Below are 55,998 nucleotides of genomic sequence, written 5' to 3' on the forward strand. Positions count from 1 at the left end.
GTCCTGGTGCCCGGCCATGAACATCGAGCGCCCGTCCAGGTAGGGCGGCGCCTCGGTGACCGCGCGCCACAGCAGGCGGCGCGAAAAACGCGGCAGGTCGCCTGTGGGGTAGAAGTGGCGGCGCACAGCCGAGTGGATGCCATCGGCGCCGACCAGCACATCGGCGCTGGCTTCGACCTCGGCATTGTCGCTGCGGCGGCGCAGGCCAAAGCGCGCCTGTCCGCCCGCGCCGGTGTCCAGCACGGTCTCGAAGCTATGGCCGGTATGCACGGCGCTGGCGCCCAGGCGCTCCACCACGGTACGGTGCAGCAGCATCTGGAATTCGCCGCGATGGATCGAGAACTGCGGCCAGTCATAACCGGCCGCCAGCCCGCGTGGCTCATGCCAGATGCGCTGGCCGCGCTTGTTGTAGTAGGAGAGCGACGAGGTCTCGATGGCGATATCCGCCAGCGCGTCGCGCAGTCCCAGCTCGGACAGGATGCGCACGGCGTGCGGCAGCAGGTTGATGCCCACGCCCAGCGGGCGCAGCGTTTCGCTGGCCTCCCAGACCTCGGCCTCGATGCCGTGGCGTTGGCACAGCAGCGCCAGCGTCAGTCCGCCGATGCCGCCACCGGCGATTGCGATCTTCATGTTGTCTCCCCCGCGTGCAGGATGCGCCGGTACGCAAGCGCGGGCGCGCTGCCCCCGGTCGAATTGGATTTGTTATGGAGTATAACAATTTGACCGGTCGCGGCAAGACGGGGAAGTCCCCGGAGTGACGCCTCCGGGGTCAGGAAAAACCCGCGCTCAGCCGAGCGCGGCGCCTTCCGGCTTGGCTTGTGCCTGCAGCGAAGGCACCGGGAAGACAAGGTCGTACAGCCAGTTGTACACGAGCGCGTAGACCATGTAGAAGCCGGCCACGGCGAGGTCCATGATGAGCGCGTCGAACAGGCTGATGCCCAGGTACCAGGCCACCGACGGCAGGAACACCACCAGCAGGCCCAGTTCGAACAGCACGGCGTGCAGCACGCGCACCGGCAGCGACTTGCGCAGCTGGCCGGTGAACCGCAGCATGCCCTTGTCGAACAGCACGTTGTACAGGTAGTTCCAGCCGGTGGCGATCAGCGAGGCGACCGCGCCGATCACGCCCATCTCATGCAGTTCATAGCCGAAGGCCCAGCTGGCCACCGGCGCGAAAATCAGCAGGCCGACCACCTCGAAGCCGATGGCGTGGCGAATCCGGTCCCAGGTCTTGCGCATCGTTGTTCTCCTTGCGTGTCAAACGCGATGGGAGCTAGTCTATCTGCTGGGTAGGGATTGCCAAGTTGGATACTATCTGCAAAACAGATGGATAAACATTGAAAGTTATTTATGAGCCTCTCCATCGAGCAATTGCAGGCATTCGTCGCGGCGGCTGACACCGGTTCGTTCTCGGCCGCCGCGCGCCGGCTGGGCAAGGCGCAGTCGGTGGTCAGCGCGGCGGTGTCCAACCTGGAAATCGACGCCGGCAACGCGCTGTTCGACCGCGCCGGCCGTTACCCGGTACTGACTCCCGCGGGCGAGCGGCTGCTGGCCGAGGCGCGCGTGATCCTGGAGCGCTGCGAACACTTCCGCGGCGTGGCCAAGAGCCTGGGCGAGGGCGTGGAGACGCGGCTGGTGCTGGCGGTGGACGAGCTTTATCCGGAAGAGACGCTGGGCATGCTGCTGGAAGAATTTTCCAGCCGCTTCCCGGCGGTGGAGCTTGAGCTGCTGTTTCCGTTGATGGAGGACGTCAGCCGACTGGTGCTGGAAGGCGGCGCCGACCTCGGCATCATGTGGCGGCAGGAGGTGCTGCCGCCGGCGCTGGGCTTCCATGCGCTGGGCTGGGTGCCGATGCAGATCCTGTGCGCGCCCGAGCATCCGCTGGCCGGCCAGCGCGTGGACTGGGAGGAACTGAAGCGCTACCGCCAGCTGATGGTCGCAACCCGCTCAGACAGCGAAGAGAAGATGCGCCTGCGCGTGGCCGCGGACGTGTGGTGGGTGGAAAGCCAGTGGGTGATCGTGGAGCTGGTCAAGCGCGGGCTAGGCTGGGCCTTCGTGCCGTGGCACGTGGTGGCCAATTCACCGGCCGCGGCGCGGCTGGTGACGCCGCCGCTGGCATTCCAGCAACAGGACTGGCCGGTGGCGATGGAACTGGTCTGGCACAAGCAGCGGCCGCTGGGCAAGGCCGCCACCTGGCTGCGCGAGCGCATTTGCCAACAGCCGCTGCCGCGCGCCCCGGCGGCTAGCGCTGGCTGACGGCCTGGTTCGTACCGGCCTGTGCCGGCGTAGCCTCCGCGCCGGGCGCATGCCAGCCGCCGCCCATCGCCTTGATCAGCACCACCGCCGCCGTGTACTGGCGGCCGGCGATCGACAGTGCGGTGCGCTCGGCGGTGTAGGCGCTGGTCTGCGCCGTCAGCACGTCGAGCAGGCCAGCGGTGCCGGCGCGGTAGCGGTTGTTCACCAGCGCCAGCGCCTCGCGCGCCGAGCGCAGCGCGTCGTTCTGCACCACCGCTTCCTGTTCCAACAGCCGCTGCGCGGCGAGGTTGTCCTCGACTTCCTGGAACGCGCCCAGCACGGTCTGGCGGTAGTTGGCCACGGTCTGGTCGTAGGCCGCCACCGCCTGCGCCTTGGCCGCGCTGCGCAGGCCGCCGTCGAACAGCGTGCCGGCCAGCCCGCCGCCGATCGACCAGATCCGGTCCGGCAGCGACATCCAGCGCGCCAGCGTGCTGGCGGTCAAGCCGCCGCTGGCCGACAGCGACAGGGTCGGGTAGTAGGCTGCCTGCGCCACGCCGATCTGCGCATTAGCCGAGGCCATGCGGCGCTCGGCCGCGCCGATGTCGGGGCGGCGCTCCAACAGTTGCGACGGCACCGCGGCCGGCACGCGCGGCGGCGCTGTGCGGAAGTCGTCGGCGCCCAGCGTCAGCGCCGCAGGGGGCTTGCCCACCAGCACGGCGATGGCGTGCTCCAGCTGCGCGCGCGTGATCTGGATGTCGATCTGCTGCGCCTGCGCGCTCTTGAGCTGGGTCTCTGACTGCAGCACGTCCGAGCGCTGCGCGGTGCCCGCCGCATACTGGTTCTGCACCAGCTGCAGCGACTTCTGGTAATCGGCCACGGTGCGGTCCAGCAGGGCCTTCTGCGCATCGGCCACGCGCAGCAGGAAGTAGCTCTGCGCCAGCGTCGCCTGGGTCGATAGCAGCGTCGAGGCCAGGTCGGCCTGGCTGGCCTGTGCACTGGCCTCGCTGCTTTCCACCTGGCGCCGCACGCGGCCCCAGACGTCGATTTCCCAGGTTGCGCCCAGCGTCACGCTCTGCCCGTTGAGCGTATTGCCGCTGGCGCCGCGCGCGCGCGACGCCCCGGCCTGCGCGTCGACGATCGGGAAGAAGCCGGCGCGCGCCGCCTGCAGCGCGGCCACGGCCTGACGGTACTGCGCCTCGGCGGCCTTGATGTTCTGGTTCGAGATCTGCACCTCGGACATTAGCGCGTCGAGCTGCGCATCGCCGAACACGGTCCACCAGTCGGCGCGTGCCAGCGCATCCTGCGGCTCGGCGGGCTTCCAGTCGCCGCTCCAGGCGGTAGCGTCGGCCGTGCCCGCCGTGCCATCGGCTTCCTTGAACGCTTCCGACACGGGTGCGTCCGGGCGCTTGTAGTCGGGGCCCACCGCGCAGCCGGCCAGCAGCAGCGCGCAGGCCAGCGGCAACGGCAGGGCATGAATCAGCAGACGGGTAAAAACAGTCATAAAGAGTCTCTGCAAATCTAGACGGCAGCCGGCTGGTCCGGCGTGCCAGTACCACGGCGGCGCTGGCGCCAGGCCTTGACCTTCAGGCGCCAGCGGTCCAGCGTCAGGTAGACCACCGGCGTGGTGTACAGCGTCAGCAGCTGGCTTACCACCAGCCCGCCGACAATGGAGATGCCCAGCGGCGCGCGCAGCTCGGCGCCGTCGCCGCGGCCGATCGCCAGCGGCACCGCGCCCAGCAGCGCGGCCATGGTGGTCATCAGGATCGGGCGGAAACGCAGCAGGCAGGCGCGGTAGATCGCGTCGCGCGGCGACAGCCCCTCGCGCCGTTCGGCATCGATGGCAAAGTCGATCATCATGATCGCGTTCTTCTTGACGATGCCGATCAGCAGGATCACGCCGATCAGCGCGATGATGCTGAAGTCGGTCTTCGATGCCAGCAACGCCAGCAGCGCGCCCACGCCCGCCGAGGGCAGCGTCGACAGGATCGTCAGCGGGTGCACGTAGCTTTCATACAGCACGCCCAGCACGATATAGATCGTGATCAGCGCCGCCAGGATCAGGATCGGCTGGCTCTTTAGCGAGTCCTGGAACGCCTTGGCGCCGCCCTGGAAGTTGGCGCGCAGCGTCTCCGGCACGCCGATGCGCGCCATCTCGCGCGTTATAGCGTCGGTCGCCTGCGACAGCGATATGCCCTCGGCCAGGTTGAACGAGATCGTCGAGGCCGCGAACTGGCCCTGGTGGTTCACGCCCAGCGGCGTGCTGGTCGGGGTTACGCGCGCGAAGGCCGCCAGCGGCACGCGGTTGCCGTTGCCGGTGACCACGTAGATGTCCTTGAGCGCATCGGGCCCCTGCAGGTACTCCTGGCTCAGCTCCATCACCACGCGGTACTGGTTCAGCGGATGGTAGATGGTGGACACCAGCCGCTGGCCGAAGGCATCGTTGAGCACCGCATCCACCTGCTGCGCGGTCACGCCCAGGCGCGAGGCCGCGTCGCGGTCGATGATCACCGAGGTCTGCAGGCCCTTGTCGTTGGTATCGGTGTCGATATCCTCCAGCCCCTTCAGGTTCGACAACGCGGCGCGCACCTTGGGCTCCCACGCGCGCAGCACCTCCAGGTCGTCTGACTGCAGCGTGAACTGGTATTGCGAACTGCTCTGCCGCCCGCCGATGCGGATGTCCTGCACCGACTGCAGGAACAGGCTCGCGCCTGGCTCCTTGGCCAGCTTGCCGCGCAGCCTCGCGATGATCGCGTCGGCCGATTCCTTGCGCTCCGACAGCGGCTTGAGCGTGACGAACATCTGCCCGGTATTGCGCTGCGAGCCGCCGGTAAAGCCGGTCACGTTCTCCACCGCCGGATCCGACCGCACGATGGTGATGAAGTTGTCGAGCTTGCCGCGCATGGCCTGGAATGAGGTGGCCTGGTCGGCGCGGATAAAGCCGATCAGCCGGCCGGTGTCCTGCTGCGGGAAGAAGCCCTTGGGCACGATCACGTACAGGTACACGTTCAGCGCGATGGTGGCGATCAGCACCAGCCACACCAGCGGGCTGAAGCGCAGCGCCGTGGACAGCGAGCGCGCATAGCCGTCGTGCAGCCACTGGAACATGCGCTCGGTGGCGCGGAAGAAGCGGCTCTGCTTCTCCGGCTCGGGCGGGCGCAGCAGGCGCGCGCACATCATCGGCGTGGTGGTCAGCGACACCACCAGCGATACCAGGATCGCCACTGACAGCGTGATCGCGAACTCCTGGAACAGGCGGCCGACAATGCCGCCCATCATCAGCAGCGGGATGAATACTGCGATCAGCGACAGGCTCATCGACAGCACCGTGAAGCCCACTTCGCGCGCACCGCGCAGCGCGGCGGCGAGCGGCTTCATGCCTTCCTCGATATGGCGCGAGATGTTTTCCAGCACCACGATGGCATCGTCGACCACAAAGCCGGTGGCAATCGTCAGCGCCATCAGCGACAGGTTGTTCAGCGAGAACCCGGCCAGGTACATCACCGAGAACGTGCCGATCAGCGACACCGGCACCGCCACGCTGGGGATCAAGGTGGCGCGCACATTGCGCAGGAACACGAACACCACCATGATCACCAGCGCCACTGAGATCATCAGCGTGTGCTCGACCTCGCGCAGCGAGGCGCGGATGGTGGGCGTGCGGTCCATCATCACGTTCATCGAGATTGCCGCCGGGATCATCTTCTGCAGGTTCGGCAGCATCTCGTTGACGCGGTCGACGGTCTCGATGATGTTGGCGCCGGGCGAGCGGTTCAGCACCAGCAGCACCGACGGCTTGCCGTTGGCCGAACCGGCGTTGCGGATGTCCTGCACCGAGTCGACCACATTGGCCACGTCGTGCAGCCGCACCGGCACCGCGAACGAGTTGGGGCCGCTAGTGGCACTGGTGCCGCCGGTGGCGCCGCTGGTGATGGTGGTGGTGCCGCTGCTGGTGGTCAGCGTGGTCACGGTGACGCCGTTGATCACCTTGGTGCTGACGCCGCCGCTGGCGGCGGCGTTGGCGGTGCTGGCAATCAGCGCGCCCGCCGACGTCGACGAGAAGGTTCCTGGCGTGGCATAGCGGATGATCAGCGGCATGTAGTCTTCCGCCTTCATCGCCTGGTCGTTGGCATAGACCTGCCAGTTGTTGGCGGCGTTCTCCAGCGTGCCCAGCGGCCGGTTGGCATTGGTAGCGCTGATGGTGTTGCGCACGTCCTCCAGCGAGATGCCGTAGTGGTTCAGCGCGGTCGGGTTCAGCTCCACCCGCACCGCCGGCAGCGAGGCCCCGCCGATGGTGACCTGGCCCACGCCATCGACCTGTGACAGCTTCTGCGCCAGGATGGTCGAGGCCGCGTCATAGAGCTGCCCGCGCGTCATGGTCGGCGACGTCAGCGCGATGATCATGATCGGCGCGTCGGCCGGGTTGACCTTGCGGTAGGTCGGGTTGTTGGGCAGGCTGGTCGGCAGCGTCGCGCGCGAGGCGTTGATTGCCGCCTGCACGTCGCGCGCGGCGCCGTCGATATTGCGCGACAGGTCGAACTGCAGCGTCACGCGGGTGGAGCCGAGTGAGCTGCTCGACGTGATCTCGGTCACGCCGGCGATGGTGCCGAGCGCGCGCTCGAGCGGCGTGGCCACGGTGGCGGCCATCGTTTCCGGGCTCGCACCCGGCAGCGACGCCGATACCGAGATGGTCGGGAAATCCACCTGCGGCAGCGGCGACACCGGCAGCAGCCGCAGCGCGGCCAGTCCCGCCAGCAGGATGCCGAGCGTCAGCAGCGCGGTCGCGACGGGGCGGTGGATGAAGGCAGCCGAGAGATTCATCGTTACACCGGCTCCTCGCCGGTACCGCCTTCCTCCGGATCGCCGAAGCGCCGCTTGCGCCAGCCCTTCACGCGCGTGGCGATGCGGTCGAAGGCCAGGTAGATCACCGGCGTGGTGAACAGCGTCAGCACCTGGCTGACCAGCAGGCCGCCCACCATGGTCACGCCCAGCGGCCGGCGCAGCTCGCTGCCGATGCCCGAGCCCAGCATCAGCGGCAGCGCCGCCAGCAGGGCCGCCATGGTGGTCATCAGGATCGGGCGGAAGCGCAGCAGGCAGGCCTGGAAGATCGCGTCGCGCGGCTTCATGCCGCCCTCGCGCTCAGCCTCGAGCGCGAAGTCGATCATCATGATCGCGTTCTTCTTGACGATGCCGATCAGCAGGATGATGCCGATGATCGCGATGATGCCCAGGTCCTGGCCCGCCACCAGCAGCGCCAGCAGCGCGCCCACGCCGGCAGACGGCAGTGTCGACAGGATGGTGACCGGGTGGATGGTGCTTTCATACAGCACGCCCAGCACGATATACATCGTCACCACCGCGGCCAGGATCAGCCACAGCGTGTTCGACAGCGACGCGCGGAAGGCCAACGCGGCGCCCTGGAAGCTGGTCTGCATCGAGATCGGCAGGCCCAGTTCGTGTTCCACCTTGGTGATCTTGTCGACCGCGGCGCCCAGCGATTCGCCGTGCGCGAGGTTGAACGAGATCGTCGCCGCCGGGAACTGGCCCTGGTGGTTGACCACCAGCGGGCCGGTGCGCTCCGTGATGCGCGCAAACGAGCCCAGCGGCACTTGCCCGCCGGAAGAGGAGGGCAGGCGCAGGTCGGCCAGCGACTGCGGGTTCTTGCGGAATTCCGGCATGGTCTCCAGCACCACGCGGTACTGGCTCGCCTGCGTGAAGATGGTCGACACCAGCCGCTGGCCGAAGGCGCTGTACAGCGCGCTGTCGATCACCGCGGTGGTGATGCCGAAGCGCGCCGCGGCGTCGCGGTCGATATCGACATAGGCGCGCAGGCCGTTGTTCTGCTGGTCGCTGGTGACATCGCGCAGCTCGGGTTCCTGGCGCAGGCGTTCCACCAGTTTCGGCACCCATGTCGCCAGCGTCTCGGGATCCGGATCCTCCACGGTGAACTGGTACTGCGTGCGCGAGACCTTGTCCTCGATGGTCAGGTCCTGCACCGGCTGGGTGAACAGCGACACGCCGCCGAGGTCATGCACCGCCTGCTGCAGCCGCTGCGTGACCACCTCGATCGGATCGCGTTCGCCCTTGGGTTTGAGGTTGATCAGCATGCGCCCGGCGTTGAGCGTGGTGTTGGTGCCGTCCACGCCGATAAACGACGACAGGCTTGCCACGGCCGGGTCCTGCATCACCACCTTGGCCACGGCCTGCTGCCGGCGCGCCATGGCGTCGAACGAGGTGGTCTGGGCGGCTTCCGTAATACCCTGGATAACGCCGGTGTCCTGCACCGGGAAGAAGCCCTTGGGTACCAGCAGGTACAGCAGCACGGTCAGCACCAGCGTGGCTACGGCCACCACCAGCGTGGCCTTCTGGCGGTCCAGCACCCACTCCAGCGCGCGGCCGTAGCGGTCGATCACGTTGTCGAAGAAGCGGCCGCTGGCGCGGTGAAAGCGCGACAGCTTCTCTTCCGGCACATGGTGCAGCAGGCGCGCGCACATCATCGGCGTGAGCGTCAGCGACACCACCGCCGAGATCAGGATCGACACAGCAAGCGTGATCGCGAACTCGCGGAACAGGCGCCCGACCACATCGCCCATGAACAGCAGCGGGATCAGCACCGCCACCAGCGAGAAGGTCAGCGAGATGATGGTGAAGCCAATCTGCTTGGAACCCTTGAGCGCCGCCGCCATCGGCGAATCGCCTTTCTCGATGTAGCGCATGATGTTCTCGATCATCACGATCGCATCGTCAACCACGAAGCCGGTGGCAATCGTCAGCGCCATCAGCGTTAGGTTGTTGATCGAGAACCCGGCCAGGTACATCACGCCGAAGGTGCCCACCAGCGACAGCGGCACCGCCACGCCCGGGATGATGGTCGCCGGTATATTGCGCAGGAAAAGGAAGATCACCAGCACCACCAGCGCGATCGCCAGCAGCAGCTCGAACTGCACATCCTCGACCGAGGCGCGGATGGTGGTGGTGCGGTCGGTCAGTAGCTGCACGTGGACCGAGGCCGGCAGCGCGTTCTGCAGCTGCGGCAGCAGCGCCTTGATGCGGTCCACCACTTCGATCACGTTGGCGCCCGGCTGGCGCTGGATGTTCAGCACGATCGCGGGCTTGTCATTGGCCCAGGCCGCCAGGCGGCTGTTCTCGGGGCCGTCGACGATCTCGGCCACGTCGGTGATGCGGATCGGCGCGCCGTTCTTGTAGCCCAGGATGATCTGGCGATATTCGTCGGCCGAGCGCAGCTGGTCGTTGGCATCGATGGTGGAGGCGCGTGCCGGGCCATCGAAGCTGCCCTTGGCGCCGTTCACGTTGGAGGCGCCGATGGCGGTGCGCAGGTCGTCGATCGACATGCCCAGCGAGGCCAGCGCGGTCGGGTTGGCCTGGATGCGCACCGCGGGGCGCTGGCCGCCGCTGATGGTGACCAGGCCCACGCCCTGGATCTGCGAGATTCTCTGCGCCACGCGCGTGTCGACCATGTCCTGCAGCTTGGGCAGCGGCATGGTGTCCGAGGTCATGGCGATGGTCATGATCGGCGCGTCGGCCGGGTTGACCTTGCTGTAGACCGGCGGCATCGGCAGGTCGGATGGCAGCAGGTTGCTGCCGGCGTTGATGGCGGCCTGCACCTCCTGCTCGGCCACGTCCAGCGGCAGCGTCAGCTCGAACTGCAGCGTGATCACCGAGGCGCCGCCCGACGAGGACGACGACATCTGCTTCAGGCCCGGCATCTGGCCGAACTGGCGCTCCAGCGGCGCGGTCACCGACGAGGTCATCACGTCCGGGCTGGCGCCGGGGTAGAGCGTGGTGACCTGGATGGTCGGGTAGTCGACCTCGGGCAGCGCCGACAGTGGCAGCAGCCGGTACGCCACCAGCCCGGACAGCAGGATGGCCAGCATCAGCAGCGCCGTGGCGACCGGGCGCTCGATGAAGAGGCGTGAGGGGTTCATGCGGTGTCCTTACTGCTGCGCGCCGCTGGCGGGCGGGGCGCTGGCGCCGGCGTCGCGGTGGCGGCGATGTTCGCCGGCCGCGCCGGAAGCTGCGGCCCGCTGGCGTCGGCGTGCGCGCCGCTGGCACCGCCGCCGTCCCGGTTGCGTCGGCCGCGCCCGCGCGGCTGGCTGGCCGGCACCACCGCGGCGGCGCGCGCGGCCGGATCGACGGCCTCCACCGTCATGCCTTCCTTGAGGCGGTCGGCGCCGTCCACCACCACGCGCTGGCCGGGCTCCAGGCCCTTGAGCACGGCGTTGCGGCTGCCGTCGCCCGGGCCGAGCGTGACCACCTGCACCTTGACCTTGCTGGCCTCGTCCACGGTGTAGACAAAGGTACCCTGCTGGCCGCGCTGGATTGCGGCCACCGGGATCACGGTGGCGTCCCTGAGGGTATCGACGCGCGTGCGCACGTTGACGAACTGGTTGGGGAACAGCATGCCGTCTTCATTGGGGAAGACCGCCTTGAGCTTGACCGTGCCGGTGGTGGTGTCGATCTGGTTGTCGATGGTCAGCAGCGTGCCTTCGCCCAGCTGGTTGCGCACCTGGCGGTCCCAGGCCTGCACCGGCAGCTTTTCGCCGGCGTTGAGCTTCTTCAGCACCGAGGGCAGGTTGTCCTCGGGGATGGTGTACATCACGGCAATCGGCTGGATCTGCGTGATCAGCGCGATGCCGTTGGTGTCGCCGGTATTGACGATATTGCCCGGGTCGACCTGGCGCAGGCCGATGCGGCCCGACACCGGCGCCACGATCCTGGTGTAGCCCAGCTGCAGGCGCGCGTTGGCGACATTGCCCTGGTCGGTCTTGACCACGCCCTCGTACTGGCGCACCAGCGCGTCCTGGGTATCGACCTGCTGCTTGGAGATCGAGTCCTGGCCCAGCAGGGTGCGGTAGCGCTGCTGGTCCAGCCTGGCGTTCTGCAGCAGCGCCTGGTCGCGCGCCAGCTGGCCCACGGCCTGGTCCAGCGCGGCCTGGAACGGGCGCGGGTCGATCTCGGCCAGCACGTCGCCGGCCCTGACCATCTGGCCTTCCTTGAACAGCACCTTGAGCAGCGGGCCGGACACCTGCGCGCGCACGGTGACGTTGGACACCGGGGTCACATTGCCCAGGCCATTGAGCACCACGTCCATATCGCGCTTCGCCACGGTGGCGACCACCACGGGCGAGCGCGGCATGCCGGGGCCACCGGCGCCACCCCGCGCGCCCGGGCCGCTGGCACCCCGCTGCGCGCCTGCCGCCCCGGTCGCCTCCTGCGGCGCCTGGCCGCGATGGGCATACCAGTACCAGGCGCCCCCCGCGAGCAGCACCACCAGCACGCCGGCGGTCAGCCGGCGCCGGCCGGTGCGCCGCGGCGGAGTGCCCTCGGGCGGACGCGAAGACGGAGTCGGGGTGGGGGTAGGCTGGCCTTGTTCGGGGTTGGACATGTCCGCAAATCCTGGGGGCGGCGCGCGCGGCGCGCCGGCAATGTTCGGTCTGGCAAGTGACGATGCAGCAGTATGCCGCAACGCCACGGGCGCCGGCCTGCCGCGTGGGAGGGCACGCCGCGGGGTGGCCGGCAGGCCGGCAAGTGCCGTGTGGCGCGCAATGCGGCGGCGCCGGTGGCACGTCATGCCGCAAGGATAATGTGCGGGCCCGGACGCCCGTATTTCGGCGCCCGGCGCTTTTATTACAGCGGATTACCAGCGCCCCGGGTGTAACCTCCGGAAACAAAACCGCCCGGCCAAACCGGCATGTGTGGCGCCGGGGCTGACTATCATGTGCCTATGCGAACGAACCAGCCTACCCAGATCCTCGTCGTCGACGACGATCCCGAACTTCGCGACCTGCTGCGCGAGTACCTGACCCAGCAGGGTTTTGCCGTCTCGGTGATGCATGACGGCGACGGCCTGCAGGCGCGCCTGGAGCGCGAGCGCCCCGCGCTGATCGTGCTGGACCTGATGATGCCCAAGGTCGACGGCCTGACCGCGCTGCGCAACCTGCGCGCCAAGAACGACGATATCCCGGTGATCCTGCTCACGGCCCGCAGCGACGAGATCGACCGCATCGTCGGGCTTGAGATCGGCGCCGACGACTACCTTGGCAAGCCGTTTTCGCCGCGCGAACTGCTGGCGCGCATCAATGCCGTGCTGCGGCGCAAGCTGGCGCGCCCGGCGGCGGCGCCCGAAGACCGCGAATCGGTCGCCTTCGGCCCGTTCCGCGTCAATTTCCGCCAGCGCACGCTGACCCGTGCCGGCCAGACGCTGTCGATCAGCGATACCGAGTTTGCGCTGCTCAAGCTGCTGCTGATGCATCCGCTCGAAGTGCTGTCGCGCGAGCGCATCGTCGAACTGATGTACGGCAGCGCCAGCGGCATTAGCGACCGCGGCATCGACGTGCAGATCTGGCGCTTGCGCCGGCTGCTCGATGAAGACGCGCAGCGCCCGCGCTATATCCAGACGGTGCGCGGACGCGGCTATACCTTCGTGCCCGACGAAGCGGAAGAGATGTCCGCGGGGCTCCCCGAATAATGGCCGCGGCGCCCGTCCCCTGGCGCCGCTTGCCACCAGATCCTGCTTTGCGATGAAGTTGCGACGTATCGACACCCTGTTCGGCCGCATTGCGCTGCTGATCGCCGCCGTGCTTGTGATCAGCCATTTCTCATGGCTGGCCATCCTGCGCATGGACCGCCGCCAGCAGCAGGTGGACTATTCCGTCGAGCAGATGCTGTTCCAGCTCGACAGCATCGAGCGCGCGCTCGACGCGCGTCCGCCGGCGAAGCTGCCCAGCCTGGTGGAGACGGCCAACACGGCCGACGCCGAAGAGCATGCCACCGTGCCCAAGGGCGGGCGCTCGCGCCGGCTGGTCGAGCAGTTCATCGGCAGGCTGCCGCAGGGCACCGAGATCCGGCTGGAGGACGAAACTACGCCGCGCATCTGGATCAAGCTGCCCAGCCGCGCCCGCTGGATCGCCATGCCGATCCTGTGGGTCCACAATCCGCCGCCCGACAACCGGCTGGTGCCTGGGGTGATGCTGGTGGTGGGCGTGGCCATCATCTTTGCCGTGCTGATCGCCTGGCAGATTCAGCGGCCGGTGCGCGACATGGCCAATGCGGCAGAGCTGCTGTCGCGCCAGCACGCCGTGCCGCCGCTGCGCGAGCGCGGCCCGCATGAGCTGCGCCAGCTGATCGAGCGTTTCAACCGCATGGTGGCCGACCTGGCGCGCATCGACCAGGAGCGCAACACCATGCTGGCCGGCATCGCGCATGACCTGAAGACACCGCTGGCGCGGCTGCGCCTGCGCGCCGAGATGCTGGCCGATCCCAAGGCCGCCGCGGGTGTGACGCGCGACGTGGAGTCCATGTCGGCCATCGTCGAACAGTTCCTGAGCTTCGCGCAGACCAGCGAGTCGACCGCGCGGCCGGTGCCGGTGGACCGGCGCGTCAATGAGCTGGCCGCGTCGCTGGCCGAGCAGGAGCGCCAGGTGGTGCTGTCGCTGGGCGCGGGCGAGGGCTTCCGCATGATCGCCACGCAGCTGGACCGCATCGTCGGCAACCTGGTCGACAACGCCTACGCCTATGGCAAGCCGCCGGTGTGCATTGCGACCGCGCGCACGCCGGAGGGTTACCTGCTGGTGGTGGAGGACCAGGGCGCCGGCATTCCCGAGGATGACAAGGATCGCGCCACGCTGCCCTTTGTGCGGCTGGACCCGGCTCGGGGCGGCAATGCGCATTCCGGGCTGGGGCTGGCGATCGTGGACCGGCTGGTGCGGCAGGCGGGCGGGAAGCTGAACCTGGTGAATGCCGACGGCGGCGGGTTCCGGGTGGAGATGCTGTTTGGGGCAGCCGAGGCCTGAGCCGGCGTCAGGGCTGCCCAGGCTGTTTTCAGACCTTCTTCTTCTCGCCGATCCGGCTTTCCTTGCCGGCCAGCAGCTTCGCAATATTCTGCCGGTGCCGCGCAATCAGCAGCACGCTGATCACGAAGATCGCCCCCGTCATCACATCCACGCCGTTCATCAGCACATGGAAGAACGGCGCGAAGATCGCCGCCACCAGCGCCGCCAGCGACGAGTAGCGGAAGAAGAACGCGATGACCAGCCACGTGGCCAGCGTGCCCAGGCCCAGGATCGGGTCGATGGCCAGCAGGATCCCGGCCGCAGTGGCCACGCCCTTGCCGCCGGCAAAGCGGTGGTACACCGGGAACAGGTGTCCCAGGAAGACTGCCAGCGCCACCATGGCCAGTCCGGTTTCGTTCAGCCCGTAGGCCGGCCCGAAGCGCGCGGCCAGCCATACCGCCAGCCAGCCCTTCAGGGCATCGCCGATCAGCGTCAGGATGGCGGCCTTCTTGTTGCCGGTGCGCAGCACGTTGGTGGCGCCGGGATTGCCGGAGCCATAGGAGTGCGGGTCCGGCAATCCCATCAGCTTGCTGACGACTACAGCGAAGGAAACGGAGCCGATCAGGTAGGCGGCAAGGGCGAAAAGCAGATTGGCCATGTGTAGTGGGGTGTTTTCAGGCTGGCGCGATTGTAGCGCGGCAGGGGCCTCGCTACGTCCGTGACTTCCCGGATTGGCATCGAAGCGTCCCTCGGTTTGCGCGGGGGCGCCCGGTCATGTGCTCAGTCAGGCAGTGCGCATTGCACCGGCTGGGCGTCCACCAGCGTGGCCAGCAGCGTCGGGTCCAGGCTGACCAGGTAGCCGCGGCGCCCGCCGTTGATATAGATGCGCGCCAGCTCCAGCACGGTCGCTTCCACGTAGACCGGCATGCGCTTGCGCGTGCCGAAGGGCGAGGTGCCGCCCACCATGTAGCCGCTGTGGCGCTGCGCCACCTCGGGCTTGCACGGCTGCACGCTCTTGCGGCCGGCCTGGCGCGCCAGGTTCTTGGTCGAGACCGAGCAGTCGCCGTGCATCAGCACCACCAGCGGCTGCGCGCGCTCGTCTTCCATGATCAGGGTCTTGATCACATCGTGCTCGGGAACGCCCAGCTGGCGCGCCGATTCGCCGGTGCCGCCGTGCTCGAAATAGTCATACGGATGCTCGCCGAAGGCGACGCCATGCTTGCGCAGGTACTGCGTGGCGGGGGTTTCTGATACGTGCCTGGTCTTGCTCATGACAGTGGTCGCTGCCCGCTTGCTCAGCCGCGCGGATGGTGCTGCTGGTGCAGCTCGCGCAAGCGTTCGCGGGCGACGTGCGTATAGATCTGGGTGGTGGAAATATCGGCGTGGCCCAGCAGCAGCTGCACCACGCGCAGGTCGGCGCCGTGGTTGAGCAGGTGCGTGGCAAAGGCGTGGCGCAGCGTGTGCGGCGACAGCGGCGCGTGCACGCCGGCATCGCGCGCATGGCGCTTGATCAGGTGCCAGAACGCCTGCCGCGTCATGCCTTCGCCGCGCTGCGTGACAAAGAGCGCGTCGCAGGCGCGCCCGGCCAGCAGCGCGGGGCGCGCACTGGCCAGGTAACGGCGCAGCCAGTCGCCGGCCTGCTGGCCGAACGGCACCAGCCGCTCCTTGTCGCCCTTGCCGCCGACCACGCGCGCCACGCCTTCGTTCAGGCCGATCTCGATGGTCTTCATCTGCGTGAGCTCCGACACGCGCAGCCCGCTGGCGTACATCAGCTCCAGCATGGTGCGGTCGCGCAGCCCCAGCGGCGTGTTGGTGTCGGGCGCTTCGAGCAGCGCGTCGACCTGGGACTCGGTCAGGGTCTTGGGGTAGCGCGGCGGCTGCTTGGCGGGGCGCAGCAGCAGGCAGGGGTCGGCTTCGACCAGGTGTTCGCGCAGCGCCCACTGGTAGAAGCGGCGGAACACCGCCAGGCGCCGGTTGGCCGACGAGGCGCGGGTCTGCGTGTGGCGCGCGTTGAAGTAGGCCGACAGCGCGCCGTCGTCCGCGCCCAGCAACTCGCCGCGGTGCTCATGCTGCAGCCAGCGCGCCAGCAGTGTCAGGTCGCGCCGGTAGGCATCGATGGTGTTGCGCGAGAGGCCGTCTTCCAGCCATAGCGCGTCGCAGAAGCGGCTGACCAGTGCCACGTCGGCGTCGCTGGGCGCGGCGGCGATGTCAGGTGGCTGGGCGGCGCCGCTCATATCAGCATGGCGCCCTCATGGCGCAGCAGCCAGCGTTTGACGTCGAGGTAGAAGCCGTCTTCGGCATGGTGCGAGAAGCCGCCGATGCCGCGCGCCGAGACCACGCGATGGCAGGGGATCACGATCGGGAAAGGGTTCTGCCCGCAGGCTTGGCCCACGGCCCGCGGCATCGCGCCGATGGCCTCGGCGATGGTGCCATAGGTGGTCACCGCGCCGCGCGGCACTGCGCTGATGGCCTGCCACACGCGCTGCTGGAAATCGCTGCCGGCCGGGGCCAGCGGCAGGTCGAAGGCGGCGTCGGGATTGGCGTAGTAGGCCTCCAGCTGCTGCGCGAGCTGTTGCGTCAGCGCGTCCGCCGGGGCGCGCGTCTCGACGTGCTCGGGAAGATACACGATGGCCCGGATGCGCGCGCCGTCCGTGCGCACCCCGATCTTGCCGAAGGGGGCGGTGAGGATGGCGTCATAGGTGGCGGGCATGGCGGTCAGGCTGGGGCGAATGCTGGATTTTAGTGCTTTTTGGCGCGGGCAAGAAAAAAGGGCCGCCTCGCGGCGGCCCTTTGCGGGTGGCGTCACACCAGCCGGATCATTGCTCCAGCTTGATGTTCTGCACCTTCACAAGATTCTTCATCTTGTCGAATTCCTTCTTGATCTCGGCCGCATGCTGCGCCGGCGTGTTGCCCGACGGCTCGGCGCCGGCAGTGCGCAGGCGCTGCTGGAAGTCCTTGTCCTGCAGGGCCTTGACGGCGGCTTCGTTGAGCTTCTTGATGACGTCGTCAGGCGTGCCGGCCGGTGCCACCAGGCCGTACCAGGCCGGGTCGTTCGGCTCCTTCAGGCCCATTTCGCCGAAGGTCGGCACGTTGGGCATGGATTCCAGGCGCTTGTTCCAGGCCACCACGATCGGGCGCAGCTTGCCGGCCTTGATGTAGGGGATCGAAGAGGGCAGGTTGTCGACCATGATCGGCACCTGGCCGGCCAGCACGTCGTTCAGCGCCGGGCCCGCGCCGCGGTACGGGATATGGACCATGAAGGTCTTGGTCGAGACCTTGAACTGCTCGCCCAGCATGTGGCCGAAGCCGCAGGTGCCCGACGAGGCGTACGAATACTTGCCCGGGTTGGCCTTCAGCACGGCCAGGAACTCCTTGTAGTCCTTGGCCGGGAAGTTCGGGTTCACGGCGATCACGTTGGCCACGTTGGCCAGGTTGGTGATGGGCTTGAAGTCCTTGATCGGGTCGTACGACAGCTTGGGGTTGCAGGCCGGGTTCACGGCCATGGTCGAGACCGTGGAGATGCCGATGGTGTAGCCGTCCGGCGCGGCCTTGGCGATCGCGTCGGCACCGATCGAACCACCCCCGCCGGCGCGGTTCTCCACCACTACGGGCTGGCCCAGGATGCGGCTCATCTGGTCCGCGGCGCCGCGGCCGACGATGTCGGTGGTGCCGCCGGGTGCGAACGGAATGATCAGTCGGATCGGCTTGGTGGGGTAGCTCTGCGCCTGCGCCGCGGTGGCGGCGGCGGCCAGGGCCAGGGTCAGTGCGAGTTTGCCAGCTTGCATGAGATCATGTCTCCCGTCAGGAAATCCGGGCAGGATGCCGCCCGGAAGCAAAAAAACCGTCGCAGTGCCACAGGTGGGGCCGTGCGCCGGCAGCGTAATTGTGTCAGCCGCCCAGCAGCCCGCGCTTGACCTCGGCGTCGACCGGGCGCTCGCCCAGGAAGACCCGCAGCACGGCCTGGTAGAAGTCTTCGCCAGGGATCGGCCGGCCGCGAGGTGTGCCGTTGATGGCGACGACGGTCCCCGTCTGCGGGGAAAAATCCAGGTTGATCACGTCGCCCTTGTGCGCGGTGCCGACCTCGCCCAGGGTGCGCTCGAACTGTACCAGCCGCGTGGCCAGTTCCTGCATCTGCTGCTCGCTGTGGTTGTTGCGGATGCCCTGGCGGATGGCGCGCATGAGGGCCGGCGGTTCGGCCTCGCGCAGCATGCGCAACTGCAGCCGCTTGGTGCCGGGCGTGCCCAGCACCAGGGCCGCGTTGCGGGCCCTCTCCTGCAGGTACAGGGCGGCCACGTAGCCCTTGGCCAGGAAGCCCGCGCGCAGGGCGGTGCCGTTGAGCTGCAGTTCCTTGCCGCCCACGCGTGCCGCATCGTCAAAACGTATCCCTTCGATCTCCACCGAGCGCGCCGGCATGGGCACGGCGCCCGCGGCCGTGGCGGCGCACAGCGCCACCAGCACGGCGGCCAGGCGCAGGCAGCGGCCCGGGTGCAGACCAGGGCGGAAGGGGGCTCGGAGGTGGGTGTCCGGGCGCGGCGGCGCGGACCGGGTGCGGGACAACATGGCGGCAGGCGTACAACTTGGCATGCCATGCTGGCCTAAATCTGGAAAAATACCTATCCGTATCTGCCCTAGTCTGCACATTCCGGTTTTTTGCCGTTATCCACCCCCGCCGCCGCCGCTGCAATCCCGCGCGACGGCCCGCAGGGCAGCTGCCGCGTCATGCCACCGCCACTACAACAACGATAAATGTCTTCTGCTCTCCTGCTGGTCCCGGACTTCAGCCTGATCCTCATCGGCTGGCTGCTGGTGCGCTATACCCCGTTCGACCGTGCCTTCTGGGGCGGCGTGGAGCGCCTGGTCTACTTCGTGCTGTTCCCGGCGCTGCTGCTGCAGTCGACCAATACCGCGGTGCTGGATTTCTCCTCGACCTCGGCCATGCTGGGGCTGGCGCTGCTGGTGATGGCCACCGGCATGGCCGGCGGCTACGCCGTTAAATGGGTGTTGCGCCCGGACGCGCTGAGCTTTGCCTCGGGCCTGCAGACCGCGTTCCGCTTCAATTCCTATATCGGGCTGGCGCTGGCATCGCGCCTGGGCGGCTCCGAGGGGCTGGCGCTGATGGCGGTGATCGTCGGCTGCACGGTGCCGCTGTGCAACGTGGCGGCGGTGTGGGCGCTGGCGCGGCACGGCCAGACCGCGCTGTGGAAGGAGCTGGCGCGCAACCCGCTGATCCTGGCCACCGCCGGCGGCCTGCTCACCAACCTGATGGGGCTGCATGCGCCCGAGGTGCTGGGCATGACACTGAACCGACTGGGCTCGGCCTCGACCGCGCTGGGGCTGATGACGGTGGGCGCCGGGCTGCAGATGAGCGGCGCCACCGGCACTGCGGGGCCGGTGGCCTGGTGGACCGGGGTCAAGCTGCTGGCGATGCCGTGCGTGGCCTGGCTGGTGGGGCGTCACCTGCCGCTGACCGCGCTGCAGTACCAGATCGTGGTGCTGTATGCCTCGCTGCCCACGGCCTCCAGCGCCTATATCCTGGCGGTGCGCATGGGCGGTAACGGGCCGATGGTGGCAGCGACGATTTCGCTGATGACGGTGGCGGCGATCGTGACCACGCCGCTGTGGCTGGCGCTGGTCAGCTAGCGCCTGGCGGCGGGCCGTCCTGGGCAAGGGCCCAGTCGATATGCTCGCGCACCAGCGGCGTGGCGCTCTCGCGCCGCTCCAGCAGCGCTGCGCGGATGCGCGCGGCCAGGGCAGCATCTTCGGCGCGCGTGCCCGACCGCGCCGCGCGCAGGCTGTTGCCCAGCCCCACCGCCAGGTTGCGCAGCCAGCGCTCATGGCCGATGCGGCGGATCGGGCTGCCTTCGAGCCGCTGGTTGAATTCCGCTTCGGTCCACTGGAACAGCGCCACCATGTCTGGCGCGTCCAACCCGTTGCGCACGTCGAAGTCCGGCACCATGGCCACATGCGCGAACTTGTTCCACGGGCAGGCGAGCTGGCAGTCGTCGCAGCCATAGACGCGGTTGCCCATGGGCGCGCGGAACTCCACCGGGATCGGGCCCTTGTGCTCGATGGTCAGGTAGGAGATGCAGCGGCGCGCATCCAGCCGGTACGGCGCCAGGATGGCACGCGTGGGGCAGATGTCCAGGCAGCGGTGGCAGTTGCCGCAGTGGCCGGACTCGGGCGCGTCGGCCGGCAGCGGGATGTCGACCAGGATCTCGCCCAGGAAGAACATCGAGCCGCCGTCGCGGTCCAGCAGCAGCGTATGCTTGCCGCGCCAGCCGAGCCCGCCCTGGCTGGCCAGCGCCACTTCCATGACGGGTGCGGAATCGGTAAAGACGCGGTAGCCGAATTTTCCGATTTCGGCTTCGATCCGGCTGGCCAGTTGCTGCAGGCGGCTGCGCAGCACCTTGTGATAATCGCGTCCGCGCGCATACAGCGACACCACCGCGGTGGCCGGATCGTCCAGCCGCGCCAGCTCGTGGCGGCGCCAGTCTGTGGCGCCGGCCTGGGCGCCGGCGGCCGGAATGTAAGGCATCCGCGCCACGATCGCGCGCACGGTGCCGGGCACCAGTTCGGCCGGCCGGGCGCGCCGCAGGCCGTGGTTCGCCATATAATCCATGTCGCCGTGGTAGCCCTGCGCCAGCCACGCCATCAGCCCCGGCTCGGCATGACTGAGGTCGACATCGGCGATGCGCACGGAGGCAAAGCCCAGTTCCGCGCCCCATGTGCGGATCGACGCGGCCAGTGCCGCAAGTTCCCCGGGTCCCGCGGCCAGGTGGCCGGGGGTGCCGGAAACGGGGGTAGGTGGCGCATCTGCCTGCCCTGGGGCGACTCGGTCGATCATCCCTGAATTGTACGCAATGCCCTTGCTCGAAGAACGCACCCTGACGCTGCCCGACGAAGCCGCCACCGCGCGCCTGGGCGCCGCGCTGGCCGCCACCGTGCAGGCCATGCCGCCGCACACGGTGCATGTGCAGCTGTCCGGCGACCTGGGCGCCGGCAAGACCACGCTGACGCGCGCGATCCTGCGCGCACTCGGCCATGCGGGCAAGGTCCGCAGCCCCACCTACACGCTGTGCGAGCCCTACGAGGTGGCCCGCGCCGACGGCTCGCCGCTGACCGTCTACCACTTCGACCTGTACCGCTTTGCCGACCCCGAAGAGTGGATCGACGCGGGTTTTCGCGACTGCTTCGCCGAACCGGCTTTCAACCTGGTCGAGTGGCCGGAGAAGGCCGGCCGCCTGCTCGGGGAACCGGATCTCCATATGTTGCTCCAATCGGACATGGCCGGGGCGGATGACGCCGGCGAGCGGCGGATCGCGACGATGCGCGCCTATACTCACACTGGACTTACCCTGCTGAACGCATGCTGATCAAGCGACTTGCCACTGACCGCCCCGATGGACCCGACGGCCTGCTGCAGGCGCGCCGCAAATGGATGGCGCAGGCACTGAAGCTGGGCGCGGGCACGGCCGTGCTGACCCTGGTCGGCCCGCAGATCGCGTTTGGCGCCGGCATCGTCGCGGTGCGCGTGTGGCCGGCCGAGGACTACACCCGCGTCACCATCGAATCCGATGCCCCGCTGGCCGCCGTGCACCAGATGATCCGCGACCCCGACCGGCTGGTGGTGGACATCGACGGCCTGGACCTGTCGCCCACGCTGCGCGAGCTGGTGGCCAAGATCACCCCGAACGACCCCTATATCCAGACCGTGCGCGTCGGCCAGAACCGCCCGCGCGTGGTCCGCATGGTGTTCGACCTGAAGGAAAACGTGGCGCCGCAGGTGTTCACGCTGGCGCCGATCGGCACCTACCGCAACCGGCTGGTGTTTGACCTGTACCCGGTCAATCCGCCCGATCCGCTGTGGAAGCTGGTGCGCGACACCGAGGAAAAGCAGCGCCGCTTCGCCACCTCGGATCCGGCGCCGGGCAACGATGGCATCGCCGGCGCGCCGGCTGGTGCCGAGGAAGACGCGATCGGCGCGCTGGTGCGCCGCTTTGACGAGAAGGGCGAGGTGCCGCCCACCACCGCGCCGCTGCCGCCGCCGGTGGCCTCGGCCCGGCCCAGGCCGTCCGCACCGCCGGTGCCGAGCCCCAATGCCCCGGTGGTGCCGCCGGTCGCACGCGACAATCCCACCGCCGAACGGCCCTTCAAGATGCGCCGCCTGCTGACCGTGGCGATCGATCCCGGCCACGGCGGCGAAGACCCCGGCGCGATCGGCGCCGCCGGCTCGCGCGAGAAGGACGTGGTGCTGCAGATCGCGCACCGCCTGCGCGCCAAGATCGATGCGCAGCCCAATATGCGCGCGATGATGACGCGCGACGCCGACTTCTTCGTGCCGCTGAACGTGCGCGTGCAGAAGGCGCGCCGGGTGCAGGCCGACCTGTTTGTATCGATCCACGCCGATGCCTTCCTCTCGCCCGAGGCGCGCGGTGCGTCAGTGTTCGCGCTGTCCGAGCGCGGTGCGTCCAGTACCGCGGCACGCTGGCTGGCCAACAAGGAAAACGCAGCCGACCTGATCGGCGGCGCCAATATGGGCAACAAGGATGCGCAGGTCGCGCGCGTGCTGCTGGACCTGTCCACCACCGCGCAGATCAACGACAGCCTGCAGGTCGGCAAGGCCGTGCTGGGCGAGATCGGTGGCATCAACAAGCTGCACAAGGGCAGCGTGGAGCAGGCCGGGTTTGCGGTGCTGAAGGCCCCGGATATTCCGTCGATCCTGATCGAGACGGCCTTCATCAGCAATCCGGAAGAAGAGCGCAAGCTCAACGACAACGCACACCAGGAGCAGCTGGCCAATGCGATCCTGAAGGGGATCCGGTCCTACTTCGCGCGCAATCCACCGCTGTCGAAAAATCCGTCCGTGTGAATCTGGCGGGCACAAAGAAACCGGGGCATGCCCCGGTTTTTTTCATGGCTGCCTGCCTCAGGCGCGCGCGGCGGCCTGGTCTTCCAGCAAGGCATCGCGGTCGGCATAGCGCGATGCAATCACCGAGCACACGATCAGCTGCAGCTGGTGATAGACCATCAGTGGCAGCACCAGTAGGCCCAGCGCCGGATGGCCGGCAAACAGGATCTTGGCCATCGGGATGCCGTTGGCCAGGCTCTTCTTGGAGCCGCAGAACACTGCCGTGATCTCGTCCTCGACAGAGAAGCCAAGGCGGCGCGCGGTCAGCGTGGTAAAGCCCAGCACCACGAACAGCAGCACCGCGGCGATCAGCATCACTGCGCCGATGGTCTGCCACTGGTACTGGTGCCACAGGCCCTTTGCGGTGGCGTCGCAGAATGAGGAATAGACGATCAGCACGATCACGCCACGGTCGATCTTGTTGGTGATGTTCTTCTTCTTTGTCAGCCAGTTGCCGATCAGCGGGCGCAGCAACTGGCCCAGCGCGAACGGCAGCAGCAGTTGCAGCGCCACGCCGGTGAGCGCCTTGCCCAGCGGCATCGAGGCGCCGCTGGCGCTGATCACCAGCCCCATCAGCAGCGGCGTGACCAGCATGCCGATCAGGCCCGAGATGGTGGCGTTGAAGATCGCGCCGGACACATTGCCGCGCGCCATCGAGGTCATGGCCACCGACGACGATACCGTCGACGGCAGCGCGCACAGGAAGAACACGCCCAGCAGCAGGTCCGGCGGCAGCGTATTGCGCAGCGACAGCATCAGCAGCGCGCCCACCAGCGGGAACACCACGTAGGTGAAGGTCTGCACGAAGACATGCAGGCGCCAGTGCTTGGCGCCCGACACCAGCTTGTCGCGCGAGAGCGCCGCGCCGTGCAGGAAGAACACCAGCGCCACGCCCAGGCTGGTCACCACGCCCAGGTGCAGCGGGCCGTTGCCGGCGCCGATTTCAGGGGCGACCAGCGCAATGGCGATGGCCGTCAACATGACGAGAACGAAGCCGTCGATCAGGTCATAGAGTTTCTTGAGCTTGCGGACAATACGAGACATGACTGCTGGTGGATCCTGCAATGTTAGGGTTTTGCCTAGTATTGGACGTCAGCCAAGTCTAGAATGCAAATTCATTTATAGAATCGATTTATCCGGTCGTTGCATGAATTACACACTGCGCCAGTTGCGCGTCTTCCTGGCCGTGGCCAATACCGGCGGCTTCAGCCGGGCCGCCGATGTGGTCGGCCTGACCCAGCCTGCGGTCAGCCGCGGCGTGGCTGAGCTGGAAGAGGCACTTGGCGTGCGCCTGCTCGACCGCACCACGCGCGAGGTGGTGCTGACCGAGGCCGGCCACGCGCTAGCGCCGGCGTTGGAGCGGCTGCTCGGGCAGCTCGACGACACCCTGGAAGAGACGCGCCAGCTCGGCGAACGCTATCGCGGACGTGTAGTGATAGCCGGTGCGCCGACGATCTCGGCCCGACTGATGCCGCTGTACGTGGCCGCCTGCGCCGCCCAATACCCTGAGATCCGCCTGATCGTGCGTGACAACGTGCAGGCCGACGGCCTGGAGCAGGTGCGCGCCGGCGCCGTGGACTTTGGCGTGCTGATCGATCCGCTGGTGCGCGACGGGCTGGTGGTAGAGCCGGTGGCGACCGACCCGTTCTGCTTTGTCTGCCGGCGCGACCATCCGCTGGCGCAGTCGGCCTCGGTGCCGTGGTCGGCACTGCATGGGATGCAGCTGGTGCTGCTGGACTTTGCCTCCGGCAGCCGGCCGCTGATCGACCGCGTGTTCGGCCGGCATGGCGTGGTGCCCCTGGTGGTGCAGGAACTGGGCCACTCGGCCAGCGTGTTCGGCATGGTCGAGGCCGGCATCGGCGCCTCGGTGCTGCCGTCGTTCTCGCTGCCGCTGCCGGCGGCGTCGCCGCTGGTGTGGCGGCCGCTGGTGCCGCGCGAGGAGCGCAGCATCGTCATGGTCCGGCGCGAGGACCGTTCACTGTCGCCGGCCGCGGCGGCGGTATGGGACCTGGTGCGCCGCCTGACCGTGCGCGCCGAGGCGCCCGCGATGAGCGCCGCGGCCTGACCCGGTCACACTCTTTGACATCCTGCCCCGCCTAAAGGCGGCGGATTCCTACGGCGCTCAATCAGGCATCGAGCCGTATTGAGTCGCTTCGGTGGGTTCCTGCTGCTGGCGGCATTGCTGCAGCGCTCACTTCACAGGCGAACCGGGCGTGTCCCGCCCTTAGAACATTGATTGCGCCAACCACATCGGCGTTTTCCTCGAAGCCACACCCCACGCACTCGAACCGGGCTTGCGTCTGCCGGTTGTCTTTCGACACATGGCCGCAGCACGGACAGGTGCGGCTCGTGTTCTGCGGTGGCACAGCGATGAGCCAGCCGCCGTTCCACGCCAGCTTGTAGTCCAGTTGGCGGCGAAACTCGAACCAGCCTTGATCGAGGATGGACTTGTTCAGGCCAGACTTGGCCCGAACCTGCTTTCCTGGTTGTTCGGCGCTGAAGAGACGGGGCTTGCCGCGCACCGGGTCAACGCGCGGTGACCATCACCGCTTCCAGTTCAAAGCTGCCGTCGGCCTGCACGCGATAGTGCTCGCGAACTTCCACGGGCGCCATCTGCCACAGGTGGCGGATGGCCTCCACGGCCACCGGTGCCGTGCGCATGCGCCTGACCCAGCTGTCGAACTCGATGCCGATGCGCCAGATGTCCGATATGGCGATGCCATCGGCGCCAAAGCCCGCCGCCTCGAACATCGCCCGCCAGCCCGCCGGCGTGTAATCGCGCACATGCGAGGGATCGCGCAGCAGTTCCACCGATTGCAGCCAGGTATCGCGCAGCGGGTCCGGCGCACCGGCAATATCGATCAGCACCACTTTGCCGCCGGGCCTGAGCACCCGGCGGATCTCCGCCAGCGCCGCCGGCACGTCGCGCCAGTGGTGCGCACTCATGCGCGAGACCACCGCGCAGAAGCTTGCATCGTCGAACGGCAGCTGCTCGGCCGCGCCCTGGCGCGTGCGGATATTGGCCAGCCCGCGCTCGCGCGCTGCGGCCTCGACCACGGCCAGCATGTCCGCCGACAGGTCGTAAGCCGTCACTTCGCCCGCAACCGCTGCCGCGGCAAAGCTGGCATGGCCGGCGCCGCAGCCCAGGTCCAGCACGCGGCTGCGCGGGCGGTTGGCCGCGGGGATCAGCGCGGCCAGTTCGTCTTTCAGTTGCTGCAGGTCCGCGCCGCTGGCGTGGACGGTGCTGGTGAGGTAGGCGCTGGCGGTGGCGCCGAACTGGGCGGCGACGAGTTCCTGCTGTTGCATGGTGCTGGGCTCCTTGGGCCACGCCCAGGTCGTGGGCGGCCTTCTTGTGGGGGAGGGGACTTGCCCGCGAGGCGGGTTCGGCATACTGTAGGCGGGCAGTTTTCCCGGTACAAGTTACCGATTTATCCTGGTATAAGCGACACCAGCCTGTCATGCCTTTATCTGCCGATCCCCCTGTTGCCCAGTCTGCATCGCCATCGTCGCGTGAATCCGTGCTGGGCGCTTTCCTGCGCGCGCACCGCGAACGGCTGGCGCCGGCCGATGTCGGGCTCGCACCGGGCCGGCGCCGCCGCACCCCCGGCCTGCGCCGCGAGGAAGTTGCGCAACTGGCGGGCTTAAGCGCGACCTGGGTGACGTGGCTGGAGCAGGGGCGGCCGGTATCGCTGTCGGCACGTGCGCTCGCCAGCCTGGCTGCCGCGCTGCGGCTGTCGCGCGCAGAGCGCGCCTACCTGTTCGAACTGGCGGGCCGCCGCGACCCGCAGCAGGCCCCGGACGAAACCGTGCCGCCGGTGGTGCTGGCCAGCGTGCATGCCATCGGCGGGCCGGCCTACCTGCTCGACCGGCAATGGACCGCGCTGGCCTGGAACGATGCCGCCGCGGACCTGTTTATCGGCTGGCTCGATGCCGCCGGCGCCGAGCGCAACCTGCTGCGCGCGATGTTCCTGTCGCCGGGGCTGATGGCGCTGGTGGAAGACTGGCCGCACCGCGCGGCACGGCTGGTGGCGGAATTCCGTGCGCACAGCATCCGCCATGCGGACGAGGTGCCGACGCGTGCGTTGATCGAGGGGCTGATGGCAGAGAGCGCGGCCTTCCGCGATGCCTGGCTGTCGCAGGACGTGGAAGACCGCGAGGGCGGCCGCCGCGGCTTTCGCCACCCGATGCTGGGCGCGCTGCAGTTCGAGCAGCTGACGCTGGTGCCGGCGGCGGCGCCGGGTTTGATGCTGGTGATGCTGCTGCCCGGCTGAGCGGGCAGTGCCTGGGCATTACTTGGGCTGCATCCGGATCGCGCCGTCCAGGCGGATCACTTCGCCGTTGAGCATGGTGTTCTCGATAATCGAGCGCGCCAGCTTGGCGTACTCCGCCGGGCGGCCAAGGCGCGGCGGGAACGGCACCATCTTGCCGAGCGCGTCCTGCACCTCCTGCGGCATGCCCAGCAGCATCGGCGTTTCGAAGATGCCCGGGGCGATGGTCATGCAGCGCACGCCGTCGCGCGACAGGTCGCGCGCGATCGCCAGCGTCATTGCCACCACGCCGCCCTTGGACGCGGCATAGGCGGCCTGCCCGATCTGGCCGTCAAAGGCCGCCACCGACGCAGTATTGATGATCACGCCGCGCTCGCCTTCGCTGTCGGGGGTGTTTTGCACCATGGCCGCGGCGGCCAGGCGGATCATGTTGAAGGTGCCGACCAGGTTGATGCGGATGGTCTTGTCGAAGGCGTCGAGCGGATGGGGGCCGTTCTTGCCGACGGTCTTGTTGGCGGTGGCGATGCCGGCGCAGTTGACGATACCCGAGAGCCGGCCCAGTGCCTGGGCGGCGGCCACCACCGCCTGGCCGTCGGCTTCGGAGGTGACGTCGCAGCGGATAAACTGGCCGCCCAGTTCTGTTGCCAGGGCCTGGCCGGTGGCCTCGTTCAGGTCGGCGATCACGACCTTGGCGCCGGCTTCGGACAGCATGCGGGCGGTGCCTGCACCCAGGCCTGAGGCGCCGCCGGTGACGATGAATACGTTGCCTTGGATTTGCATTTGGGGTTGTCTCCTTGGGATTGAGGTTTTTTGTTGCCGTTTACGTAAACGTCAATTCATTGGCGGTATTTTACGGGGTGGTGGGGGATGTGCAAGGGGGCCACACCCCACCTATTCGCCCATAAAACAAAAGCGGCCCAAAGGCCGCTTTCACAACACCAGGCAGAGCAGGCGAAAGAATTACTTCAGCGCCTCAAACACCCGCGCAGTAATGTCATCGACATTGCCCACGCCCAGGATCTTGCGGTACTTCGGCGGCGCCACCTTGGCGGAAGCATCCCCCTTGACAGCCCAGTCCGAGTAGTAATCCACCAGCGGACGCGTCTGCTGCGAATAGACATCAAGACGCTTCTTGACCGTCTCTTCCTTGTCATCGTCACGCTGGATCAGCGCCTCGCCGGTCTCGTCGTCCACGCCCTCGGTCTTGGGCGGGTTGTACTTGACGTGGTAGGTGCGGCCCGAGGCCACGTGCACGCGGCGGCCGCTCATACGCTCGATGATGGCGTCGAACGGCACGTCGATTTCCAGCACGTAGTCGATTGCCACGCCCGCTTCCTTCATCGCCTCGGCCTGCGGAATGGTGCGCGGGAAGCCGTCGAACAGGTAGCCGTTCTTGCAGTCGTCTTCCTTCAGACGGTCCTTCACTAGGCCGATGATGATGTCGTCCGACACCAGTCCGCCCGCGTCCATGACCTTCTTGGCTTCCACCCCCAAGGGGGTGCCGGCCTTCACTGCGGCGCGCAGCATGTCGCCCGTGGAGATTTGCGGAATGCCGAACTTCTCGCAGATGAACTTGGCTTGCGTGCCTTTGCCGGCGCCAGGCGCGCCCAACAGGATCAAACGCATTTACGGGTCCTCAGAGTATTTAATCTGTATGGCGGGAGATCAGAAGGAGGGTAACGCCGTAACTTGACGCAGGACTTACTGCGGTCCTGATGCGTTCTGACTGCGTTCAGCGCGGGCACTGCTCAGGCGTACCCACGCGTACGGCCGGCGGCGGCTGCCAGGGGGATGGCGGCGCGGCACACCGGACGGGCTCTATCTTTATCTCCCCACCGAGCCTTGGCCGGCGGCACACTTGCGCATGCCGGCCGGGCGGCTCTGTATCGGCAAGCATTATGCCATGAGGCGGCGCAAAATCGGCCCGAAATCCGCCCCCCGGTTCAGGTTGCAGCAGTATGAACCTGGACGGGCAGGCGCCCGCGCGGGTCATTTTCCGGCGGTTTTGTCAGGGCCCTTCCTGGGCCATCGACTGCGCCCACAGTGCGCGCACCCGTTCCAGGTCGGCCGGGGTGTCGACGCCGGGGGCCGGCGCGGCGCTGGTCTGCAGCACCGCAATGCGCTCGCCATGCCACATGGCGCGCAGTTGCTCCAGCGCCTCGGTCTGCTCCAGCGGCGCCACCGCCAGCGTCGGGAAGCGGCGCAAAAAGCCCGCCCGATAGGCGTACAGCCCGATATGGCGCAGCACCGGCATGCCGGGCAGCGGCACCTGGGCCAGCGCCGCGGGCACGGCCGGCACGCCCGACCAGGCATCGCGCGCCCACGGGATCGGCGCGCGCGAGAAATACAGTGCGCGGCCGGCGGCGTCGCACACCACCTTGACCACATTGGGGTTGAAGACTTCGGCGATGTCCTGCAGCGGATGCGCCGCGGTGGCGATGGCACAGTCGGCGTGGTGCGCCAGATGCAGTGCCACCTCGTCGATCAGCGACGGTTCGATCAGCGGCTCGTCGCCCTGCACATTGACCACGATGGCGTCGTCGGCCAGGCCCAGTTGGGCGGCCACTTCGGACAGGCGGTCGGTGCCGGAAGGGTGGTCGGCGCGGGTCAGCACGGCTTCGATGCCGTGCGCGGCGCAGGCCTGCGCCACCGCGGGCGCATCGGTGGCGACCACGGTGCGCCGCGCCGACGACGCATGCGCGCGTTCGGCCACGCGCACGATCATCGGGCGCCCGCCGATATCGGCCAGGGGCTTGTCAGGCAGGCGCGTCGAGGCGAGCCGCGCGGGAATGACGACGGTGAACGCGGGGACGGTCATGGCGCGCGCTCAGTTGCCGGCGGCAGGGGCGTCCGGGTTGACCACGCGGCCCGGCACCGACTGGCGGGCCTCGTCGGCCAGCATCACGGGGATGCCGTCGCGGATCGGGTACGCCAGCTTGTCGGCGTGGCAGATCAGCTCCTGCGCGGCGCGGTCGTATTCCAGCTTGCCCTTGCACAGCGGGCAGACCAGGATTTCAAGCAGCCGGTTGTCCATCTCGGTGTTCCTCGTTGCGCCCTGCGGCGCCCGGCGTGGTTGCCGGCGCGGTCGGCGCGGGTTTGACTTGCGCCAGCACGGCGCGGCGGATTTTTTCGATCAGGCCGGTATCGATCACGGGCCTGGTGGGGACGACCCAGATGCGCGGGTCGTCGAAGCGCTCGCATTTTACGGCATCCTTCTCGGTGATCAGGATCACGTCGGCGTCGAGCGCATCGGCATTGTCGACGAACGGGTCGGCGACAAAGTCATAGTGGTCGGGCAGCGGCAGTGTCTTCGGCGACAGCCCAGCGCCACGCAGGCTGGCGAAGAAGCGTTCGGGGTTGCCGATGCCGGCGGCGGCCAGCACGCGCCGGCCGGTGAAGGCGCTGACCGGCCGGGCCATGGTGGGATCTGCCAGCTGCCAGGCGTCGTCCAGCTCCAGCCGCATGCCGTACACGCCGGGGCGGTCGGGCGTGGCGCGGAAGGTGGGGTCGTTGATCAGCGTGGCGTCGCGCGGGCGCGAAAGCGGCTCGCGCAGCGGGCCGGCCGGCAGCAGCAGGCCGTTGCCGCCCATGCGTGAGTCGAACATCACGATCTCGAAGTCGCGCTGCAGCTTGTAGTGCTGCAGGCCGTCGTCGAGCAGCAGCACATTGACGCCCGGGTGCGATACCAGCATGGTCTGCGCGCACAGCGCCCGGTCGGGGAAGACCCAGACCGGCACGTCGGTGGCGCGCGCGATCAGGAGCGGCTCATCGCCTACGTCGGACGCCTTCGAGGTCGGCTTCACGCGGCGCGGGTGCTTGAGTTCCACGCCGTAGCCGCGCGACACCACGCCGGGGCGCAGCCCCGCCTCGGTCAGCGCTTGTGCCAGCGCGATCACCGCCGGCGTCTTGCCGGTGCCGCCCACGGTCACGTTGCCGACCACCACCACCGGCATCGGCAGGCGCGTCGACTTGAACCAGCCACGCTGGTAGCCATAGCGGCGCACCCGCGCGATCAGCCCGAACAGCAGCGAGAACGGCAGCATCACCCACGCGAACCAGCCGCGGCGTTGCCACTGGGCGGTCACGAAGTCGGCAAGGGCATGTCGGGGAACGGGCATGGGCGCGGCGGGCGGTGGAGTCGGTGGTTGGGATGGGATTGTAGTGCGCCCGCGGCTTCGCCCCCTGGGGGCGCGGGTGGCTCAACCATTATGGGCATTGCACAGCGCATGCGGCAAGCCCGTCGGCCGCATGCGCCAGGGCGCCCGGAGTCAGCGCGGCTGTGCGCTCTGCGTGGCGAAGGTCAGGCGCGACAGCCCGGCCAGCCGCGCGGCCTCCATCACGTTGATCACGGCCTGGTGGCTGGCCTGCGCGTCGGCATTGACGATCACCACCGGCGGCTGGCCGCCGGCACCGGTGCCCGAGGCGGCGCGCAGCTGGTCGGCCAGGCTGGTGACGTCCTTCTGCTCCATCACCTGCTTGTTGACGGAGTAGACCCCGCGCGATGACACCGACACCACGATCTCCCGCGGCCGCTGCTGGGCGCGCTCGGCGTCGGCGGTGGGCAGCTGGATCTGCAGCTCGGTAAAGCGCGAGTAGGTGGTCGTGATCATCAGGAAGATCAGGATCACGAGCAGCACGTCGATCAGCGGGATCAGGTTGATCTCCGGCTCTTCGCGCCGCTGACGGGAACGGAATTGCATGGCGTTCGTTCTGTTCGGCGATCAGGCGCGGCGTTGCGGCAGGATCGCGTCGAGGAACGACGTGGCGCGAAATTCCAGCTCGGCCACGTAGTCATCCACGCGGCGGCGGAAGTAGCGCCAGAAGATCAGCGCCGGGATTGCCACGATCAGGCCGAAGGCAGTGTTGTACAGCGCCACCGAGATGCCGTGCGCCAGTTGTTCAGGGCTGGCGCCGGTGCCGCCCTGGCTGCCGAAGATCTCGATCATGCCGATCACCGTGCCCAGCAGGCCCATCAGCGGCGCCACCGAGGCGATCGTGCCGAGCGCGTTCAGGTAGCGCTCCAGCTCATGCGCGACCACGCGGCCGGCTTCCTCGACCACGTCTTTGGCGGCATCGCGCGAGGTATGCGGCTGCAGCACCACGTGGCGCAGCCCGGCGGCCAGCACCCGGCCCAGCGGCGAGTTCTGCTCAATCGTGTTGACGACTTCCGGCGTCGCGCGGCGTTGCTGCGCGGCCGCCAGCGCCTCTTCATAGAGCCTGGCGGGCAGGACCTTGCTGCGCTTGAGAGTGAGAAAACGTTCGACGATCAGCGCCAGCGCGATGACCGAGGCGAGCAACAGCGGCCAGATCGGCCAGCCGGCCGCTTGAATGATGGAAAACAATTGGACCCCCGGGATCGACAACCGAATAACAAAACCCCAAACCACCTGGACGGCATGCCTTGATGCGCGTCTGGCCGCTGGCGGCGCGCGCTCCGGCATTGCTCTGAAAAATCAGGCGCCACTCTAACCTGCGCCCTGTCGCACGGCAAGACGGCACCCGACGCTGTCTCGGCCACGCATCGCCCATTTCCACAGCAAAGCGGGACAGTGTTGTGGATCGATTGTGGAAAGCTACCTGACAAGCGTGCTAACACATTGATCTTTAAGGGCAAAAACATCACTGCTTAAATTTTGTGCAAAAGCCTCACGCAGGCCCTGCGGTGCATGGTGCACGCCGCCAGGCACCGCTTTCCACAAGCTGGCCGGGCGCGTCGGTGTGCTGGCACGCATTCCTGTGCGGCTTTCCACACAGCGCCGGGACAGGATTGTGGAGCGCTTGTGGAAAGCTGCCTGAGAGGTCACCTAAGTCTTTGATTTATAAGGTGGCACCATCGGCTGCTCAAAAAACAGGCAAACGGGTGTATCCGTGCGGCCCGCGGCCGATGTGGCGTCAGGCAGGGCAGAAACCGGGTTTTTCCACATTCCGCAGGGAGAGCATTGTGGACGGCCTGTGGACAAATCCGGGAGAAGCAGGTTAACCCATTGATTTATATGGCCTCCCATCGTCCTGCCCAGAATTTGTGCAAATGCAGCATGGACGCTGCGCCCCGGACGGCCCGCGGCGCTCTGATACGCCACGCGCCGGGTCGGCCGCTTTCCATCGGGCAGAAAGTGGTTTTTGGGCCACTTATGCCAGAAAAGTGTGGGTTACGACGCCTTTTATCCAGAGAAGCTGTGGATAACTTTGTGAACAAGCCTGCCAGGGGCTATGTAAGTGATTGATGCAAAAGAGAATTGGTTATATTGCCTAATTTTTGTTTTGCTCGTAAAACTCATAAGAATCAAAGGGTTGGACGAACCCATGCGCCTTTCGGGGCAGGGCGCCGGCATCAATGCTACCCCCTTGACATAGCGGTTATGCTGTGGACATGTCCCATTCACGCCGCTTGCCATCAGTGCGCCATGCCAGACTTGCCGAACCTTTCGCGTGACCCTTCCTCCACCGCGCCGCGCAGCGGCCGCGACGTCATTCCTGTCGGTGAGCTGAACCACACCATCGCCAGGCTGCTGGAACGCAGTTTTCCGCTGGCCTGGGTGCGCGGCGAGATTTCCAATTTCACGCGCGCCGCCAGTGGGCACTGGTATTTCTCGCTCAAGGATGCACGCGCGCAGATCCGCTGCGTGATGTTCCGCGGGCGCAACCAGCATGTCGACTTCCAGCCGCGCGAGGGCGAGGCGGTGGAGGTGCGCGCCGTGGTCACCATGTATGAGGCGCGCGGCGAGGTGCAGCTGGGCGTAGAGGCCATGCGCCGGGCGGGGCTGGGCAACCTGTACGAAGCCTTCCTGCGCCTGAAGGAAAAGCTGGCGCAGGCGGGGCTGTTCGCGCCGGAGCGCAAGCGCCCGGTGCCGGCGCATCCGCGCACCATCGGCGTGGTCACCTCGCTGCAGGCGGCGGCACTGCGCGATGTGCTGACCACCTTGCGCCGGCGTGCGCCGCATGTGCCGGTGGTGGTCTATCCGGTACCGGTGCAGGGCGCTGGCGCGGCGCAGAAGATCGCCGACATGCTCGATGCGGCCAGCGCGCGGCGCGAGTGCGACGTGCTGATCCTTTGCCGCGGCGGGGGCAGCATCGAAGACCTGTGGTCGTTCAACGAAGAGGTGGTGGCGCAGGCGATTGCGCGCTGCGTGCTGCCGGTCATCTCCGGCGTGGGCCACGAAACCGACTTCACCATCGCCGACTTTGTCGCCGACGTGCGTGCGCCCACGCCGACCGGCGCGGCCGAGCTGGTCAGCCCGGATCGCGCGCACCTGCTGGCGCAGGCGATGCGTGCGCGCGACGCGCTCACGCAGTGCATGCGGCGCGGGCTGGACCTGCGCGCGCAGCACCTGGACTGGCTGGCGCGGCGCGTGCGCAGCCCGCAGGCGCAACTGCAGGAGCGGCGCGCGCGCGTCGACAATCTGGCCCGACATTTGCGGTCGGCATTGCGCGACACGGTGGTGTCGCAGCGCCACCGCCACCAATTGCTGGCGATGCGCTGGAGCGCGTGCCGCCCCGATGCCAGCGCCGCTCATGCCGACGTGGCCCGCCTGTGGCAACGCCTGCAGGCCGCCGCCGCACGCCAGCACGAGCGCGCCGGCCAGCGCCTGGCGCGCAGCGCCGGCGCGCTGGAGCTGCTGGCGCCGCAGCGTACGCTGGAACGCGGCTATGCGGTGCTGCTGGACCAGCGCGGACGCGCGCTGCGCTCGCCCGCCGAGATCCGCGCCGGCAGCGTGCTCGAAGCGCACCTGGCCGAGGGCGTGGCCGACCTGGCGATTGCCGGCGTGCAGGCCAAGCTGCCGGATTTCTGAGCGCCTGCGCGGCCCGGGAACGCCTCCCATTCGCGATGCCGCGGCGGGCCCGAAGCGTTCCGGGAAGCCGGGCCGAAATCCCCCCGGAAACCCCTGCCCGGACAAACTAACATCGGAGCAGGGGGCTTTGTCCCGCGGTTTGCGCGGGTCTTGCAAGTCCCCTACAATCGGCAATTCCGGACCCACAACCCCAACCCACAGAGACAGAACAATGGAACACAAGCTCCCCCCGCTCCCGTACGCGCATGATGCCCTGGCTCCGCACATCTCCAAGGAGACGCTGGAGTTCCATCATGACAAGCACCACCAGACCTACGTCACCAACCTGAACAACCTCATCAAGGGCACCGAGTTCGAGAACTCGACCCTGGAAGAGATCGTCAAGAAGTCGTCGGGCGGCATCTTCAACAACGCTGCCCAGGTGTGGAACCACACCTTCTACTGGGACTCGATGAAGCCCAACGGCGGCGGCCAGCCGACCGGCGCGCTGGCTGATGCCATCAACGCCAAGTGGGGCTCGTTCGACAAGTTCAAGGAAGAGTTCACCAAGACCGCCGTGGGCACCTTCGGTTCGGGCTGGGCCTGGCTGGTCAAGAAGACCGACGGCTCGCTGGACCTGGTCTCGACCTCCAACGCCGCCACCCCGCTGACCACCGACGCCAAGGCGCTGCTGACCTGCGACGTGTGGGAACACGCCTACTACATCGACTACCGCAATGCCCGCCCGAAGTACGTCGAGGCATTCTGGAATGTCGTGAACTGGGACTTCGCCGGCAAGAACTTCGCTGGCTGATCCGCGGATCATCCTTGCAGCAAGAAGGGGCCATCTGGCCCTTTTTTGTTTTTGGGCGCGCACGGGGCGGGATTGGGTTTGAATCTGCCTGCGGGATCGTCCATATTTGTCCGTATCCGGCCACCAGCTTCCGGTGCGCCCGCGCGCGCTCCGTGTCATCGTGCACTTCGCAGGCCGGCCGTTTCCCACAGCCAGGTGCCCGATGGCCCGATGGAAGGCATGTTCCCCTTGCAGCCACGCCGGTGCCTGTCGCGCGCGCCGTCCGTGGGCTGCTCTGGCTGTCACGCTCTTGCTGGTCACCGCCGTCGGCGGTGCGAGCGCGCAGCCGCTGCCGTCCCCGCCGGGCGTGCCGCCCCCGTTCAAGCTGTTGCGCTATGACGAGGACTATCGCTACCTGCGCGATCCGGCCATGCGCACGGATTTCTGGGGCCCGGTCAAGTATGTGCCGCTCGGCAGTCCTGGCTGGTTCCTGAGCCTCGGCGGAGAGATCCGCGAGCGCTTTGAGGACTACTCGGCCAGCAATTTCGCCGTGCCGGGTCCGCGTGGCGATGGCTACCTGATGCACCGGGCGCTGCTGCACGCCGACCTGCATGCCGGCGAATCCCTGCGCGCGTTCGTGCAGCTGGGCAACCAGCTGGCCATGGGCAAGGACGTCACCACGCCGCCCTATGTCGACCAGCTCGATGTGCAGCAGGCATTCGTCGACCTGCGCGTGCCGCTCCCGGCGCCCGCGCAGGACCCGCTGCTGGTGCGCGTGGGCCGGCAGGAGATGGCGTTCGGCGCGCAGCGCCTGGTTTCGATCCGCGATGCCCCCAATGTGCGGCGCGCCTTCGACGGACTGAGGCTTGGCTCAAGCCTGGGCGGCGCACGGGTGGATGCCTTCACCACGCGTCCGGTGCTGCTCAAGGACGGCAGCTTCGACGACCGGCCCAATCAGGCGCAGGGCTTTTGGGGCGTCTATGCGACGATGCCGGCGGCTTTCCTGCCGACAACCTCCGCCGATCTCTACTACCTCGGTTTCGAGAATGACCGCGCGCTGTTCAGCGATGGCAGCGGCGCGGAGCGGCGGCATTCGCTCGGGGGCCGTCTGTTCGGCCGTCAGGGCCGCTGGGACTGGGACTGGGAGGCGCTGTTCCAGTTCGGCAGCCTGGCCTCGCAACAGATCCGCGCATGGGGCTTTTCGACCGATACCGGGTACACCTTTGCGGCGTCGGCCTGGCACCCGCGCGCAGGCATCAAGGCGACCATGGGCAGCGGTGACCGCAATCCGCACGACGGCACCATCGGCACCTACAACGGCTTGTTTCCGAAGCTGGCCTACTTCAACCAGGCCGGCCTGATCGGCGCTTCCAACGTGCTGGATATCCAGCCGTCGCTGACGCTGATTCCCTCGGACGGCATCAAGCTGACCTTCGCCTGTGACTTCATCTGGCGGGCAACCACGCACGACGCGGTCTACACCTCGGCGGGCATCCCGGTTCCCGGCACCGCGGGCCGCTCCGGCCAGTACAGCAGCAGCCAGCTCTCCGTGGATGTTGCGTGGCAGGCGAGCCGGCATGTGCTGGTCAATGGCGGCGCCGTGTACGTGGACGAGAGCCGGACGCTGAAGGCCGTTGGCGGACACAACACGCGCTTTCTCTACCTGGCACTCGGCTATACGTTCTGATGCGGCGGGCGCCATGCGGCGCATGAATGCATGCACCGCAATCCCTGATTTCCATCAGCCGCGGTTCAAAGCTGCTTGCGGTACACCACGAATCCGGACTTCTCAGCGACGGTGTCGTAAAGGCGCATGGCGGTGGTGTTCGTTTCGTGGGTCTGCCAGTACACCCTTGCCACGCCCAGTGCTTTGGCACGTGCATAGACCTGATCTATGAGTCGACGCGCGACGCCTTTTCCCCTTGCTTCCTCGGCAGTGAAGAGGTCCTGCAAATAGCAGTTCGGACTGAGTTGAATGGTGCTTCGATGCAGCAGAAAATGCGCCAGCCCGATCAACTCGCCCGCTTGCTCTGCAACTAACGCGTACATCGGCTCGTAGGCGTCGAAAAAGCGTGACCAGGTCGTGAGCGTGATTTCCGCCGGCAAGGCAGTGGCACCGTGCCGACCGTAGAATGCGTTATAGCCGTCCCAGAGGACTTTCCACGCAGGGAAGTCGTCCGGCTCGACGGCACGGATCTTCACCGGTTCAGCGGCTGGATCGATCGCTTGCATCATTTTCCTTTTCGGGAGTTCGACTGACCTGGCCACGGCCCGCATGGATCAGCCTGACCGGCAGATTTCGTTCATCCAGGCGCCGCCGCAGCAGCAGAAGGCGCGTTTCGAGATTGTCCTTGATTTTCCGGTTGCAAGGCACCCACCGACTCGAGGACGAACCAGTGCGGATGGCGTCAGTCGGGTGGAGCAGTATCCCTCGGAAAGCCACCCTCGCATGCCATCCACGATGGAAGATCGATGGCGTGGAATTGGCTTCGTTCCGATCGGGAGCGAAGTCAGGATTCTTTCGCCAGGTGCGAGATCCGCTTCCAGCGCGCATCCTCCTTCGGCAGCTCGGCAAGAAACTGGCGGCGATCCGCGATGTCGACGTACATCGACTGCTGCGCGCAGAACGCCTTGAACGCGGGCGATTGGGCGATGCGGATCAGTTCGTCGGACAGGCGCTCCACAACCGCTGCCGCCGTCGCCACCGGTGCCAGGGCTCCGATCCACGACGAGACCTGGTAGCCCGCAACGCCGGCTTGTGCCGCGGTCGGGACCTCCGGGATCTCGCCCAATCGCGCGGGGCTGGTGACAGCGAGGCCGCGCAGTTTCCCCGCCTTGACCATCAGCACCACGCTCGGTGCACCCTGGCATGTGAAATCCACCTGGCCGGCAATGACGTCTGTCACCGCGGGCCCGTTCCCCTTGTAAGGGATATGCTTGGCGCGTGTCCTGGTCAGGTCGTTCAGCATCACGGCGCAAAGATGCGAGGTGCTGCCCGCGCCCCCGGATGAAAACGTGATCTCGCCAGGCTTGCGCTTCATGGCCTCGACCAGGTCGCCCAAAGTCTTGTAAGGCGAGTCGGCCCCGACCACGATGCACAGCGCGGAACTGCTGACCCTGGCAAGCGGCACGAAGTTCATGATCGGATCGAATGTGACCTGGCCATCGGCAAACCACCGCGTGGTGAGGTGGGGAATGCCGGCGAACAGCAGTGTGTTACACCAGGCGCATGATTTCTTCGTCGGGCGCCCGGCTCGTCCTGAAGCTGTTCGCTGCATGACCGGGGTCGGCGTAGCCAAACGAAATGGTGCAGATCATCTTCCGGTCGTCGCCGATGCCGAAGTGCGAGCGCACGAACCTGGCGTGGCGCGCCAGTGCCGCCTGCGGTGTCGTGGCAACACTGTGCGCGTGTGCGGCCAGCAGGAAGGAAGCGATAAACAGCTCACGGTGCACGCCACCATCGAGGAAGAGATCTTCTATCCGGCGCTACGCGGCATCAGCGACGAGATCGACGACCTGCTGGACGAGGCTGAGGTCGAGCACCAGGTGGCGAAGGACCTGATCGCGGCGATCGAGGAGGATCCTGCCGGCGACAAGCTCGAAGCCAATTACACGGTGCTGTCAGAATACGTCGCCCACCATATCGAGGAAGAGGAGGGCGAGCTGTTCAAGAACGCGATCAAGGAAAAGTTGACATCCTCTCCGTCCTCAGCCTTCGGCTGCCGCCTTACGGCGGAAAGGACGAGGATTCCTACGGCGCTACGTGATGCTCTACGTAGTCACTTCGGTGGGTTCCTGCTTCGTAGAGCGGCTTGACTACGCCGACTCTCCACAGGCTGCAACGCGGTGCCCCCGCGCCAAAATGTTGATCGCGCCGACCACGTCGGCGTGATTCGCATAGCCGCATGCCACACAGGCGAAGCTCGCCTGGCTCTGCCGGTTCTCGGCAGATACATGCCCGCAGCAAGGGCACGTGCGACTGGTGTGCTGTGGCGGCACAGCTATTAGCCAGCCGCCATTCCACGCTAGCTTGTATTCCAGTTGACGCCCGAACTCGTACCAACCCTGATCGAGGATGGCCTTGTTCAGGCCGGACTTGGCCCTGACGTTCTTGCCCGGTTGCCCGCTTGAACCGGCCGCTGACTTGGACATGTTCCGTACCTTCAGGTCCTCGATACACACCATCGCTTGATTTTCGCTGATCGTGGTCGTGGCTTTGTGCAGGTAGTCGAGGCGGGCGTTACCGATGCGTGCGTGGATACGCTGGATTCGGGCCTTGGACTTCTTCCAGTTGTTGCTGAATTTCGTCTTGCGGCTCATCGCCCGCTGCGCACGGCGCAGTCTGGCTTCGTGCTTCCTAAAGCTGTTGAGCGGCGCGAGGAAAGTGCCATCGCTCATGGTGGCAAAGCGAGCGATGCCCATGTCGATGCCGATGGCGCTGGTGGCTTTCGGCACAGGTCGCTCGACCTTCCGCTCAGTCTGGATCGAAACAAACCACTTGCCGCCCGAAAGCCTGACGCAGGCATTGCGTACCTCACCGAGTACGTCGCGGCTGTTCCTGTATCGCAGCCAGCCCAGCTTGGGCAAAAAGATACGCGAGTTGGTCTGATCAAGCTTGATTTGCTTCTGGTCGGGATAGCGGAAACTGTCGCCCAGACCCTTCTTCTTGAAACGCGGGAAGTCGGCCCGTTTTGCGAAGAAATTTGTGTAGGCCCGCTCCAAGTCCTTGAGCGTCTGTTGAAGAGGATGGACTGGTGCATCGGCCAGCCATGCTGTTTCCGTGCTGTTGCGCCACTCCGTGAGTTGCTTACACAGACCGGCATAGCTGAGCTTCTTTTCGCCTTGATCGTAACGCTGTTTCTGCAACGCCAGCGCCTTGTTATAGACGAACCGGCACGATCCGGCATAACGGCGCATGTTGCGCTGCTGCTCGCCGTTCGGCATCAATTCGTATTTGAAGGCTTGAAGACGCTGCATGGCCCAATCATACTCTTGGCCTATGAGCGACGACAATGACATTCGGCAGAGGACCTGCGCGACATATTTACCGGCGTTTGCGCAGATTTCGAAGCTGAACTGGTGGAGTTCGATGGGGAGGACGATCACGTTCACCTTCTTGTGAACTACCCGCCAAAGGTCGCGGTGTCCGCACTGGTAAACAGCTTGAAAGGGGTATCCAGCCGTATGATCCGAAAGAAGAACTACCCGAGCATCAGCAAGAAGCTATGGGGCGGTGCGCTGTGGTCGCCGTCTTACTTCGCAGGGAGCTGCGGCGGTGCGCCCATCGAGATTATCCGCCAATACATTGAACAACAACAGACGCCGCATTAGCCGCCGAAAGGACGCCGACGGCGTCCGCGCTATCCTTCCCCGGCCTAAAGGCTGCCTAAAGGCCGAGGCTTGCCGCGCACCTGGTCAACCTGCGCGACGTGGCGCAGGCCATGGCGGCGCGCAAGGAAGAACTGATGCGCGAGACCGCCTGACGCGCCTGCGCCCGGGCCAGGCCGGGTGCGGCTCTTCAGCGGATTTGAAGGAGTCGCACAATGGGACGCGTCCCGCGCCCGCGGGCGGGACGCTACGATGATGCGGTCATCACCTGCCGTACCGCAACTGCCCCATGACCTTTGTCGTGACGGATGCCTGCATCCAGTGTCGCCATACCGATTGCGTCGAAGTCTGCCCGATGTCGTGCTTCCACGAAGGGCCCAACTTCCTCGCCATCGACCCCGACCAGTGCATCGATTGCTCGATGTGCGTGCCGCTGTGCCCGGTCGGCGCGATCTACTCGGAGCATGACCTGCCCGAGGACCAGCGCCAGTTCATTGCCCTCAATGCCGAACTGTCGCGGCGCGCGGACTGGCTGCCGTTGCTCAAGGCCAAGGGGCCGATCCCCGGCCATGAGCAATGGGCCGGTCATCCTGACCGCCTGTCGTTGCTGGAGCGCTAGCGCCCCGCGGTGTAGTCCGGGAACGCTTCTTCCAGCGTCAGCACGGTGCCGGTCAGCGTGCCGTCGTAGCCGGGCAGTGCATTGACGCGCTGGCGGAAGGCTTCGCTGGTGAGCGCGTCCACCGCGCCGGCCAGTGCCGCGCTGCGCAGCTTGGCACGCTCGATCGCAAAGAAGTAGCGCTCCTTGATCACTGGCACGAACGCCAGCCCGAAGCGCCGCGCCGCGGTTTCCACGCCAAAGCCCACGTCGGCCATGCCGCTGCCAATATACGCGGCCACCGCGGCGTGGGTGAACTCGCCATTGCTGTAGCCCTCGATGCGGGCTGTGTCGATGCCGCGCGCGGCCAGCATCAGGTCCAGCAGCAGGCGCGTGCCCGAGCCCACTTGGCGGTTGACGAAGCGCACCTCGCGCCGGGTCAGGTCTTCCAGCGTGTGGATGCCAAGCGGGTTGCCCGGCCGCACGAACAGCCCCTGGCTGCGCACCGCCAGGTGCACCAGGCAGTGGGTGTCCGGTTTGAGCCAGGTGGTGAAATGCCGCCACATGCCGTGCTCGAACTCGCCCACCGGCACATGGAAGCCGGCGATATCGCAGGCGCCTTCGGCCAGGGCCGCCACGGCCTCGACGCTGCCGCAGTACTTCAGGTCGTGCCGCACCTGCTGCTCGTCGAGGAAGTCGCGCAGCGCCGCCACCGCGAAGCCGTGGCTGGCATGCAGCCGCGCCGTGGCTTCGGGCTGGTCCATCAGCTTCTTCAACTCGATCTCCAGCTCGGACGCCAGGCTGTCCAGCGTCGGTGACAGCCGCGCCCCGATCCGCTTGCTGGCCCACACCAGCTGCTGCGCCAGCGGCGTCAGCGCGCTGCCGCGCCCGCGAGTCTTGTCGATCAGCGGGCCGCCGAACAGCGCCTCGGCATCGCGCAGGATGCCCCAGGCGTAGCGGTAGGACAGCGATACCGCCTGTGCCGAGTGGCTGATGCTGCCGGATTCCTCGATATGACCGAGTAGGGCGACAAGCCGGGACACGTCCAGGGCCTCGCCACCGGGGCTGGCTTCGTCCCGGATCTGCAGGTGCGGGTGAATCGAGATGCGGATCATATGTAGAAAATAGCTTATTGAAGGGGCGCTGTCACTCCCATATAGTCCTTCCAACGGGAAAAACGGCGACGCCACAGCCCGTAAATAGGAAAAAAATAGCATATAAGAGGCCGCGCTGCCGATCTGTGCGACGCCTCACAGGAGACGCTATGCCAGAAATTGCCCCCCACGCAGCGGCATCCGCCGATGCCACGCGCATCGCCGCCATCGTGGCGGCACGCCAGGAAATGCCGGGCGCCTTGCTGCCGATCCTGCATGAGATCCAGGACACACAGGGCTATATTCCCGACGCCGCCGTGCCCGTGATTGCCCGCGCGCTGAACCTGTCGCGCGCCGAGGTGCATGGCGTGATCACCTTCTACCACCACTTCCGCCAGCAGCCGGCCGGGCGCCACGTGGTACAGGTCTGCCGCGCCGAAGCCTGCCAGTCGGTCGGTGCCGAAGCGCTGGCCGAGCATGCGCAGCGCGCACTTGGCTGTGGCTTCCATGAAACCAGCGCGGACGGGCAGGTGACGCTGGAGCCGGTTTATTGCCTGGGCCAGTGCGCCTGCGGCCCGGCGGTGATGGTCGGCGAGCAACTGCACGGCTATGTCGACGCGAAGCGCTTCGACGCGCTGGTGCGCTCGCTGCGCGAGTCTTCGAAAGAAACCCCGGAAGCGGCGGAGGCACAGGCATGATCACGGTCACCACCATCTTCGTGCCGCGCGACTCCACCGCGCTGGCGCTGGGCGCCGACGATGTGGCGCGCGCCATTGCGCGCGAAGCCGCCGCGCGCAACCAGCACGTGCGCATTGTCCGCAACGGCTCGCGCGGCATGTTCTGGCTGGAGCCGCTGGTCGAGGTGCAGACCGGAGCCGGCCGCGTGGCCTATGGCCCGGTCAGCGCCGCAGACGTGCCGGAATTGTTCGACGCTGGCCTGCTGCAAGGCGGCGAGCACGCGCTGTCGCAGGGCGTGACCGAAGAGATCCCCTTCCTGAAGCAGCAGGAGCGCCTGACCTTCGCCCGCGTCGGCATCACCGATCCGCTGTCGCTGGACGACTACCGCGCGCATGAGGGCTTTGCCGGCCTGGAGCGCGCGCTGGCGATGCAGCCCGCCGAGATCGTGCAGGAGGTCGCCGACTCCGGCCTGCGCGGCCGCGGCGGCGCGGCATTCCCGACCGGCATCAAGTGGAAGACCGTGCTGGGCGCGCAGTCCGCGGTCAAGTACATCGTCTGCAATGCCGACGAAGGCGACTCGGGCACGTTCTCTGACCGCATGGTGATGGAAGACGACCCGTTCATGCTGATCGAAGGCATGACCATTGCCGCCCTGGCGGTGGGTGCTGAGCAGGGCTACATCTACTGCCGTTCCGAATACCCGCACGCGATTGCCGTGCTGGAAAGCGCGATCGGCATCGCCAACGCCGCCGGCTGGCTCGGCGACGACATCCGCGGCAGCGGCAAGCGCTTCCACCTGGAAGTGCGCAAGGGCGCCGGCGCCTATGTCTGCGGCGAGGAAACCGCGCTGCTGGAAAGCCTGGAAGGACGGCGCGGCGTGGTGCGCGCCAAGCCGCCGCTGCCGGCGCTGCAGGGGCTGTTCGGCAAGCCCACGGTGATCAACAACGTGATCTCGCTGGCCACCGTGCCGGTGATCCTGGCGCGCGGCGCGCAGTACTACCGCGACTACGGCATGGGCCGTTCGCGCGGCACGCTGCCGTTCCAGCTGGCCGGAAACATCAAGCGGGGCGGACTGGTGGAGAAAGCGTTCGGCGTCACGCTGCGCGAGCTGCTGGTCGACTACGGCGGCGGCACGCGCAGCGGCCGCGCCATCCGCGCGGTGCAGGTGGGCGGGCCGCTGGGCGCCTACCTGCCCGAGTCGCGCTTCGACGTGCCGCTGGACTATGAAGCCTATGCCGCGTTCGGCGGCGTGGTCGGCCACGGCGGCATCGTGGTGTTCGATGAAACCGTCGACATGGCAAAGCAGGCCCGCTACGCGATGGAGTTCTGTGCGATCGAATCGTGCGGCAAGTGCACCCCGTGCCGGATCGGCTCGACCCGCGGGGTCGAAGTGATGGACCGCATCATTGCCGGCGAGCAGCCGGTCAAGCATGTCGCACTGGTGCGCGACCTGTGCGACACCATGCTTAACGGCTCGCTGTGCGCGATGGGCGGCATGACACCGTACCCGGTGCTGTCCGCGCTGAATGAATTCCCCGAGGACTTCGGCCTCGCCTCCAACCCAGCCAAGGCCGCCTGAGCCAGGTCCAGCAGAGACACGGGAGACAAACCGCCATGAACGCCCGCAACGAGATCGATTTCGGCACGCCTGCCAGCCCATCCACTGAACTGGTCACCCTGGAGGTCGATGGCGTCAGCGTCACCGTGCCCGCCGGCACCTCAGTGATGCGCGCCGCGATGGAAGCGCAGATCGCCGTCCCCAAGCTGTGCGCCACCGACAGCCTCGAAGCCTTCGGCTCGTGCCGGCTGTGCCTGGTCGAGATCGAAGGGCGCCGCGGCTATCCGGCATCGTGCACCACGCCGGTCGAAGCCGGCATGAAGGTCAAGACCCAGAGCGACAAGCTGGCCGACCTGCGTCGCGGCGTGATGGAGCTGTATATCTCCGACCACCCGCTCGATTGCCTGACCTGCCCGACCAACGGCAATTGCGAACTGCAGGACATGGCCGGCGTGGTCGGCCTGCGTGAAGTGCGCTACAACGACGGCGGCCCGGAAGCTGCGCCGATCGCGACGCACACGCAGATGAAGAAGGACGAATCCAATCCTTACTTCACCTATGACCCCTCCAAGTGCATCGTCTGCAACCGCTGCGTGCGTGCCTGCGAGGAAACGCAGGGTACCTTCGCCCTGACCATCAGCGGCCGCGGCTTCGATTCCCGCGTCTCGCCCGGCACCAGCCAGTCGTTCATGGAATCGGACTGCGTCTCGTGCGGCGCCTGCGTGCAGGCGTGCCCGACCGCGACGCTGACCGAGACCTCGGTGATCAAGTTCGGCCAGCCCTCGCACAGCACCGTGACTACCTGTGCCTATTGCGGCGTGGGCTGTTCGTTCAAGGCCGAGATGAAGGGCAATGAAGTGGTGCGCATGGTGCCGTACAAGGACGGCAAGGCCAATGAAGGTCACGCCTGCGTCAAGGGCCGCTTTGCCTGGGGCTACGCCACGCACAAGGACCGCATTCTCAAGCCGATGATCCGCGCCAAGATCACCGATCCGTGGCGCGAGGTGTCGTGGGAAGAGGCGATCGACTACGCCGCGTCGCAGTTCAAACGTATCCAGGCCGAGCACGGCAAGGATTCGATCGGCGGCATCGTGTCGTCGCGCTGCACCAATGAAGAGGGCTATCTGGTCCAGAAACTGGTGCGCGCCGCCTTCGGCAACAACAACGTCGACACCTGCGCGCGCGTGTGCCATTCGCCGACCGGCTATGGCCTGAAGCAGACGCTGGGTGAATCGGCCGGCACGCAGACCTTCAAGTCGGTCGAGAAGGCCGACGTGATCATGGTGATCGGCGCCAACCCGACCGACGGACACCCGGTCTTTGCCTCGCGCATGAAGAAGCGCCTGCGCGCCGGTGCGAAGCTGATTGTGGTCGATCCGCGCCGCATCGACCTGGTCGACTCGCCGCATATCCGTGCCGACTATCACCTGCAGCTGCGCCCGGGCACCAACGTGGCACTGGTGACCTCGCTGGCCCACGTGATCGTCACCGAAGGCCTGCTCAACGAAGCCTTCATCGCTGAGCGCTGCGAGGACCGCGCCTTCCAGCAATGGCGCGATTTCGTCTCGTTGGCGGAGAACTCGCCCGAGGCCATGGAAAGCGTCACCGGCATTCCGGCGGAACAGCTGCGCGGCGCCGCGCGCCTGTACGCTACCGGCGGCAATGCAGCGATCTACTACGGCCTGGGCGTGACCGAGCATGCGCAAGGCTCCACCACCGTGATGGGCATTGCCAACTTGGCCATGGCCACCGGCAATATCGGTCGCGAAGGCGTGGGCGTGAACCCGCTGCGCGGGCAGAACAACGTGCAGGGCTCGTGCGATATCGGCTCGTTCCCGCATGAGCTGCCGGGCTACCGCCACGTGTCGGACTCGACCACGCGTGGCCTGTTCGAAGCTGCGTGGAACGTCGAGATCAGCCCCGAGCCGGGCCTGCGCATTCCCAATATGTTCGAAGCCGCGCTGGCTGGCAGCTTCAAGGGCCTGTACTGCCAGGGCGAGGACATCGTCCAGTCCGACCCGAATACGCAGCACGTGTCCGAGGCGCTGTCGTCGATGGAATGCATTGTGGTGCAGGACATCTTCCTCAACGAGACCGCCAAGTACGCGCACGTGTTCCTGCCGGGCTCGTCCTTCCTGGAAAAGGACGGCACCTTCACCAACGCCGAGCGCCGCATCTCGCGCGTGCGCAAGGTGATGCCGCCCAAGGCGCGCTATGCCGACTGGGAAGCGACCATCCTGCTGGCCAATGCGCTCGGCTATCCGATGGAGTACAAGCATCCGTCGGAGATCATGGACGAGATCGCGCGCCTGACGCCGACCTTCGCGGGCGTCAGCTACAAGCGCCTGGACCAGCTGGGCAGCATCCAGTGGCCGTGCAACGCCGACGCGCCGGAAGGCACGCCGACCATGCATATCGACGCCTTCGTGCGTGGCAAGGGCAAATTCATCATCACCAAGTACGTGCCCACCACCGAGAAGATCACGCGCGCCTTCCCGCTGATCCTGACCACTGGCCGCATCCTGTCGCAATACAACGTCGGCGCGCAGACGCGCCGCACCGACAACGTCTACTGGCATGCCGAGGACCGGCTCGAGATCCATCCGCACGATGCCGAGGAGCGCGGCATCAAGGACGGCGACTGGGTCGGGGTGCAGAGCCGGGCAGGGGACACCGTGCTGCGCGCGATTGTCAGCGAGCGCATGCAGCCGGGTGTGGTCTACACCACCTTCCACTTCCCGGAATCCGGCGCCAATGTGATCACCACCGACAATTCCGACTGGGCCACCAACTGCCCGGAATACAAGGTGACCGCGGTGCAGGTGCTGCCGGTGGCGCAGCCTTCGGCGTGGCAGCGGGAGTACCAGGAGTTCAACACCCAGCAGCTGCAACTGCTGGAAGCAGCGAGCGCCGATCCGGCGCAGGCCGCAGGGTGAGCGGAGGGTTACGCCATGATGCGCTGCATGCAGTCACCGGAAATTGATCCGGACGCGGCGGAAGACGCCGTGCCCGCCACCCACAGCACCTTCGCCGTCAGCCGCTGGCGCCGCGGCGAGCTGATGCTGAGCCCCGATGAAGTGGCCGAGGAAGTGCCGGTCGCGCTGGTGTACAACGGCATCTCGCACGCGGTGATGCTGGCGACGCCGGCCGACCTGGAGGACTTTGCGCTCGGGTTCAGCCTGAGCGAGGGCATCGTTACCCGTGCCAGCGACGTCTATGACATCGAGATCGATATGCGCGAGCACGGCATCGCCGTGCAGCTGGAGATCGCCTCCGAAGCCTTCATGCGGCTCAAGGATCGCCGCCGCTCGCTGGCCGGGCGCACCGGCTGCGGGCTGTGCGGCACTGAATCGCTGGAGCAGGTGATGCGCCTGCCGGCACCTGTGCGCAGCGAAGCCAGCTTCCATACCGACGTGATTCAGGCCGCCTTCGTGCAACTGCAACTGCGACAGGAGCTGCAGCAACACACGGGTGCGACGCACGCTGCCGCATGGCTGCGTGCCGATGGCCATGTATCGCTGGTGCGCGAAGACGTGGGCCGCCACAACGCGCTGGACAAGCTGGCGGGCGCGCTTGCCCGCAGCGGCGAGGACATCTCCAGCGGCGCGGTGCTGGTGACCAGTCGCGCGAGCTATGAAATGGTGCTGAAGACCGCCGCCATCGGCGCCGGCGTGCTGGCCGCAGTGTCCGCACCGACGGCGCTGGCCGTGCGCCTCGCCGAGCAGGCCAACATCACCCTGGCCGGCTTCGTGCGCGCCGGCGCGCACGTGGTCTATGCCCATCCCCAACGTTTGCAGCACGAAGCGAGTCTGGCATGAAGATCGACAACCTCATCACCATGGCCAACCAGATCGGCAGCTTCTTCGAGGCCATGCCGGATCGGGAAGAGGCTGTCTCGGATATTGCGGGGCATATCAAGCGGTTCTGGGAGCCGCGGATGCGCAAGGCGCTGCTGGGGCATGTGGATGCCGAAGCAGGGAACGGGCTGTTGGATATCGTGCGCGAGGCGCTGGGGCGGCATCGGGCGATGCTGGAGTAAGGGAGGCGTTGGGCTTGGTGCCAGGCACCTCCGGTGCCAAGCAGAAACACCACCTCACCTCAACCTCAACGGCTCCAGCAACGCCCCGTCATACTCCCCCCGCGAGATCCGCCCAAGCTCCAGCATTCGCTGCAGGATATAAACCTGCCGCTGCCGCGCCCGCCTGGGATTCGCCACCGGATTGTTAGCCGAAGGCGCCTTGGGCAACCCGGCCAGCATCGCACACTCAGCCAGCGTCAACTGATCCAACCGCTTGCCGAAGTAAGCCCGCGCCGCATCGGCAAAGCCGTACGCCCCCTGTCCCAGGTAGATCTTGTTCATATACAGCTCCAGGATCTCGTCCTTGGTCAGCGCCTTTTCAATCCGGTAGGACAGCAGCACCTCGTACAGCTTGCGGGTATAGGTCTTGTCCCGCGACAGGTAGAAATTGCGTGCCACCTGCATGGTGATGGTCGATGCCCCCTGCGACAGCTCGTCCGACAAGTTGGCAACGCCGGCACGGACGACGCCGATGTAGTCGATGCCGTCATGCACGTAGAAGCGCTCATCCTCGATCGCCACCACGGCGTCGGTCAGCTCGCGCGGGATCTTGCCGATGGGCACATAGTCGGGCGTATGGCGGAAGGCGGTAAGCGCGTCGAGCGACGGCAGCTGCCGGTTGGCGGCCAGGATGGCGATGACGGCCAGTAGCGCGCCGCCGATCACGGCGAGCACCAGCAGCTTGATGAAGGCGGACCAGAGGCTTTTCATGGCACGTATTGTGCCAGCCGCGCGCGGCAGGGCGCGAGCCCCGCCGCGGGCGGCGCCTTCAGGCCGTGGGGACGGCTACGTTGAGCGACTGTGCCAGGCGCTCGAGGTTACGCCAGATGGCCGGGTTGATGTCCAGCGTGTCGCCGGCCTGCGCCCGGTTGGCGGCCTCGTACTCGCCGGGGTACTGCACGCGGTCGACGCCCGGCGCCGGCGGCGTGTCGTGCAGGTAGCGGATGAACGCCTCGACCTCGGCGCTCTGCCAGTCCAGGCCCAGGTCCAGCGCAGGATTGAGCAGCACCGCGAACAGGTTGTTGGTGGCCACGCCGCCGCGCGGGTTGTCCGGCTGGATGGTCCCGCCGCCGGACAGCACGCCCGCCAGCAACTCGGCCACCACGCCCAGCCCATAGCCCTTGTGGCCGCCGAAGGGCAGCAGCGCGCCGGGGTGTTCGCCGAACATGGTGGAGGCGTCGGTGGTGGGGTTGCCGTCGGCGTCGATGATGCTGCGCTCTGGCGCCGCCTCGCCTTTCTCGGCCAGCACACGGGCCTTGTTGATCGCAATCGCGCTGGTGGCGATGTCCATCACCAACGGCGGCCGCCCGTTGGGCATCGGCCCGGCAAAGCACAGCGGGTTGGTGGTGAGCCGCGCCACGCGGCCGCCGAACGGGGCCACCACAGGCGCGCGGTTGATCACGTTGGTGAAGCTCAGCAGCACAAAGCCGGCGGCTGCCACCATCTCGCCGTAGTGGCCCATGCGGCCGAGATGGTGCGAGCGGCGCAGCGTGACGATGCAGTGGCCATGCTGGCGCACGCGCTCGATCGCTGCCTGCATCACGGACTTGCCCACGTGCTGGCCGAAGCCGCCGTCGCCGTCGAACACCATCAGCGTGCCCTGGTCCAGCACGCATTTGGCGCGGCCTTGCGGGTTGACGCTGTGGCTGTCGAGGGCCGTGCGGTAGTTGGGCAGGATCGACAAGCCGTGGCTGATATAGCCGCAGCGGTCGGCTTCGACCAGGTGCTCGGCCACGTCGTCGGCGATGTCGGCGGGTACCTGCTGCGCGGCGAGGATGTCGCGGGCAAGCTGGCGGGCGCTGGTGAGGGAGACCTTCATGGCAGCCATCTCCTCAGATCCAGCCGAGCCAGCGCCAGTAGGTGGCCGCGAACAGCAGCATCATGGCGTAGCCGATGATCGTCACGGGGATGCCGATGCGCGCGAACTGGCGGCCGTTGAAGGTTTCCGTGCCGAGGCACACCATGTTCTGCGGCGCGTTGATCGGCAAGATAAAGCCGAAGCTGACGGTAAAGCCCAGCAGCATGGTCATGCCCACGCGGTTGATGTCGCCGGGCAGCGTCTGCAGCACCGCGATCAGGATCGGCAGCAGCGCCGCGGTCAGCGCGGTGGCGCTGGCAAAGCCCAGGTGGATCAGGATCAGGAAGGCCGACAGGATCGCAAACACCAGCAGCGCGCCGTGCGTCGCCAGCCCGGAATGCGTGACCACGAACTGCCCCAGCCACTGGCCGGCGTTGGTGGACAGCAGCGCCGTGCCCAGGCTGATGCCGACGCCGAACACGATCAGCGTGCCCCAGGGCGTGCGTTGCTGCATGGTCTTCCAGTCCATCACGCCGATGCGCGGCATCATCAGGATCACCAGGCCGACGAAGGTCACGGTGGCGGTATCGAAGCTGTGCAGCTTGCCTTCGGTGGCCCAGAACAGCAGCAGTCCTAGCGATACCGCGGCCAGCCGCTTCTGCGGCGCGCTCATCGGGCCGAGGGCCGACAGCTCGCGCTGCACGGCTTCCTTGCCGCCGGGGATGGCGTCGGTCTCGGCGGGCAGCAGGAAGCGCACCAGGAAATACAGCACCACCGACATCGCGATGGCCCAAGGCGCGCCGGCGATCAGCCATTGCAGCCAGGTGATGCGCTCGCCCAGCAGCTTGTCCATGAAGCCCACCGTCAGCAGGTTCTGCGCCGCGGCGGTCTGGATGCCGACGTTCCAGATGCTGGTGGCCTGCGCCACCGTGATCATGATGCCGGCGGCGATATTGGACTTTTTGTCGACGCCGAAGGCGGCGATCACGCCCATCATGATCGGCACCACGCAGGCGCTGCGTGCGGTGGCGCTGGGCACCACCAGGCTCAGCGCGATGGTGACGGCGATCGTGCCGATCAGGATGCGGCGCGTGCTGGTGCCGATGGCAGACAGCGTCACCAGCGCGATGCGCCGGTCTAGCCCGGTCACGGTCATCGCTGCGGAGATAAACAGCGCCGCGGCGACCAGTGCCAGCGCGGTGTTGGAGAACCCCGCCAGTGCCATGCCGAGCGCTTTCGAGGTGCCGTACTGCACCGAGGGGTCGCTGACGGTCGGCGCAAAGCCGATCAGCCCCGCCATCAGCGAGGTGATCATGATGGCACTGGTCTCATATGACACCGCCTCAGTGATCCACACCACGATGGCGAACGCGAGGATCGCCAGCATGCGCTGGCCGGCGACGGTCAGCCCCTCGGGCTGCGGGATCGCCAGCACCACGAGCAGCGCAGCGACGGCGGCGAACAGGCCCCAGTGCAGCGTGAGTTTCGGTGTCGGCACGACAGCCTGTGCAGCCGCGGCGGAGGGGGCGGAAGGGGGGGAGGCGGAAGTCTCTGTCATCGCCGGCATCCTGTTGGTTGGTGATCCTGGTCGGTACCCGGGGACACCTGGCTCGGACGGCTCTCGGCGGACAGTGCGGCGCGCCGGCGCTGGGACAGCACGGACGGCAGGACAGGCAAGTGTCGGTCGCGAGACGGCATCCGTGTGCGGTGTGTCCGGAGCGGCCTCGCTGCTGGCGTGGCCGCCGCGTTCGACATGATAGGAATTTTCCGACTGGCAGCCGGCCCTGTCGAGGGCAACTCCGTGCTATTTCCGCCCGCCATGAGCAAGATCAAGTCCACGCGTGATCAATGGATACTCGGGCCGCCACAGGCGTCATACCAGTGAGAAGCTCGCCACATAAGGTCTGGCGGCGGTGTGTGTGCGCAAGCGCGCCACCATGGCCCCGGCCGGGTGATGCATGAGCGGAAGTGATCTGAAATAATTGGAGCCGACCATGAAGGTTTTGGTACGTGGACTGAAAGCAGGGCTGGACGCTGCGGCGCTGCGCGAGGCGCTGGCGCGGTATGCGAAGATCCGTTCGGTGGAACTGGTGGAAGCGGGCGACCCGAAGCACCCGTGGGCGTGGGTCGATATCGATGCCAGTGCGCTGACGGTGTGGAAGCTGGTGGCGCGGCTGGACCGGCGCTATATCGCCGGCTGCCACCTGCGCTGGCATGTGCCGGCGTACCGCGAGCGCTGAAGCGCCGGCACGGCATCGGCCCGTATCGCAAGGACAATCAGGAAAGAACAATGATCAAGTGGCTTCAACGCGCAGGCTGCCTGCCAGCGCATGCCGTCGTGCCGCAGGCTCCGGCCGCGGCCAGCGACCAGGGCCGGCATGACCTGGCCTTCGACACCATCAGCAATGCGCGCGACCTTGGCGGCCTGGCCGGCGCGGGCGGACGCCGCGTGCGCCAGGGGCGCCTGTACCGCAGCGGCAACCCCGCGCTGGCCAGCGCGGCGGACCTGAAGCGGCTGCAGACGCTCGGGCTCGACGTGGTGGTGGATTTCCGTTCGCCCGGCGAGAAGTCACCTGAAGAGGCCGCCTTCGGCCAGCGCTTCCACTGGGTGGCGGCGCCGGTGCTGGAGGGCAGCATGGCGATGGACGTGCTGATGCCGCGCCTGCGCGCCAGCACGCCGGCACAGATGGATGCCTTCATGCTGGAGGTCTATGGCGACTTCCCGGTGCGCTACCGCGAGGCCTTCGCCGGCTTCATGCGCACCGCGCAGGCCGGCAAGACGCTGCTGTTCCACTGCACCGCCGGCAAGGACCGCACTGGCTTTGCCGCACTGCTGCTGCTGGCGGCGCTGGGCGTGGCGCAGGACGATATTCTGACCAACTACCTGGAATCGAACCAGCGCAATGCGCAGTTCAACCAGTCTGCGCTGGCGCGCATGGCCGGGCTTGGCGTGGCCCCCGCGGTGATGACGCCGCTGCTGGAAGTCCGCGCCAGCTACCTCGATGCGTCGATGCAGGCCATCGATGCAGGCTGGGGCAGTGTCGACAACTACCTGCGCGACGCGCTCGAAGTGGACGTCGCGCAGCTGCGCGGGCACTACCTGGCAGGCTGACTCAAAGCTGCCCGCATTCGCGCAGGATGCGGGCGGTGTTCAGCGCAATCATTCCTTCTTCATCGGTCGGCAGCACCAGCACCGGCACGCGGCTGTCGTCCCGGCTGATGCGCTGGCTGTTCTGGCCGTTGGCGCCGCCGTCGAGCGCGATGCCGAACAGGCCCGCCAGGTGTTCGCAGATGCGTGCGCGCACCGGCGGCGAGTTGGCGCCGATGCCCGCGGTGAACACCAGCGCGTCAAGGCCGCCCAGCGTGGTGGCGAGCTTGCCGATCTCCTGCGCGGCGCGGTAGGTGTAGAAGTCCACCGCCAGCCGCGCGCGCGGTGAATCGCTGGCCAGCAGCGCGCGCATGTCGCTGCTCACGCCTGACAGTCCCTTCAGCCCGGATTCCTGGTACAGCATCGCCTGGATCTCGGCCGGCTTCATGCCCTGCTGCGCCAGCCACAGCAGCGCGCCGGGATCGACCGAGCCGCAGCGCGTGCCCATGGGCAGGCCGTCGAGCGCGGTCAGGCCCATGGTGCTTTCCACGCTGCGGCCGTCGCGCATCGCGCACAGGCTGGCACCGTTGCCCAGGTGCGCCACGATCACGCGGCCCTCGGCCAGGTCGGGCGCGACCTGGCGCAGCCGGCGCGCAATGTACTCGTACGACAGCCCGTGGAAGCCATAGCGCCGGATGCCGCGCTCGTAGTATGCGTAGGGCAGCGCCATCAGCTGCGCCAGCACGTCGTGGCCGGCATGGAAGGCGGTGTCGAAGCAGGCCACCTGCAGCAGGTCCGGCACGGCCTCGCGCACCGCGCGGATGGCAGTCAGGTTGTGCGGCTGGTGCAGCGGCGCCAGCGGCACCAGCACCTCCAGCTTTGCGATCACCTCGTCGTCGATGCGCACGGCCTGCGCATAGTCGGCGCCGCCATGCACCACGCGATGGCCGATCGCCACCGGCGGGTTGTCGCGCAGGCCCACGCTCAACACCAGGCGCACCAGGCGGAAGGCGGCGTCGTGGTCGGCCACCTGGGCCTGCGGGAAGGCCTCGTCGGCGACCACGCGCCCGTCGGCCATGCGCGCGGTCAGGCGCGGCGCCACGCCGATGCCCTCGATCTGGCCGTGCGCGCTCAGCACCGGGTTGATGTCGGCATTGCCATGCGCGGCGTCGGGCACGGCGTAGACCGAGACCTTGACGCTGGACGAGCCGGCGTTGACAACGAGGATGACGGGATGCACGGCAGGATGGATGGCGGTCACGCTGGATGGACTCCCAAGTGGTTGCGCAAGGGCTGCATGGGCACGGCTCAGACCTGCGCCGCGGCTGCGGCGTTGCGGCGTGCGTGCGCCAGCAGCACGGCAATGGCGCAGCTGCCGATGCGCGCGCGCACGCTGTCGGCCCGGCTGGTGAGGATGATGGGCACGCGCGCGCCCAGCACGATGCCGGCGGCTTCGGCGCCCGCCAGGAAGGTCAGCTGCTTGGCCAGCATATTGCCGGCTTCCAGGTCCGGCACCAGCAGGATGTCGGGGTCGCCGGCCACGTCCGAGTCGATGCCCTTGGTGATGGCGGCTTCGCGGCTGATGGCGTTGTCGAAGGCGAGCGGGCCGTCCAGCATGCCGCCGGTGATCTGGCCGCGCCGTGCCATGGTGCACAGCGCCGCGGCGTCGATGGTGGAGGGGATCTTGTCGGTGACGGTTTCCACTGCCGACAGGATTGCCACCTTGGGCTGCTCGATGCCCAGCATGCGCACCAGGTCGATGGCATTGCGGCAGATATCTGCCTTCTCGTTGAGCGTGGGGAAGATGTTGACCGCTGCATCGGTGATGAACAGCGGCTTGTGGTAGCGCGGCACGCTCATGGCGAATACATGCGACAGGCGCCGCCCGGTGCGCAGGCCACTGGCCGAGGCGGTGACCGCATGCAGCAACTCGTCGGTGTGCAGGCTGCCCTTCATCAGCAGCTCGGCCTCGCCGGCCCGCACGGCTTCGACCGCGCGCTCGGCCGAGGCATGGCTGTG

The 55,998-nt window shown here is 67.3% G+C and carries 51 protein-coding genes and 2 pseudogenes (2 of these 53 only partly in view); 21 read left to right on the forward strand and 32 right to left on the reverse strand.

The genetic code is table 11. From position 1 onward, the window contains the following. Both CNE_RS02980 and CNE_RS02985 read right to left on the reverse strand, forming a co-directional pair. Positions 1-630, reverse strand: the 5' portion of a protein-coding gene (locus CNE_RS02980) for a flavin-dependent oxidoreductase (RefSeq protein ID WP_013955658.1). Its footprint begins 624 nt before the window's first position; 630 of the gene's 1,254 nt are visible here — the first part of the coding sequence; the start codon lies at positions 628-630; the stop codon falls past the left edge of the window. Positions 631-786: 156 nt separating this feature from the next. Continuing rightward, entirely contained in the window at positions 787-1,239 is a 453-nt protein-coding gene (locus tag CNE_RS02985) for a PACE efflux transporter (protein ID WP_013955659.1), read from the reverse strand. 111 nt (positions 1,240-1,350) lie between these two features. Between CNE_RS02985 and CNE_RS02990 the strand changes: the two genes are divergently transcribed. Further along, complete coding sequence (locus CNE_RS02990) at positions 1,351-2,256, forward strand: LysR family transcriptional regulator (RefSeq protein ID WP_013955660.1); 906 nt, start codon at positions 1,351-1,353, stop codon at positions 2,254-2,256. Here CNE_RS02990 and CNE_RS02995 read toward each other — a convergent pair. The 4 genes from CNE_RS02995 to CNE_RS03010 are packed head-to-tail and all read right to left on the reverse strand — an operon-like array spanning position 2,243 to position 11,638. Further along, positions 2,243-3,736: an efflux transporter outer membrane subunit gene (locus CNE_RS02995; protein WP_013955661.1), complete on the reverse strand. Its 1,494-nt coding sequence runs from the start codon at positions 3,734-3,736 to the stop codon at positions 2,243-2,245. The two genes, CNE_RS02990 and CNE_RS02995, sit on opposite strands and share 14 nt — an antisense overlap. Before the next feature lie 17 nt (positions 3,737-3,753). Continuing rightward, positions 3,754-7,053 (reverse strand): efflux RND transporter permease subunit, encoded by a 3,300-nt coding sequence (locus tag CNE_RS03000; protein ID WP_013955662.1) that lies wholly within the window; start codon positions 7,051-7,053, stop codon positions 3,754-3,756. 2 nt (positions 7,054-7,055) lie between these two features. Next, positions 7,056-10,178, reverse strand: coding sequence for an MdtB/MuxB family multidrug efflux RND transporter permease subunit (locus CNE_RS03005; protein WP_013955663.1), 3,123 nt, complete (start codon positions 10,176-10,178; stop codon positions 7,056-7,058). After that, the gene (locus CNE_RS03010; RefSeq protein ID WP_013955664.1) at positions 10,175-11,638 is read right to left on the reverse strand and encodes an MdtA/MuxA family multidrug efflux RND transporter periplasmic adaptor subunit; all 1,464 of its coding nucleotides are present in this window, start codon (positions 11,636-11,638) and stop codon (positions 10,175-10,177) included. Before CNE_RS03010 ends, CNE_RS03005 begins: the two co-directional genes overlap by 4 nt. A 339-nt stretch (positions 11,639-11,977) precedes the next feature. Here CNE_RS03010 and CNE_RS03015 point away from each other — a divergent pair, with 339 nt between their 5' ends. Together CNE_RS03015 and CNE_RS03020 are read left to right on the forward strand one after the other, a co-directional pair. Continuing rightward, positions 11,978-12,721 carry a response regulator gene (locus CNE_RS03015; protein WP_013955665.1) on the forward strand — a complete coding sequence of 248 codons (744 nt, stop codon included), beginning with the start codon at positions 11,978-11,980 and terminating at the stop codon, positions 12,719-12,721. 52 nt (positions 12,722-12,773) lie between these two features. Further along, positions 12,774-14,045 (forward strand): ATP-binding protein, encoded by a 1,272-nt coding sequence (locus CNE_RS03020; protein ID WP_013955666.1) that lies wholly within the window; start codon positions 12,774-12,776, stop codon positions 14,043-14,045. A 28-nt stretch (positions 14,046-14,073) separates the two neighbouring features. On the opposite strand, the gene plsY is transcribed toward CNE_RS03020, so the two are convergent. The 6 genes from plsY to CNE_RS03050 all read right to left on the reverse strand — a co-directional run bounded on the left by plsY (position 14,074) and on the right by CNE_RS03050 (position 18,584). Further along, complete coding sequence (plsY, locus tag CNE_RS03025; protein ID WP_013955667.1) at positions 14,074-14,682, reverse strand: glycerol-3-phosphate 1-O-acyltransferase PlsY; 609 nt, start codon at positions 14,680-14,682, stop codon at positions 14,074-14,076. Between the two features lie 122 nt (positions 14,683-14,804). Continuing rightward, on the reverse strand, positions 14,805-15,296 hold the full coding sequence (locus tag CNE_RS03030; protein WP_013955668.1) for an aminoacyl-tRNA deacylase: 492 nt from the start codon (positions 15,294-15,296) through the stop codon (positions 14,805-14,807). Positions 15,297-15,319: 23 nt separating this feature from the next. Further along, entirely contained in the window at positions 15,320-16,258 is a 939-nt protein-coding gene (xerD, locus tag CNE_RS03035; protein ID WP_013955669.1) for a site-specific tyrosine recombinase XerD, read from the reverse strand. Further along, complete coding sequence (locus tag CNE_RS03040; RefSeq protein ID WP_013955670.1) at positions 16,255-16,734, reverse strand: methylated-DNA--[protein]-cysteine S-methyltransferase; 480 nt, start codon at positions 16,732-16,734, stop codon at positions 16,255-16,257. Before CNE_RS03040 ends, xerD begins: the two co-directional genes overlap by 4 nt. 106 nt (positions 16,735-16,840) lie before the next feature. Beyond that, on the reverse strand, positions 16,841-17,809 hold the full coding sequence (locus CNE_RS03045) for a tripartite tricarboxylate transporter substrate binding protein BugE (RefSeq protein ID WP_013955671.1): 969 nt from the start codon (positions 17,807-17,809) through the stop codon (positions 16,841-16,843). 103 nt (positions 17,810-17,912) lie between these two features. Continuing rightward, the gene (locus CNE_RS03050; RefSeq protein WP_228772607.1) at positions 17,913-18,584 is read right to left on the reverse strand and encodes a chalcone isomerase family protein; all 672 of its coding nucleotides are present in this window, start codon (positions 18,582-18,584) and stop codon (positions 17,913-17,915) included. A gap of 186 nt (positions 18,585-18,770) precedes the next feature. On the opposite strand from CNE_RS03050, the gene CNE_RS03055 reads away from it, so the two are divergent. After that, a complete protein-coding gene (locus tag CNE_RS03055) occupies positions 18,771-19,664 on the forward strand; it encodes an AEC family transporter (protein WP_010812244.1) in 894 nt (297 codons plus the stop codon). On the opposite strand, the gene queG is transcribed toward CNE_RS03055, so the two are convergent. After that, positions 19,657-20,868 carry a tRNA epoxyqueuosine(34) reductase QueG gene (gene queG, locus CNE_RS03060; RefSeq protein WP_041227760.1) on the reverse strand — a complete coding sequence of 404 codons (1,212 nt, stop codon included), beginning with the start codon at positions 20,866-20,868 and terminating at the stop codon, positions 19,657-19,659. The genes CNE_RS03055 and queG overlap by 8 nt on opposite strands. 16 nt (positions 20,869-20,884) lie before the next feature. Between queG and tsaE the strand changes: the two genes are divergently transcribed. Both tsaE and CNE_RS03070 read left to right on the forward strand, forming a co-directional pair. Continuing rightward, entirely contained in the window at positions 20,885-21,397 is a 513-nt protein-coding gene (gene tsaE / locus CNE_RS03065) for a tRNA (adenosine(37)-N6)-threonylcarbamoyltransferase complex ATPase subunit type 1 TsaE (protein WP_013955673.1), read from the forward strand. Then, positions 21,391-22,893 carry an N-acetylmuramoyl-L-alanine amidase gene (locus tag CNE_RS03070; protein WP_013955675.1) on the forward strand — a complete coding sequence of 501 codons (1,503 nt, stop codon included), beginning with the start codon at positions 21,391-21,393 and terminating at the stop codon, positions 22,891-22,893. The genes tsaE and CNE_RS03070 overlap by 7 nt, the downstream gene beginning before the upstream one ends. 57 nt (positions 22,894-22,950) lie before the next feature. Here CNE_RS03070 and CNE_RS03075 read toward each other — a convergent pair whose 3' ends face one another. Then, the gene (locus CNE_RS03075) at positions 22,951-23,976 is read right to left on the reverse strand and encodes a bile acid:sodium symporter family protein (protein WP_013955676.1); all 1,026 of its coding nucleotides are present in this window, start codon (positions 23,974-23,976) and stop codon (positions 22,951-22,953) included. A 103-nt stretch (positions 23,977-24,079) separates the two neighbouring features. Between CNE_RS03075 and CNE_RS03080 the strand changes: the two genes are divergently transcribed. Beyond that, positions 24,080-24,997: a LysR family transcriptional regulator gene (locus CNE_RS03080; RefSeq protein ID WP_013955677.1), complete on the forward strand. Its 918-nt coding sequence runs from the start codon at positions 24,080-24,082 to the stop codon at positions 24,995-24,997. Between the two features lie 61 nt (positions 24,998-25,058). On the opposite strand, the pseudogene CNE_RS39045 reads toward CNE_RS03080, so the two are convergent. Continuing rightward, positions 25,059-25,430, reverse strand: a pseudogene (locus CNE_RS39045) (RNA-guided endonuclease InsQ/TnpB family protein); the annotation flags it as partial. 28 nt (positions 25,431-25,458) lie between these two features. Next, positions 25,459-26,238 (reverse strand): class I SAM-dependent methyltransferase, encoded by a 780-nt coding sequence (locus CNE_RS03085; RefSeq protein WP_013955679.1) that lies wholly within the window; start codon positions 26,236-26,238, stop codon positions 25,459-25,461. 152 nt (positions 26,239-26,390) lie between these two features. Here CNE_RS03085 and CNE_RS03090 point away from each other — a divergent pair, with 152 nt between their 5' ends. Continuing rightward, a complete protein-coding gene (locus tag CNE_RS03090) occupies positions 26,391-27,203 on the forward strand; it encodes an MmyB family transcriptional regulator (RefSeq protein ID WP_013955680.1) in 813 nt (270 codons plus the stop codon). A gap of 18 nt (positions 27,204-27,221) precedes the next feature. Here CNE_RS03090 and CNE_RS03095 read toward each other — a convergent pair whose 3' ends face one another. The 7 genes from CNE_RS03095 to CNE_RS03125 all read right to left on the reverse strand — a co-directional run bounded on the left by CNE_RS03095 (position 27,222) and on the right by CNE_RS03125 (position 32,542). Then, positions 27,222-27,980, reverse strand: coding sequence for a 3-hydroxyacyl-CoA dehydrogenase (locus CNE_RS03095; RefSeq protein WP_013955681.1), 759 nt, complete (start codon positions 27,978-27,980; stop codon positions 27,222-27,224). A 180-nt stretch (positions 27,981-28,160) separates the two neighbouring features. Then, complete coding sequence (gene adk, locus CNE_RS03100; RefSeq protein ID WP_013955682.1) at positions 28,161-28,826, reverse strand: adenylate kinase; 666 nt, start codon at positions 28,824-28,826, stop codon at positions 28,161-28,163. Positions 28,827-29,208: 382 nt separating this feature from the next. Beyond that, a complete protein-coding gene (kdsB, locus tag CNE_RS03105; protein ID WP_013955683.1) occupies positions 29,209-30,018 on the reverse strand; it encodes a 3-deoxy-manno-octulosonate cytidylyltransferase in 810 nt (269 codons plus the stop codon). Positions 30,019-30,027: 9 nt separating this feature from the next. Beyond that, complete coding sequence (locus CNE_RS03110) at positions 30,028-30,234, reverse strand: Trm112 family protein (protein ID WP_013955684.1); 207 nt, start codon at positions 30,232-30,234, stop codon at positions 30,028-30,030. Further along, positions 30,215-31,318, reverse strand: coding sequence for a tetraacyldisaccharide 4'-kinase (lpxK, locus tag CNE_RS03115; RefSeq protein WP_013955685.1), 1,104 nt, complete (start codon positions 31,316-31,318; stop codon positions 30,215-30,217). The genes CNE_RS03110 and lpxK overlap by 20 nt, the downstream gene beginning before the upstream one ends. Before the next feature lie 150 nt (positions 31,319-31,468). Then, on the reverse strand, positions 31,469-31,900 hold the full coding sequence (locus tag CNE_RS03120; RefSeq protein ID WP_013955686.1) for an ExbD/TolR family protein: 432 nt from the start codon (positions 31,898-31,900) through the stop codon (positions 31,469-31,471). 21 nt (positions 31,901-31,921) lie between these two features. Further along, positions 31,922-32,542: a MotA/TolQ/ExbB proton channel family protein gene (locus tag CNE_RS03125; RefSeq protein WP_041228296.1), complete on the reverse strand. Its 621-nt coding sequence runs from the start codon at positions 32,540-32,542 to the stop codon at positions 31,922-31,924. 1,062 nt (positions 32,543-33,604) lie between these two features. Here CNE_RS03125 and xseA point away from each other — a divergent pair. The 3 genes from xseA (at position 33,605) to CNE_RS03140 (ending at position 37,449) form a co-directional block, all read left to right on the forward strand. Beyond that, positions 33,605-34,990: an exodeoxyribonuclease VII large subunit gene (gene xseA, locus CNE_RS03130; protein ID WP_193351040.1), complete on the forward strand. Its 1,386-nt coding sequence runs from the start codon at positions 33,605-33,607 to the stop codon at positions 34,988-34,990. Positions 34,991-35,201: 211 nt separating this feature from the next. After that, entirely contained in the window at positions 35,202-35,783 is a 582-nt protein-coding gene (gene sodB / locus CNE_RS03135) for a superoxide dismutase [Fe] (RefSeq protein ID WP_013955690.1), read from the forward strand. Between the two features lie 289 nt (positions 35,784-36,072). Continuing rightward, a complete protein-coding gene (locus CNE_RS03140) occupies positions 36,073-37,449 on the forward strand; it encodes an alginate export family protein (RefSeq protein ID WP_238553031.1) in 1,377 nt (458 codons plus the stop codon). 65 nt (positions 37,450-37,514) lie between these two features. On the opposite strand, the gene CNE_RS03145 is transcribed toward CNE_RS03140, so the two are convergent. Then, positions 37,515-37,994: a GNAT family N-acetyltransferase gene (locus CNE_RS03145; RefSeq protein ID WP_013955692.1), complete on the reverse strand. Its 480-nt coding sequence runs from the start codon at positions 37,992-37,994 to the stop codon at positions 37,515-37,517. Between the two features lie 278 nt (positions 37,995-38,272). Beyond that, a complete protein-coding gene (locus CNE_RS03150; RefSeq protein ID WP_013955693.1) occupies positions 38,273-39,040 on the reverse strand; it encodes a tripartite tricarboxylate transporter substrate binding protein in 768 nt (255 codons plus the stop codon). Between CNE_RS03150 and CNE_RS41990 the strand changes: the two genes are divergently transcribed. Beyond that, on the forward strand, positions 38,958-39,578 hold the full coding sequence (locus CNE_RS41990) for a hemerythrin domain-containing protein (protein WP_238553033.1): 621 nt from the start codon (positions 38,958-38,960) through the stop codon (positions 39,576-39,578). The two genes, CNE_RS03150 and CNE_RS41990, sit on opposite strands and share 83 nt — an antisense overlap. Here the strand turns inward: CNE_RS41990 and CNE_RS03160 are convergent, their stop codons facing one another. Further along, positions 39,579-40,739: an RNA-guided endonuclease InsQ/TnpB family protein gene (locus CNE_RS03160; protein ID WP_049800594.1), complete on the reverse strand. Its 1,161-nt coding sequence runs from the start codon at positions 40,737-40,739 to the stop codon at positions 39,579-39,581. Positions 40,740-40,793: 54 nt separating this feature from the next. Here CNE_RS03160 and tnpA point away from each other — a divergent pair. Together tnpA and fdxA are read left to right on the forward strand one after the other, a co-directional pair. Then, a pseudogene (gene tnpA / locus CNE_RS03165) lies at positions 40,794-41,093 on the forward strand (IS200/IS605 family transposase); the annotation flags it as partial. A gap of 286 nt (positions 41,094-41,379) precedes the next feature. Beyond that, the gene (fdxA, locus tag CNE_RS03170) at positions 41,380-41,709 is read left to right on the forward strand and encodes a ferredoxin FdxA (RefSeq protein ID WP_013955696.1); all 330 of its coding nucleotides are present in this window, start codon (positions 41,380-41,382) and stop codon (positions 41,707-41,709) included. Here the strand turns inward: fdxA and CNE_RS03175 are convergent. Next, on the reverse strand, positions 41,706-42,800 hold the full coding sequence (locus tag CNE_RS03175; RefSeq protein ID WP_013955697.1) for a substrate-binding domain-containing protein: 1,095 nt from the start codon (positions 42,798-42,800) through the stop codon (positions 41,706-41,708). The genes fdxA and CNE_RS03175 overlap by 4 nt on opposite strands. A gap of 149 nt (positions 42,801-42,949) precedes the next feature. Between CNE_RS03175 and CNE_RS03180 the strand changes: the two genes are divergently transcribed. The 5 genes from CNE_RS03180 to CNE_RS03200 are packed head-to-tail and all read left to right on the forward strand — an operon-like array spanning position 42,950 to position 49,054. Further along, entirely contained in the window at positions 42,950-43,477 is a 528-nt protein-coding gene (locus tag CNE_RS03180; RefSeq protein ID WP_013955698.1) for a formate dehydrogenase subunit gamma, read from the forward strand. Continuing rightward, positions 43,474-45,036 (forward strand): formate dehydrogenase beta subunit, encoded by a 1,563-nt coding sequence (locus CNE_RS03185; RefSeq protein WP_013955699.1) that lies wholly within the window; start codon positions 43,474-43,476, stop codon positions 45,034-45,036. Before CNE_RS03180 ends, CNE_RS03185 begins: the two co-directional genes overlap by 4 nt. 35 nt (positions 45,037-45,071) lie before the next feature. Further along, positions 45,072-47,951 carry a formate dehydrogenase subunit alpha gene (gene fdhF, locus CNE_RS03190; protein ID WP_013955700.1) on the forward strand — a complete coding sequence of 960 codons (2,880 nt, stop codon included), beginning with the start codon at positions 45,072-45,074 and terminating at the stop codon, positions 47,949-47,951. A 15-nt stretch (positions 47,952-47,966) separates the two neighbouring features. Next, complete coding sequence (gene fdhD, locus CNE_RS03195; protein WP_013955701.1) at positions 47,967-48,833, forward strand: formate dehydrogenase accessory sulfurtransferase FdhD; 867 nt, start codon at positions 47,967-47,969, stop codon at positions 48,831-48,833. Beyond that, positions 48,830-49,054 (forward strand): formate dehydrogenase subunit delta, encoded by a 225-nt coding sequence (locus tag CNE_RS03200; protein ID WP_013955702.1) that lies wholly within the window; start codon positions 48,830-48,832, stop codon positions 49,052-49,054. The genes fdhD and CNE_RS03200 overlap by 4 nt, the downstream gene beginning before the upstream one ends. 54 nt (positions 49,055-49,108) lie before the next feature. Here the strand turns inward: CNE_RS03200 and CNE_RS03205 are convergent, their stop codons facing one another. Genes CNE_RS03205 through CNE_RS03215 form a run of 3 tightly spaced genes read right to left on the reverse strand, consistent with a single transcriptional unit; the run spans position 49,109 to position 52,449 of the window. Next, positions 49,109-49,804: a transglycosylase domain-containing protein gene (locus CNE_RS03205; RefSeq protein ID WP_013955703.1), complete on the reverse strand. Its 696-nt coding sequence runs from the start codon at positions 49,802-49,804 to the stop codon at positions 49,109-49,111. 58 nt (positions 49,805-49,862) lie between these two features. Next, the gene (locus CNE_RS03210) at positions 49,863-50,912 is read right to left on the reverse strand and encodes an Ldh family oxidoreductase (protein ID WP_013955704.1); all 1,050 of its coding nucleotides are present in this window, start codon (positions 50,910-50,912) and stop codon (positions 49,863-49,865) included. A gap of 13 nt (positions 50,913-50,925) precedes the next feature. Beyond that, positions 50,926-52,449, reverse strand: coding sequence for a DASS family sodium-coupled anion symporter (locus CNE_RS03215; protein WP_013955705.1), 1,524 nt, complete (start codon positions 52,447-52,449; stop codon positions 50,926-50,928). Positions 52,450-52,885: 436 nt separating this feature from the next. Here CNE_RS03215 and CNE_RS03220 point away from each other — a divergent pair, with 436 nt between their 5' ends. Both CNE_RS03220 and CNE_RS03225 read left to right on the forward strand, forming a co-directional pair. Then, on the forward strand, positions 52,886-53,131 hold the full coding sequence (locus CNE_RS03220) for a hypothetical protein (protein ID WP_013955706.1): 246 nt from the start codon (positions 52,886-52,888) through the stop codon (positions 53,129-53,131). Positions 53,132-53,181: 50 nt separating this feature from the next. Continuing rightward, positions 53,182-54,003 carry a tyrosine-protein phosphatase gene (locus tag CNE_RS03225; protein WP_013955707.1) on the forward strand — a complete coding sequence of 274 codons (822 nt, stop codon included), beginning with the start codon at positions 53,182-53,184 and terminating at the stop codon, positions 54,001-54,003. 1 nt (position 54,004) lies between these two features. On the opposite strand, the gene CNE_RS03230 is transcribed toward CNE_RS03225, so the two are convergent. After that, the gene (locus tag CNE_RS03230) at positions 54,005-55,240 is read right to left on the reverse strand and encodes an acetate/propionate family kinase (protein ID WP_013955708.1); all 1,236 of its coding nucleotides are present in this window, start codon (positions 55,238-55,240) and stop codon (positions 54,005-54,007) included. Between the two features lie 47 nt (positions 55,241-55,287). Beyond that, positions 55,288-55,998, reverse strand: partial view of a phosphate acetyltransferase gene (locus CNE_RS03235; RefSeq protein ID WP_041228301.1) — the 3' portion only. The gene runs 252 nt beyond the window's last position; only the last 711 of its 963 coding nucleotides appear in the window; its start codon lies beyond the right edge, outside the window; the stop codon is at positions 55,288-55,290.

The sequence above is a fragment of the Cupriavidus necator N-1 genome, assembly GCF_000219215.1.
Taxonomy (GTDB): domain Bacteria; phylum Pseudomonadota; class Gammaproteobacteria; order Burkholderiales; family Burkholderiaceae; genus Cupriavidus; species Cupriavidus necator.

Coding starts and splice junctions, on each gene's coding strand:
- xerD (WP_013955669.1), bottom strand. CDS start 16,258: ATGAGCGGCGCCGCCCAGCCACCTGACATCGCCGCCGCGCCCAGCGAC.
- CNE_RS03160 (WP_049800594.1), bottom strand. CDS start 40,739: ATGCAGCGTCTTCAAGCCTTCAAATACGAATTGATGCCGAACGGCGAG.
- CNE_RS03015 (WP_013955665.1), top strand. CDS start 11,978: ATGCGAACGAACCAGCCTACCCAGATCCTCGTCGTCGACGACGATCCC.
- CNE_RS03090 (WP_013955680.1), top strand. CDS start 26,391: ATGCCTTTATCTGCCGATCCCCCTGTTGCCCAGTCTGCATCGCCATCG.
- sodB (WP_013955690.1), top strand. CDS start 35,202: ATGGAACACAAGCTCCCCCCGCTCCCGTACGCGCATGATGCCCTGGCT.
- CNE_RS03075 (WP_013955676.1), bottom strand. CDS start 23,976: ATGTCTCGTATTGTCCGCAAGCTCAAGAAACTCTATGACCTGATCGAC.
- CNE_RS03080 (WP_013955677.1), top strand. CDS start 24,080: ATGAATTACACACTGCGCCAGTTGCGCGTCTTCCTGGCCGTGGCCAAT.
- CNE_RS03150 (WP_013955693.1), bottom strand. CDS start 39,040: ATGCAGCGAACAGCTTCAGGACGAGCCGGGCGCCCGACGAAGAAATCA.
- CNE_RS41990 (WP_238553033.1), top strand. CDS start 38,958: ATGCCGGCGAACAGCAGTGTGTTACACCAGGCGCATGATTTCTTCGTC.
- fdhF (WP_013955700.1), top strand. CDS start 45,072: ATGAACGCCCGCAACGAGATCGATTTCGGCACGCCTGCCAGCCCATCC.
- CNE_RS03010 (WP_013955664.1), bottom strand. CDS start 11,638: ATGTCCAACCCCGAACAAGGCCAGCCTACCCCCACCCCGACTCCGTCT.
- CNE_RS03005 (WP_013955663.1), bottom strand. CDS start 10,178: ATGAACCCCTCACGCCTCTTCATCGAGCGCCCGGTCGCCACGGCGCTG.
- CNE_RS03145 (WP_013955692.1), bottom strand. CDS start 37,994: ATGCAAGCGATCGATCCAGCCGCTGAACCGGTGAAGATCCGTGCCGTC.
- CNE_RS03095 (WP_013955681.1), bottom strand. CDS start 27,980: ATGCAAATCCAAGGCAACGTATTCATCGTCACCGGCGGCGCCTCAGGC.
- xseA (WP_193351040.1), top strand. CDS start 33,605: ATGCCAGACTTGCCGAACCTTTCGCGTGACCCTTCCTCCACCGCGCCG.
- CNE_RS03030 (WP_013955668.1), bottom strand. CDS start 15,296: ATGAGCAAGACCAGGCACGTATCAGAAACCCCCGCCACGCAGTACCTG.
- CNE_RS03000 (WP_013955662.1), bottom strand. CDS start 7,053: ATGAATCTCTCGGCTGCCTTCATCCACCGCCCCGTCGCGACCGCGCTG.
- CNE_RS02995 (WP_013955661.1), bottom strand. CDS start 3,736: ATGACTGTTTTTACCCGTCTGCTGATTCATGCCCTGCCGTTGCCGCTG.
- CNE_RS03220 (WP_013955706.1), top strand. CDS start 52,886: ATGAAGGTTTTGGTACGTGGACTGAAAGCAGGGCTGGACGCTGCGGCG.
- CNE_RS03185 (WP_013955699.1), top strand. CDS start 43,474: ATGATCACGGTCACCACCATCTTCGTGCCGCGCGACTCCACCGCGCTG.
- fdxA (WP_013955696.1), top strand. CDS start 41,380: ATGACCTTTGTCGTGACGGATGCCTGCATCCAGTGTCGCCATACCGAT.
- plsY (WP_013955667.1), bottom strand. CDS start 14,682: ATGGCCAATCTGCTTTTCGCCCTTGCCGCCTACCTGATCGGCTCCGTT.
- CNE_RS03045 (WP_013955671.1), bottom strand. CDS start 17,809: ATGCAAGCTGGCAAACTCGCACTGACCCTGGCCCTGGCCGCCGCCGCC.
- CNE_RS03200 (WP_013955702.1), top strand. CDS start 48,830: ATGAAGATCGACAACCTCATCACCATGGCCAACCAGATCGGCAGCTTC.
- lpxK (WP_013955685.1), bottom strand. CDS start 31,318: ATGCCCGTTCCCCGACATGCCCTTGCCGACTTCGTGACCGCCCAGTGG.
- CNE_RS03120 (WP_013955686.1), bottom strand. CDS start 31,900: ATGCAATTCCGTTCCCGTCAGCGGCGCGAAGAGCCGGAGATCAACCTG.
- CNE_RS03070 (WP_013955675.1), top strand. CDS start 21,391: ATGCTGATCAAGCGACTTGCCACTGACCGCCCCGATGGACCCGACGGC.
- CNE_RS03225 (WP_013955707.1), top strand. CDS start 53,182: ATGATCAAGTGGCTTCAACGCGCAGGCTGCCTGCCAGCGCATGCCGTC.
- adk (WP_013955682.1), bottom strand. CDS start 28,826: ATGCGTTTGATCCTGTTGGGCGCGCCTGGCGCCGGCAAAGGCACGCAA.
- CNE_RS03110 (WP_013955684.1), bottom strand. CDS start 30,234: ATGGACAACCGGCTGCTTGAAATCCTGGTCTGCCCGCTGTGCAAGGGC.
- CNE_RS03180 (WP_013955698.1), top strand. CDS start 42,950: ATGCCAGAAATTGCCCCCCACGCAGCGGCATCCGCCGATGCCACGCGC.
- CNE_RS03020 (WP_013955666.1), top strand. CDS start 12,774: ATGAAGTTGCGACGTATCGACACCCTGTTCGGCCGCATTGCGCTGCTG.
- CNE_RS03055 (WP_010812244.1), top strand. CDS start 18,771: ATGTCTTCTGCTCTCCTGCTGGTCCCGGACTTCAGCCTGATCCTCATC.
- tsaE (WP_013955673.1), top strand. CDS start 20,885: ATGCCCTTGCTCGAAGAACGCACCCTGACGCTGCCCGACGAAGCCGCC.
- kdsB (WP_013955683.1), bottom strand. CDS start 30,018: ATGACCGTCCCCGCGTTCACCGTCGTCATTCCCGCGCGGCTCGCCTCG.
- CNE_RS03040 (WP_013955670.1), bottom strand. CDS start 16,734: ATGCCCGCCACCTATGACGCCATCCTCACCGCCCCCTTCGGCAAGATC.
- fdhD (WP_013955701.1), top strand. CDS start 47,967: ATGATGCGCTGCATGCAGTCACCGGAAATTGATCCGGACGCGGCGGAA.
- CNE_RS03210 (WP_013955704.1), bottom strand. CDS start 50,912: ATGAAGGTCTCCCTCACCAGCGCCCGCCAGCTTGCCCGCGACATCCTC.
- CNE_RS03205 (WP_013955703.1), bottom strand. CDS start 49,804: ATGAAAAGCCTCTGGTCCGCCTTCATCAAGCTGCTGGTGCTCGCCGTG.
- CNE_RS03050 (WP_228772607.1), bottom strand. CDS start 18,584: ATGTTGTCCCGCACCCGGTCCGCGCCGCCGCGCCCGGACACCCACCTC.
- CNE_RS03175 (WP_013955697.1), bottom strand. CDS start 42,800: ATGATCCGCATCTCGATTCACCCGCACCTGCAGATCCGGGACGAAGCC.
- CNE_RS02990 (WP_013955660.1), top strand. CDS start 1,351: ATGAGCCTCTCCATCGAGCAATTGCAGGCATTCGTCGCGGCGGCTGAC.
- queG (WP_041227760.1), bottom strand. CDS start 20,868: ATGATCGACCGAGTCGCCCCAGGGCAGGCAGATGCGCCACCTACCCCC.
- CNE_RS03215 (WP_013955705.1), bottom strand. CDS start 52,449: ATGACAGAGACTTCCGCCTCCCCCCCTTCCGCCCCCTCCGCCGCGGCT.
- CNE_RS02985 (WP_013955659.1), bottom strand. CDS start 1,239: ATGCGCAAGACCTGGGACCGGATTCGCCACGCCATCGGCTTCGAGGTG.
- CNE_RS03085 (WP_013955679.1), bottom strand. CDS start 26,238: ATGCAACAGCAGGAACTCGTCGCCGCCCAGTTCGGCGCCACCGCCAGC.